This is a genomic window from Mesorhizobium sp. WSM4832, from assembly GCF_055811115.1.
On the sequence record NZ_JBVVQH010000009.1, the window covers coordinates 165,013 to 215,869 of the forward strand.

Sequence of the window (50,857 nt, forward strand, 5' to 3'; positions counted from 1 at the left end):
CATGAACTGCGGCAAGCCGAAATCTTCAGCGCCGCCCACTATGTGCCGGCGCAGAACAGCTTTGGCGGCTTCGTCTATGCCGGCGCCACCATGTCGCTGACGTCGGCCTATTGGAGCGTTCATAGCCAGAGGCCGGACGTGCTCGCCTTCCTGGGCTGCGACATGATCTATGACAGCGCTGGCGACACCCATTTCTACGGCGCCGGCCGCGCCGACCCGCTGCGCGACGACGTCACGCTGCAGAGTCTCGAGGCCAAGTCCGCGCGCCTTCTTTTCCACGCGCTGCGGCGCGGCACGCTTTGCGTCAACCTGTCGGACCTGCCGCGCAGCAGGCTGGTTTTCCCAAAACTCTCCTTCGAGGAGGTGCAGCGGTTGTCCATGCCGCAAGTCCTGGCCATGCAAGCCGAGTTGCATGCCGGCATAGACCTCGAGGCGGTTGAAGCGGCCGAGGCGATGGAACGCGAGTTCGGCTACTTCTACGAGGACGGGATGTACTGGAAGCATCTCGACGAGATAGACCGGGCAAAGCTTGCCCGTATCGATCGGCTCTGGATGTCGGCTGTCGCGGACCTGGCGATGCCGGCGGTCGCGGAATGCAGCGCGGCGGAGTAGAGATTGGATGTCGCCGGCCGCCGTCACGCAAAGTTGCTCGGTGCCGCTCGGCCCGTTAAGATAGGCTCTGCGATCTCAGCCAGGGAGGACGGGCCATGATCCCGCGCCTAAGCTTCGTCGTATGTGCATTCACTCTCTTCGCAACCCAGGCGTCCGCCTTCGAAATCTCCAGCCCGTCGGTTTCGGACGGCAAATGGGATGCGAAATATCTCGGCGACAAGGCCGGCTGCGGCGGACAGAGCGTCTCGATCGCGCTTGCCTGGAAGGACCCGCCGGCCGGCACCAAAAGCTTCGCGCTCACCATGTTCGACCCCGACGCCAATGGCGGCAAGGGTTTCTGGCACTGGCTGGCCTGGAACATCCCGGCAAGCGCCAAGGGCCTGCGCGAAGGCGCCGGCGCTGAAGGCGGCAAGCGCATGCCCAAGGGTTCGGTGTCCGGCACGGGCGGCGTCGGCCGCGCCGGCTATTTCGGCCCGTGCCCACCGCCCGGCAGCGGCACGCATCACTATGTCTTCACCCTCTATGCACTGAGCGAAAAGACGCTGCGCATCCCGGAAAATCCGTCGCCGGAGATGGCCTCGACCGCCGCCAAGAGCCAGGCGCTCGGCCAGGCGGCGGTGACGTATACATATGGGAGGTAGCGTAGCGTCCTACTTCCCCCTAGTGGGGAGAGTAGGGAGCCTCACTCCGCGGCTTGCAGCTTATCCTGCGTCTTCGTCTCGAAGTCGCTGGCGTCGTGGCGCTCGCGCAGCTGGAAGGCCGGATCGCCGGACATGCGGTTGACCATGCGGCCGCGCTTCACCGCCGGCCTCGCGTCGATTGCGTCGGCCCAGCGCTGAACGTTCTTGTATTCATGCACCGAGAGGAACTGCGCGGCGTCGTTGTAGCTGCGGCCTTTGGCGAGCCCGCCATACCAGGGCCACACCGCCATGTCGGCGATCGTGTAGTCCGGGCCTGCGAGATATTCGCTCTCGGCCAGCCTGCGGTCGAGCACGTCCATCTGCCGCTTGGTCTCCATGGCGAAGCGGTCGATGGCGTATTCGATCTTTTCGGGCGCATAGGCGTAGAAATGGCCGAAGCCGCCGCCGAGGTAGGGCGCCGAACCCATCTGCCAGAACAGCCATGAGAAGGTCTCGGCGCGCGCAGCGCGCTCGGTCGGCAGGAAGGCGCCGAATTTTTCGGCGAGGTAAGTCAGGATCGAACCGGATTCGAACACGCGCACAGGCTTCGGCTCGCTATGGTCCATCAGCGCCGGGATCTTCGAGTTCGGATTGACCTCGACGAAGCCCGAGCCGAACTGGTCGCCGTCGCCGATCTTGATCAGCCAGGCGTCGTATTCCGCGCCCTTGTGGCCGAGCGCCAGAAGCTCCTCCAGCATGATCGTCACTTTCTGGCCGTTGGGCGTAGCCAGCGAATAGAGCTGCAGCGGATGCCTGCCGACCGGCAGTTTCTTGTCATGCGTTGGGCCCGCGATCGGCCGGTTTATCGAGGCGAACTCGCCGCCATTCGGCTTGTTCCAGGTCCAGACTTTCGGCGGGATGTATTGATCCATGTTGAAGGCCTTGTGTTTCGTGAAGCGCGGGATGTTTTGCCACGGATGCCGATAGACTTAGGTGTGGTTTTGCGCGCGTCAAAGAAAAAAGTTCAATCTTCGTTGAACTAGCGCTTGTGCCAGCCCGGCAAGGGGGAAGATCACCCTTGCACCGCGGCCCTTCGGCCATACTTATAGAAGAAGACCCGCAATGCAGGATGGATCGATGACCATCGAAAAAATTTCGCGCTCCGTCGTTGCCGTGCGCGCTACGGTTCCGGACGACGCCTTCACCGCCAATGCGCTGGGCACGCGCCGCGAGGGCAGCGGCGTGGTGATCCGCGACAATGGCCTGGTGCTCACAATAGGCTATCTGATCACCGAGGCAGAGGAAGTGTGGCTGACCGACCAGGACGGCCGCGTGGTCGCCGCGCACGCGCTGGCCTACGACCAGGAGACCGGCTTCGGCCTTGTGCAGGCGCTGTCGCCGCTCGGCTTGCCGGCTGTCCAGTTCGGCGACGCCAGGAAGGCCAAGATCGGCGACGCCGTGACGCTCGCCGACGGCATCGGCCAGCAGGTCGACGCGCATATCGTCACCAAGCAGGAATTCGCCGGCTACTGGGAATATCTGATCGACGAGGCGATCTTCATCGCGCCCGCGCATCCGTCCTGGGGCGGCGCCGCGCTGTTCGACCACGACGGCAAGCTGCTCGGCGTCGGCTCGCTGCGTCTGCAGATGAGCCGCGCCGGCGAGGTGGCCGACATCAACATGGTCGTGCCCATCGATCTTTTGACGCCGATCCTCGACGATCTTACCAAGCGCGGTCAGGCGGCGAAGGCGCCGCGTCCGTGGCTCGGCGCCTTCTCGGCCGAGTCGAACGGCATGGTGGTCGTGATGAGCGTGGCGGAAGGTGGTCCCGCGGCAAAGGCGGGCCTGCGCCAGGGCGACATCATCTCCGACGTGCGCGACGGCGAGGTCGACGGTCTGGCCGATTTCTACCGCAAGCTCTGGCAGAATCCGGCCGGAGCGGAGATCCCGCTGCGCGTGGTTCGCGACGGTCGCGAGACCTGGCTCAGGGTAAAATCCGCCGACCGCAATTCCTTCCTCAAGAAGCCGCAGCTCCAGTAGTCCGGCGCCTTATGCACCCCAGGCTGCTGAAGACTTTTCTCGCGGTCGCGCGGACCGGCAACGTCACGCGCGCGGCGCAAGGGGTCAATCTCGCCCAGTCGAGCGTCAGCCACCAGATCCAGGCGCTGGAGACCGAGCTTGGCGCCAGCCTCTTCACCCGCTCGCGGCAGGGGCTGGAACTGACGCCGGCGGGCGAGGCGCTGAGACCCTATGCCGAGGACCTGCTGGCGCTCGCCGACGACGCCAGGGCCGCGGTAGATGGGATCAGGGCCGAGACGGCTGGCACACTTTCGATCGGCGCGCTGGAGACGATTGCCTCGGCAAGGCTTGCCGGCTGGCTCGCGGGTTTCCGCGCCGCTCACAACGGTATCGACATCAAGCTCAGGATCGCCGGCAGCGCCGACTTGCTGCGCAGGCTGGGGGAGGGCGAGATCGACGTCGCCTTCTGCTTCGAGCGGCCCGCTGAGCTCGATGTCGATGCCGGCGAGCCGGACCAGCGCTTTGCCAGGCGCGTCGTGGCGGTCGAGCCATTGGCGCTGATCGCGCCGCCCGGCGACAACCGGGCCGATGTCGATCTGGCGACGCTGGCCGAGAAGCATTTCGTCGCCACCGAGACTGGTTGCGTCTACCGCGCCATGGTCGACCGGGCGTTTGCCGAGGCGGGTCTCGGCAAGCCCGGCCTCGCCGCCGAAGCCGGCAGCATCGACGCCATTGCCGGGCTGGTGGCGGCCGGCGCCGGCTTTGGCCTGGTGCCGCGGCTGGCGGTCGCCGCCGCGATCGATCGCGGCGAGGTGGCCGAGCTTGCCTGGCCTGGGCCGGTCCGCTCGGCGGACGTCGTGATGATCTGGCGGCGCCGCCGCGTCCAACCGCCGGCGCTGAAGCAATTTCTCGCGGATATCGGCAAGAATTTCGCGCCGGTCAGACCAGCCGGTGGCCGCCCTCGACCTGCAGCGTCTCTCCCGTCGTAAAGCCGTTGCCCATTAGGAAGCGAATTGCGTCGGCGATATCATCAGGCCGCCCGACCCGGCCGACAGGCAGGCGCTTGGCCATAGCGGCAAGCGTCTCGTCCTTTTTCTCGCCCGCGACGAACGCCCAGATCGGCGTGTCGACCCAGCCCGGCGAGACGCCATTGACGCGGATCGGCGCCAGCTCGACGGCGAGAGCCCGCACCAGCCCTTCAAGTGCCGCGTTGACGGCGGCGACCACCGCGCCGTGCGCCGCGGGCCGATAGGCCGCAATGCCGGAGACGAAGGTGAGCGAACCGGTCGGCGGCAACTTCGGCGCGCCATGCTTGGCAAGCAGCAGCGGTCCGTAGAATTTGCTTTCCACCACCCGCTGCGCGGCCTCCAATTCGATCTCGGGCAGCAGCTGGTAGGCGCCTTCGATCGCGGCGGCGGTGCTGACGATATGGTCGAGCCGGCCGATACGCGCGAACAGCGCCGCGACCTCGTGCTCGCGGCCGATATCGACCGCCGCCGTTTCGAGCGCGTCCGGACGGCCGAGATCGTCTCGCGCGGCGTCCAGCTTCGCTTCGCCGCGCCCGGCGATGATGACGTCGGCGCCTTCCTCGAGACAGCGCCTGGCGAGCGCCAGCCCCATGCCCGAGCTGCCGCCGACGATCAGGATTTTCTGCTTGTCCATGTCCACGCCTTTCCTTTGCATGGACTCTGATGTGGCAAGCCGGCGCGCGAAGCGGAAACGGAAGAAACCGATAGCGCCATCGGAAGCTCCGATGGTGAGATCGACGGGCCCGCCGGATTTCGCCGCAAGATCTGGCATAACCGGTCGCGAGACCTGGCCGCGCATGAAATCCGCCGGCCGCGGTCCTTCCCGCGGAAGCCGCAACTGTGGCAACCTTGACTTGGGCGCCGCTCGATCCAGATGCACCGTACGGGCTCCCGAGTTCATGCATTTCGCACCGATCGTCGACGCCTTCAGCAGGCGAATGCCCGCCGAAAGGAGGTATCTGTGAACAACAAGTCGCTTATCATTTTGGCCACGTCGCTGGTTTCCGGCCTCGTGCTTTCGTTCGGAGCAACGCCCATGGCGGCCGCGCAAAGCGCGACAACCAAGATCGTGGTCGGCGCCGATACGACCTTTCCGCCATTCGAGACCGAGACGAATGGCGAGGTCACCGGCTTCGACATCGACATGATCAAGGCGATCGCCAAGGCTGAGAACATGACGGTCAGCCTGAAGACACTGCCGTTCAACGGCATTATCCCGAGCCTGCAGGCCGGCTCGATCGACGCCGCGGTTGCCGGGATAACGATCAAGACCAGCCGGATGCAGAACGTCGATTTCAGCGACGCCTATTACAAATCCGGCCTTTCGGTGCTGGTGATGAATGACGCCGACATCAAGGGCTTCGACGACCTCAAGGGCCACGTGGTCGCCACCAAGAAAGCAACCTCGTCCGTCGACTACCTGACCAGCCACGGTTTCGCGCCCGATTATGTGAAGCAGTTCCAGAGTATCGATGCAGCCTACCAGGCGCTCGAAACCGGCGGGGCGGACGCGGTCATCTTCGACAACCCCGTCAACATTAACTTCAAGGCCGGCCATGACAACGTCAAGACCGTGGGCCCGCTGCTGACCGGCGAATATTACGGCATCGCCATCAGCAAGCAGAAGCCGGAGCTGGTCGACAAGATCAACGCCGGCCTCGCCAAGATCAGGCAGAGCGGCGAATACAAGAAACTTTTCGAAAAATATTTTGGAGGCGATACCAGCGGCGTCGTCAACGAGGTGCAAAAACCGGCCTCCGTTGCGATTTCGGGCTGACGACCGCTCGAATCCCCCGAACGGCGATCCTTCAGCTTTCGCGGCCAGTCCGGCAAGTCGACACGCATGGCGCGAGCCGTGCCATGCGCTCCGATGAGATGGGCGAGAAATAGCACTCCAAGGCACGGTCCATGGGCTCCATCTGGCAAAACCTACCCGTCATCCTCGATGGCCTGCGGCTTACGATCCAGTATTCGATCGTCGCCATCCTCCTGATGGTGGTCATCGGTCTGTTCGGGGCGCTGATGCGCCTGTCGACGGTTGCGCCGCTGCGCTGGATCGCCACCGGCTATGTCGAGATTTTCCGATCCACCCCGCTGCTGGTGCAGCTCTTCTTCATCGTGCTTGGACTGCCGGCGATCCTGCCCGTCAACCAGTGGTTCGGACAACTGACATATCCCATCCTCGCCGCCGCCTTCACGCTCAGCCTGAACGAAGGCGCCTATGTCACCGAGATAATCCGCGCCGGCATTCTCGGCGTCGACCGGGGCCAGAAGGAAGCGGCGCAGTCGATCGCCATGAACGGCTTTCAGACGATGCGCTATATCGTTCTGCCCCAGGCGTTCAAGCGCATGATCCCGCCGCTGGTCAACCAGGCGGCCCAGACGATCAAGGACACCTCGCTGCTGGCGCCGGTCGGCATCGCCGAGCTGGTCTACAAGGGCGAGATCGTGATCGCCGAGACCTTCGCGTCCTTTGCAATCTGGGGGCTGATTGCCGCGCTGTACTTCGTCCTCATCTTCTCCCTGTCGAAGTTCTCGTCCTATCTGGAGAGGAGGCTTCAAGTTGATAAACGTTAGGGACCTTCACAAGTCCTTTGGCCACGACGAGATCCTCAAGGGGATAAGCACTCATGTCGAGGAAAAGGAGGTCGTCGTCGTCATCGGCCCTTCGGGAAGCGGCAAAAGCACGTTCCTGCGCTGCCTGAACGGCCTGGAGAAGGCAACCAGCGGCGAGATCGAAATCGCCGGCATGGTGCTGACCGATCCGAAGACGAACATCCACCAATTGCGCCAGCATGTCGGCATGGTGTTTCAGCAGTTCAACCTGTTCAAGCACCTGACCATTCTGGAGAACGTCACGATCGGGCCGCGCAGGGTCAAGAAGATCCCGGCCGACGAGGCCAACAGGATCGCGCGCGAATTGCTGGCCAAGGTCGGCCTCGTCGGCAAGGAAGAAAGTTACCCCGACGAGCTTTCCGGCGGCCAGCAGCAGCGTGTGGCGATCGCCCGCTCGCTGGCGATGGGACCGGCCGTCATGCTCTTCGACGAGCCGACCTCCGCGCTCGATCCCGAAATGGTGGGCGAGGTGCTGCAGGTCATGAAGACCCTGGCTGTCGAGGGCATGACAATGGTGGTCGTCACCCACGAAATGGGCTTTGCCCGGGAGGTCGGGCATCGGGTGATCTTCATGGATGACGGCATGATCGTCGAGGAAGGGGCACCGAGGGTGCTTTTCTCGGATCCGCAACGGGACCGCACAAAGAGCTTCCTGGCGAAAATCCTGTAGCCGCCGACCCGCTCGCCGGGAGCGGGCGAGAGCGGGGCGATCTGGCCTGACATTTCGTTGCGAAAGTCAGGCGGCCTTGTGGAACTCCATGTCGAATCGCAGAGGATGGCCGAGCGCCTTGAACGCCTCCTCGAGCGAGTCGAGCCGCGAGTTGTGGTCGAGCCGGAATAGCCGGTCGACATGTTCGCGCTGGCATTTCAACTCGCGCATCAGATCCGCGCGACTCCAGCCCTTTTCCCTCAGGGCCATGTACAGGGCCGATTTCAGGAAAACGAGCGCCGGAATCTCCACAAACCATCCCTTGCCCTTGGTTTCCTTGAGCGGGAAGGGGATATCGTCGCCATTCGCAATGCGGGCGGCAATCGCCTCCTCGATTGCATTGCGCCCATTACGGCAAGCTTCTTCCTTGGTGGCGCCATAGGACGCGACCTCGTCGAATTGAGATGCCGTAACCAGCCAGGTATCGTTGTCGTCGGGCGTGAGGGCGAGTTCATACCACATACGCTATCTCCTCTATTTCAGGCCCAAATCCTTCTTGATCTTTTCGACCAAACGCGTTCCAAGCTCCTTGCCGCCACCATGCATTGGCAATTGGGAAACCTTGTCTTTAAAACGCACAGTCAGATGACCGCTCCCACCACGGTGGGTTTCGAAGGTGCATCCCTGCTTGGCGAGCCAGCGCCGGAATTCGTTTGCGTTCATAAAGGATAGCGTACTCCACACATCTGTGGAAGTCAACAGAAGTGTGGAGTTTGCCGAAGCGAGCCGTTTAGCACCTGCTGACAGAAACTGGCGCCAGGGCCCGCTACAATGGCGGCGGAATCGTTCACACTGCTTGCGGCGATAGACGAGGTGACGATGGCCCCGATCAAGGTCGATCCGGACAAGGTTCGCGAGTTCCGCGACGCTGAAAGCTTCCATGCCTGGCTGGCCGACAACCATGCCAGCGAAAGCGAGGTCTGGATCAAGATCCACAAGGTCGGCTCAGGGCTCGCCTCGATCACGCCGAAGCAGGCCATCGATGTCGTGCTCTGCTTCGGCTGGATCGACGCGGTGCGCAAGTCGCTCGACGACAGGAGTTTCCTGCAGCGCTACACGCCGCGCGGTAAAAAGAGTATCTGGAGCAAGATCAACATCGACAATGTCGCGCGCCTGATCGAGGAGGGCCGCATGACCAGCCATGGCCTGCGCGAGGTCGACGCGGCCAAGGCCGACGGCCGCTGGGACCGCGCCTATGGCGGCTCGAAGGAGATGACCATCCCGCCCGACCTGCAGGCCGCGATCGATGCCGAGCCGAAGGCGAAAGCGATGCTGGAAAAACTTTCGGCGCAGAACCGCTTCGCGCTCGCCTTCCGCACCCACAACATGAAGACCGAGGCAGGGCGCAAGAAGAAGATCGCCGATCTGGTGGCGATGCTCAAGCGCGGCGAGACGATCCACCCGCAGAAGAAGTAGGGGCGTGATCCGGAACCGAAGGACCGCGTCAGCGGACATGATCCCCGAAAAGCAAAAACGCCGCCCCTGAAGGACGGTGTTTTCGGGAGCCGATGATCCTGAACCCTGCGGTTCCGGATCATCCGGTCATGAAGTTCGAAGGTGTCGGGCCTTACGCGGCCTTCTTCGCAACATGCTTCTTCACATGGTGCTTGCGCACGTGGTGCTTCTTCACGTGATGCTTCTTGGCATGATGCTTCGAGCGCTTCTTCACGTGATGAAGCTTACGGGCGTGGTGACGATGATGCTTGCGGTGACGCTTCTTGTGCGGGCCATTGCCGGCCGGCTTGGCGGCATCGGTCGCTGCCGGCTTCGCGGCTTCGGTGGTCGCAGCCGGAGCAGTCGTGGTCGCGGCAGTCGTGGCAGCGGCATTGGCTTCGGTGGTGCCGAGCGCCGGCACTGCGAAAGCGAGCGCGACGGCCAGGCCGAGTGCGGAAAGAAGGGTCTTTTTCATAATCGGCAATCCTTGGTTAAGGTCGATGTTTGTTGTCGCGCGCCGCAATCCTTCGGCTGCTCCGGTGCCGCTTATGACAGCCGCTCTTTTCGCGAGTTTTTCCGGACTGTTGAATCTTGTTTCTGGATTATGTCCGGCGAGGTCCGCGCACCGCGGAATGGGGAAGTGGCCGCATGGCGATCGGCGAGGGGCAGCGCTTCCGGATGCGGCTACGCCCCCTGCCGCGGCAATGGCGAACGCAGTTGGCTCAGAGCCACTCATGAGGCGCGTCGTATAATGATTGCGAACTCTTCACCCTAATCAAACGGCGCGATCGATGCGATCTTGCAGTGGACACAAGGAGCCGAAGGAGCAGGAGCAATGACCGGCAACACAAATCAATCCGGCAAGGTGGCGCTGGTCACCGGCGGCAACCGTGGCATCGGCCTGGAAACGGCCCGCCAACTCGCTGAACTGGGTTTCACCGTGCTCATCGGTGCGCGCGACTTCGCCAAGGGCGAGGCGGCGGCGAAAAAGCTCGGCGGCAAAGTCGAGGCGATCGCGTTGGATGTCGCGGCGCCCGAAGCGGCCGTGCAGGCCGCGGCCGAGGTCGAGCGCCGGTTCGGCCGGCTCGACGTTCTGGTCAACAACGCCGCCATCCATTACGACCCGTCGGCGCGAGCGCTCAAGCCGGACTGGACGGTGATCCGCGAGGCTTTCGAGACCAACGTCTTCGGCGCCTGGCGCGTCGCTGTCGCCTTCGCGCCGCTGCTCGGCGCTTCCGGCCATGGCCGGCTGGTCAATGTCTCGTCGGAAGGCGGCTCGCTCGCCTCGATGGGCGCGGGCGCGCCGGCCTATTCGACCAGCAAGGCGACGCTCAACGCGCTGACCCGCATCCTGGCCGCCGAGTTGCGCGGTTCAGGCGTGCTGGTCAATTCGATCTGCCCCGGCTGGGTCGCGACCGACATGGGCGGCCCTGGCGGCCGTCCCGTGGCGCAAGGTGCCGCCGGCATCGTCTGGGCCGCGACCTTGCCTGACGACGGCCCGACCGGCGGCTTTTTTCGCGATGGCAAAAAGCTGCCGTGGTGATTGAAGCTAAGATTTCGGGGGTAAACCATTGAAAAATATGGTTTTTCCACTTGGTCGTCGCGAAATCGCAGCAAGAGTGGAAAAAACTAGCCGGGTCAATGCTTTAGCCAGCAAGCAGCCCAGAATCGGATTCGCCCCGCCGCGCCATTCGCTATGCTACGAAAATAGCATTCTCGGCCCGCGAAATGTGATGCTAGGTTTCGCGCTCCCGGGCGGCGGCGCGAGCGGCAGAGGAGGGACGGCGAGCGGGGCGCGGCCCGCAATTTCTCACGGATATCGGACGGAACTGTTGAACCATTGCGAGGCCGCCGCGTTTCCTGTGGTTGGCCACCAGGGAGGAACCACCAGTGAAAGCATCCTGTCTCGTCTCCGCCGCGCTCATTGCGGCGTCTGCAATGCCGGCGGCGGCTGGCGAAATCTCCGACGGCAAGGTCAAGATCGGCATCCTCAACGACCAGTCGGGCGTCTATGCCGATTTCGGCGGCAAATGGTCGGTCGAGGCCGCCAAGATGGCGGTCGAGGATTTCGGCGGCAAGGTGCAGGGCGCGCCGATCGAGATCGTCAGCGCCGACCACCAGAACAAGCCCGACATCGCCTCCAACATCGCGCGCCAGTGGTACGACACCGAGCAGGTCGACGCGATCATGGAGCTCACGACGTCTTCGGTGGCTTTGGCCGTCCAGGGGCTTTCCAAGGAAAAGAAGAAGATCGACATCGTCACCGGCGCCGCCGCCACCGACCTCACCGGCAAGCAGTGCTCGCCCTATGGTTTCCACTGGGCCTATGACACGCATTCGCAGGCCGTTGGCACGGGCGGCGAGCTGGTCAAGCAGGGTGGCGACAGCTGGTATTTCATCACCGTCGACTACGCGTTCGGCTATTCGCTGAAGGACCAGACCGCCAAGCTCGTCGAGGCCAGCGGCGGCAAGGTGCTGGGCGAGGTGCGCTATCCGTTGGGTTCCACCGACTATTCCTCCTTCCTGCTCCAGGCGCAGTCCTCCAGCGCCAAGATCGTCGGGCTTGCCAATGCCGGCCTCGATACCTCCAACTCGATCAAGCAAGCGGCGGAGTTCGGCATCGTCGCCGGTGGCCAGCGGCTGGCCGCGCTCCTCTTCACGCTCGCCGAAGTGCACGGGCTCGGCCTGCAGGCGGCGCAGGGCGTGGTGCTAACCGAAGGCTTTTACTGGGACCGCGACGACAAGAGCCGCGAATTCGCCCAACGCTTCTTCAAGCGCACCAACCGCATGCCGAACATGATCCAGGCCGGCACCTATTCGGCGGTGACGCAGTATCTGAAGGCCATAGACAAGGCCGGCACCGACGAGACCGAGGCGGTGGCCAAGCAACTGCATGAGATGCCGGTCGACGACGTCTTCACCGCCAACGGCAAGGTGCAGGCCGACGGCTCGATGGTGCACGACATGTATCTCTATCAGGTCAAGAAGCCGGAAGAGTCGAAGAAGGACTGGGACTACTACACCTATCTGGCGACCATTCCCGGCGACAAGGCCTTCATGAAGGCCGAGGACAGCGGCTGCCCGCTCGTCACCAAGTGACGCTCGCCACCGCCACCGCTGTCCGCCCGGACGGCACGGATCAGACGCCGCGGTTGGTGCTTTCCGCCCGCGGCCTCAGGCGCGACTTCGCCGGTTTCGTCGCGGTGAAGGATGTCGATCTCGACGTCCATCACGCAAAAATCCATGCGCTGATCGGCCCAAACGGCGCCGGCAAGACCACCATCTTCAACCTGTTGACCAAATTCCTGCAGCCGACCAGCGGCAGGATCGAATTGCTCGGCACCGACATCACCCGCACGCCGCCGGCAAAAGTGGCGCGCATGGGCCTCGTCCGCTCCTTCCAGATATCGGCGATCTTTCCGCACCTCTCCGTCCTCGACAATGTCCGCGTCGCGCTGCAGCGCCCGGGCGGGCTTGGCTACCAATTCTGGCGCCCGGTCTCGGCGCTGGATCAACTCACGCCAAGGGCGCGCGAGCTGCTCGCCGTCGTCGGCCTCGACGATGCAGCGCATCGTCTCGCCGGCGATCTCTCCTATGGCAGGAAGCGCGTGCTGGAGATCGCCACCACGCTGGCGCTGGATCCCAAGGTGCTGCTGCTCGACGAGCCGATGGCTGGCATGGGGCATGAGGATGTCGGCATGATCTCTGGCATCATCCGCTCGCTCGCAAAAGACCGCGCCGTGCTGATGGTCGAGCACAACCTTACCGTCGTCGCCGACCTTTGCGACTGGATCACAGTCATGCAGCGCGGCCAGGTGCTGGCGGCCGGCGACTACGCCACCGTCAGCAAGGACGAGCGCGTCCGCGTTGCTTATATGGGGACCGAGCATGAGTGAGCCGCTGCTTGCCGTGCGCAACCTCCATGCCTGGTACGGCGAGGGCCATGCCCTGCACGGCGTCAACCTCGATGTCAGGCGCGGCGAGACCGTCACGTTGCTCGGCCGCAACGGCGTCGGCAAGACCACGACTTTGCGCGCCATCATGGGCCTGATCCGCAAGCGTACGGGGACCGTCACCTTCAACGGCAAGAACCTGATCGGCCTGCCGCTGCACCGCGTCGCGCATCAGGGCATCGGCTTCGTGCCGGAAGAGCGCGGCATCTTCGCCACGCTGACCGTCGACGAGAACCTGATCCTGCCGCCGGTCGTGGCCAAGGGCGGCATGAGCGTGGAGGAGATCTTCGAACTCTTCCCCAACCTCAAGGAGCGCCGCAACAGCCAGGGCACGAAACTCTCCGGCGGCGAGCAGCAGATGCTGGCCATCGCCCGCATTCTTCGGACGGGCGTCGAAATGCTTTTGCTCGACGAGCCGACCGAGGGTCTCGCGCCGGTGATCGTGCAGCGCATCGGCGAGCTGCTGGCGACGCTGAAGAAGCGCGGCATGACCATCCTTTTGGTCGAGCAGAATTTCCGCTTCGCCGCCCGCATCGCCGACCGCTTCTACCTGATGGACCACGGCAAGGTGGTGGAAGGTTTTGCCGTGGGCGAGCTTTCCGCGCACACCGACAAGCTGCACGAGGTGCTGGGAGTATGATGGCCAAATGACCATGATCTTCGGCATCCCCATCCAGGCCTTGCTCGGTCAGCTTTTGGTCGGCCTCATCAACGGCTCCTTCTACGCCATGCTCAGCCTCGGCCTTGCCGTCATCTTCGGCCTGCTGCGCATCATCAATTTCGCCCATGGCGCGCTCTATATGCTGGGCGCCTTCATCGGCTATCTGCTGTTGGTGCATCTGGGCATCGGCTACTGGCCGGCGTTGGTCCTGGTGCCGCTTGTCGTCGGCCTGTTCGGCATGGTGGTGGAACGTCTCGCTTTGTCGCGGCTCTACCGCCTCGATCCCCTCTATGGCCTGCTCTTCACCTTTGGCCTCGCCTTGGTCATCGAAGGCGTCTTTCGCTATTATTACGGCGTCTCCGGCAACCCATACGCGGTGCCTGCGCTGCTTGCCGGCGGCACCAATCTCGGCTTCATGTTCCTGCCCAATTATCGCGGCTGGGTGGTGGTCGCCTCGCTCATCGTCTGCATCGGCACCTGGCTGCTGATCGAGAGGACCAGGCTCGGCTCGTACCTGCGTGCCGCGACCGAGAATCCGGAGCTGGTGCAGGCCTTCGGCGTCAACGTGCCGCAGCTGCTCACGCTCACCTACGGGCTGGGCGCGGCCCTTGCGGGCCTCGCCGGCATTCTTGCCGCTCCGGTCTACCAGGTCAGCCCGCTGATGGGCTCGGACATCATCATCGTCGTCTTCGCCGTCGTCGTGGTCGGCGGCATGGGTTCGATCCTCGGCGCCATCGTCACCGGCTACATGCTCGGCCTTGCCGAGGGCCTGACCAAGGTTTTCTATCCCGAGGCCTCGAACCTCGTCGTCTTCGTCATCATGGCGGTCGTGCTGCTCCTGCGCCCGGCCGGCCTGTTCGGAAGGGACGCGTGAGATGAGCGAGGCTACCCTGCACCAGGAACGCGCCGCTGCGTCCGTCAGGCTGGAACGGGCGCTGGTGGCGCTCGGCATCGTGGCGCTGATCGCCGCGCCCTTCGTCGTCTACCCGATCTTCGTGATGAAGATGCTGTGCTTCGCGCTGTTCGCCTGCGCCTTCAACCTGCTCTTGGGCTACACCGGGCTGCTCTCCTTCGGCCACGCCGCCTTCTTCGGCGGCGCCGCCTATTTCTGCGCTTATGCGGTGAAAGCCTGGGACTGGCCGCCCGAGGCCGGCATCCTGCTCGGCACTGCCGGCGCCGCATGCATGGGCCTCGTCATGGGCTTCCTCGCCATCCGCCGGCAAGGCATCTATTTCTCGATGATCACGCTGGCGCTGGCGCAGATGTTCTACTTCTTCTGCGTCCAGGCACCCTTCACCGAAGGCGAGGACGGCATCCAGGGCGTTGCGCGCGGACATCTCTTCGGCGTCATCGATCTCGGCGTAACCATGAACATGTATTTCTTCGTGCTCGCCGTTTTCCTGATCGGCGTCTTCGCCATCTGGCGCATCGTCAACTCGCCTTTCGGCATGATCCTGCGCTCGATCCGCGAGAACGAGAACCGCGCCATTTCGCTCGGCTATTCCGTCGGCCGCTACAAGCTCGCCGCATTCGTCATGTCGGCAGCCCTTGCCGGCTTTGCCGGCGCCACCAAGGCGATCGTTTTCCAGTTCGCCACGCTCACCGACGTCACTTGGCAGATGTCGGGCGAGGTGATCTTGATGACGCTGCTCGGCGGCATCGGCACCATGGCTGGCCCGGCGGTCGGCGCGGGCCTTGTCGTCGGCCTGGAGAACACGCTGGCGACGTCCGGCTTCCCGGTGACCATCGCCACCGGGCTCATCTTCATGGTCTGCGTGCTCGTCTTCCGGCGCGGGATTGTCGGTGAGATCTACGCGCGGTGGCTGGGGCGGGGAGAGTGAGCGCAACGGGGATCTCCCCCTTGCGGGGGGAGATTAGCAGTCCTACGCCGCGCGCTTGGGTTCCACCGCGAACGGGCTGAGCCCCAGCCAGGTCTGCATCTTCCTGCCGATGGCCTTGTCGCCGGTCAGAGCGACCTTCGCGCCGGCCTTCTCGACGGTCAGCAGCCCCATCCAGATCGCCGTCATCGTGTGCAGGTCGGTCGAGACGTAGAGGTCGACCGCGAAGCCTGGATCGTACCAGCACAGGTCGACCTCGCCATGCTTCTCGACGATCAGCCACCAGGAGCGTTTCGACGCCGGCAGGTCCTGATACAGGAATTGTATCACCGTTCGCCCTTCGGGCAGCGGCGTGGGATTCAAATTGCGCCGCATGTCCCACATCAGCAGCGACGGATCGAGGTTCTTCAGCGACAGCCGCGACTCGACCCATTTCTGTCCCCAGAAGCCCATGGCCTCGACCACGGGGCGCAAATCCCGCCCTGCTTCGGTGAGCCGGTATTCGAAGATTCCCTTCTCGCCGGGCACTTCCTTGCGCTCGACGATGCCCGCTATTTCGAGCTCCTTCAGCCGTTGTGACAGAAGGGTTGGCGACATCTTCGGCACGCCGCGGCGCAGGTCGTTGAAGCGGGTCGAGCCCGCCACCAGCTCGCGCATCAGCACCATCGTCCAGCGGGTGCACAGCACCTCGGCGGCCATCGATAGCGGGCAGAACTGCTTGTATCCGTGCTGGGCCATGAATGGTGTCTCTCCCTCGAAGCTGCACCGAACATTAGACCTTCATGATTGAAGCGGCGAGTACAGAAACTGTACCGGCCCAGTACAGATCGCGGACTGGCTGGCACTGGCCCTGTCATGCGAGCCCTTTGGCCGATGCACGGGATACCCCTGTGCGCCGAACCAGGAGACTAACCATGACCGCCTACCTTATCGCAGACATCAAGGTGAAAGACCCGAAATGGATACCGGACTATGCCGCCACCGTGCACGACCTCGTTCACAAGCATGGCGGACGGTACCTGGCGCGCAGCGGCAATGTGAAGACGGTTGAGGGCAAGCCGCTCGACACCACGCTGATCGCGCTGATGGCCTTCCCGTCGGAATCAGCGGCTCGCGCCTTCACCGACGATCCGGCCTATGCGCCCTTCGTGTCGGCCCGCCGGGGCGGCAGCGACAGCCGTTTCCAGCTGATCGACAACACCGATCTGGCCGGAACGATTTCGTACCTGCCGAAGGGATGATCGGCGACCGCCGCATCGTACCCGGGATCATCAAGCACAAACAGCCGCGGCGCTTGCCTGTCGCGCCGCCGTATTTTCGGCGGCCGGCCAGCCGGGCTTTTTCAGGAAGAACGCAATGAACATGACACCAAACTTTTGGAACAGGCTGCTCATGGCGGCGGCAGCGCTGTCGGCCTGCGCGACTCTCGCTCAGGCGCATCAGGACGCGGCTGCGTCCGTGTCCGGCGACAGTCCGCTGGCCGGCAAGGTGCGGGAGGCCAACAGCCGGTTTCTCGACGTGAAGGCCGCGACCGCCGAGGGCTATGCGCCCATTCCCTGCGCCAGCGGCATCACCGGCGGCGCCATGGGCATCCACTACGTCAACGGCCAATATCTGAAGGACGACAAGATCGACATCGCCCGTCCCGAAGCGGTCATGTACGAGCCGATGGCGGATGGCACGATGAAGCTGGTCGCGGTCGAATACATCACCTCCAAGGGTCCGGCATCGCTCGACGGCCAGCTGTTCAACTTCAACAGCGCGCCCAACCGCTACGGCCTGGGCGAGTTCTACGAGCTGCATGTCTGGGCCTGGAAGGGCAACCCGACCGGCACCTTCGCCGACATGAACCCGAAAGTGTCGTGCGAACACGCGCCGGCGCCGACCCAGTAACGTTTGAGGATTGGCACAAGCCGAGGACGCGGTTCTTCCTTCTCCCCTTGTGGGAGAAGGTGGCCGAGCGAAGCTCGGTCGGATGAGGGGTGCTCCAGGGAACTCCAACGTCTCACTCCGCTGGAACACCCCTCATCCGTCTCGGCGCTGCGCGCCGATCCACCTTCTCCCACAAGGGGAGAAGGTCAGTTAACTCTCACCCCACCGGCACTTCCAGCCCGACCTTCACGCGGTCCATCGCCACAAACGTGCGAAACCTTTTGACGTTGTTGTTCTCGAAGAACAGCCGTCCCGTCAGCGCCTCGTACTCGGCCATAGTCGCCACGGTGACGACGAGGATGAAATCGGCCTCGCCGGTGACGTAGTAGCACTGCTGCACTTCCGGCACCGCGGCGAAGCCGCGCTTGGCGGCGTCGATCAGCTCGGCGCGTTCGCTCTCGACCTCCACCTCGACGAAGATCGTGATCGGGTGGCCGAGCCGGGCCGGATCGACCAGCGCGACGTTGGCGCGGATGACGCCGGTCTCCTCCATGCGCTTGATGCGCCGCTGCACGGCCGGCGCCGACAGGTTCACCCTCTCGCCGATCGTGCGCTGCGGCGTGGCGTTGTCCTTCTGCAGGATGGAAAGGATGGCGCGGTCGAAGGCGTCGAGGTCGGGCGAAGCGGACATGGCGGCGTCCAAACGAAACAAACTTGCATTGGAGATGGCAAAACAGAGCGCCTTTCTCGCTCGCTGTGCAATAAATTTCAGCCATCAAGAGGAGAAAGCCGATCCATGTTCCTGCTCAACCACCTCCCGGATCATCGCCAGCCACTGACCGAGGAAGACGCCGCGACGCTTGGGCTCGCCGGCGCCGGGGAGGCCGAGCGTTTCCTTGCCGCGCGCAACAACCATGCCGAGACGCCGCTGCACGCCTTGCCGGTGCTAGCCGGCGAACTCGGCGTCGGCTCGGTTCACGTGAAGGACGAAGGCAAACGCCTCGGCCTCGGCAGCTTCAAGGCGCTGGGCGGTGCCTATGCCGTTATGCATCTGGTGCTGGAGGAGGCAGGCAGGCGCCTCGGCCGCGCCGTCGAGGTCGAGGAACTGAATAGCCCTGACGTGAAGGCGGTTGCCGCCGGCATGATTTTCGTCTGCGCCACCGACGGCAATCACGGACGCTCGGTGGCGCAGGGCGCCGGCCTTGTTGGCGCGCGCTCCGTCATCTTCGTCCATTCGGGCGTCAGCAACGGACGCGTGGCGGCGATCGCCCGCTTCGGCGCCGAGATCATGCGCGTCGCGGGCGACTACGACCAGTCGGTCCGGGAAGCCGCCCGCGTGGCCGCGGAGCGCGGCTGGACCGTCGTCTCCGACACATCCTGGCCGGGCTACGAACGCATACCGGGGCTGGTGATGCAGGGCTACACCGTGATCGTGCGCGAGGCGCTGAAGCGCTTGCCTGAGCCGCCCACCCATGTCTTCCTGCAGGCCGGCGTCGGCGGTTTCGCCGCGGCGGTCGCCGGCCATCTCGCCATCATGCTTGGCCAGCGTCGCCCGAAGGCAATCGTGGTCGAGCCCGCGCGGGCGGCGTGCGTCTACGCCACCGCAAAGGCCGGGCGTCCAATCGCCATTGCGCACAGCAAGCCAACCGTGATGGCGATGCTCGAATGCTACGAGCCGTCCTTGGTCGCCTGGCGCGTGTTGTCGCGGGTCGGAGATGCTTTCATGACCGTGGACGAAGAAGATGCGGTTTCGGTGATGAACCGCCTGGCGCGGCCTTCAGGCAATGATCCGGCGATCGTCTCCGGCGAGAGCGGCGGGGCAGGGCTCGCCGGGCTGATCCGCGCCGCAAGCGACAAGAAGATGCGGGCGGCGCTTGGCCTTGATGCGGGCTCCCGCGTGCTTATCATCAACTCCGAAGGCGCGACCGACCCGGGCCGCTATGTCGAACTGGTCGGGATGACGCCGGATGAGGTTGCACAAGCGAGGCAGCCGGCATGAGTGACCCGACGATCAATGCCGAGCGTCTTGTTGGCCGCATCGAGGAGCTCGGCAGAATCGGCCGCGACGCGCAAGGGCGGCTCGTCCGCGTCGCCGCCTCCGACATGGACCGGCTCGGCCGCGACCGCCTCGTCGGCTGGCTGGAGGAGGCAGGGCTCGAGGTCGCCGTCGACCGTATCGGCAACATTTTTGGCATCTGGAAGGATGGCGCCAACGAAAGCCAGGCGCCGGTCATGCTCGGCTCGCATATCGACACCGTGATCGACGCCGGCATCTATGACGGCTGCTACGGCGTGCTCGCTGCTCTTGAAGTGATCGAGAGCCTGAAGGAGGCTGGTTTCGCGCCGGGCCGCCCGGTCGTGGTCGCGGCCTTCACCAATGAGGAGGGCGTGCGCTATTCCCCCGATATGATGGGCTCGCTGGTCTTTGCCGGCGGCCGCGGCCTCGAGCAGGCGCTGACCTCGATCGGCACCGACGGCTCGGTGCTGGGCAAGGAGCTGGAGCGTATCGGCTACGCCGGCAAGCACGAGCCCGGTTTCCTCGAGCCGCATGCCTATGTCGAGCTGCATGTCGAGCAGGGGCCGGTGCTCGAGCGCGAGGGCATCGCCATCGGCGCGGTCGAAAACCTGCAGGGCATTTCCTGGCAGCGCATAACGATCGACGGCGAGGCCAACCATGCCGGCACCACGCCGATGTCGATGCGCCGCGATGCCGGCCTCGCCGCCGCGCGGGTGATCTGCTTCCTGGCGGACCGCGCTGCCGCCTCGCCAACGCGGACGGTCGCGACCGTCGGCACCATCGCCTTCGAGCCCAACGCCATCAACGTCATCCCGTCGCGGGCGACCTTCACCATTGATCTTCGCGATCCCGACGAAACCCACCTTCGCGAAGAGGAAGCAGCGCTCGCCGCCTTCCTCGACAACCTTTCCGCGAGCACCGGCATCACGATCCATGCCGAAAGCCTGGCGCGTTTCGAGCCGGTGACCTTCGATGCCCGCATCGTTTCGCTGATCGAGGATGGCGCCAGGGCCGCCGGTCTTTCCTGCCGGCGCATGACCTCGGGCGCCGGCCACGACGCCCAGATGATCGCGCGCATCGCGCCGTCCGCGATGATCTTCGTGCCGAGCCGGGGCGGCATCAGCCATAATCCGGCCGAGTTCACCGCCGCCGGCGAACTGGTTGCAGGCGCCAACATCCTGCTCGGCGTCGCCGCCAAGCTGGCTGCCGGTTGATTCCGGGGACGAACGCAAATGAGCGGGGTCGCCGGGAAAAATACCACCAAAAATAGTCATGTTGGCGGTATCGAGGAGGTCCTGGCGAACATTCGGCGACATCTGATCGAAACAAAAATCAATCACTTAGCTGAATTAAGGCGCCGGAATCGCGCCCGCCAACGCAGTCCAGTGCCTCGCAGGAAGAATAGCATGCTGCTCATCAACCAACGTCCCGAACACAACCAGCCATTGGTTGCCACCGATGCCGAGTCCCTCGGCATGGCGGGAGGCGAGCGGGCCGAGCACTATCTCAAGGCGCGCGACAACCATGCCGAGACACCGCTGCACGCCTTGCCGGCGCTGGCCGATGAACTCGGCATCGCGGCGCTTCACATCAAGGATGAGGGCCAGCGGCTTGGCCTTGGCTCCTTCAAGGCGCTGGGCGGCGCCTATGCCGTCATCCGGCTGGTGCTGGAGGAGGCCAGCAAGCGCCTCGGCCGCGACGTCGATGTCGGCGAGATCGGCGAGCCAAGAGTGCGCGAGATCGCCTCCGGCATGATCTTCGTCTGCGCCACCGATGGCAACCATGGCCGTTCGGTCGCGCAGGGCGCCGGCCTGGTCGGCGCGCGTTCGGTGATCTTCGTCCATGCCGGCGTAAGCCGCGAGCGTGTCGCTGCCATTGCCCGCTTCGGCGCCGAGATCGTCGAGGTCGAGGGCGGCTATGATCATGCCGTGCGCGAAGTCGCCCGCGTCGGCGCCGAGCGCGGCTGGAAGATCGTCTCCAACACCTCCTGGCTGGGCTACGAGCGCGTCCCCGGCCTTGTCATGCAGGGCTATACGGTGATCGTGCGCGAGGCGCTGCGGCGCATGGCCGAGCCGCCCACCCATATCTTCCTGCAGGCCGGCGTCGGCGGCTTCGCGGCGGCGATGGCCGGCCATATGGCGATTATGCTCGGCTCGAGGCGGCCAAAAGCCGTGGTGGTCGAGCCGAGGCGCTCGGCTTGCGTCTACGCTTCGGTCCAGGCCGGACGTCCGGTATCGATCGCACACCAGCAGCCGACCGTCATGACGATGCTCGAATGCGCCGAACCGTCCCTGGTCGCCTGCCGCGTGCTGTCGCGCGTCGGCGATGCCTTCATGACGGTGGACGAAGAGGATGCGGTCGCGGTGATGAAGCGGCTAGCGCGGCCCTCGGGCCACGATCCGGCGATCGTCTCCGGCGAGAGCGGCGGGGCAGGGCTCGCCGGACTGATCCGTGCGGCGGGCGACAAGCCTGTGCGGGCAACACTCGGCCTCGACACCCATTCGCGCGTCCTCGTCATCAACTCGGAGGGAGCGACCGATCCAGGCCGCTATGCCGAGCTGGTCGGCGTCGCCCCGGACGAGGTGCTCATGCAGGTTGCCTGAAGCAATTCCGGCAAATTGCAGCTGTCAGGCTCGGCGACTTCGCCGTAGCCTCCCGTCCGCAATTGCGCGAACTCAAAGAGATGGAGGGCGACCGATGGCCAAACTCGACCGGGAGGCACTGCACGGCGAGATGACGGCGTGGCGGCACGATCTCCACGCCCATCCCGAATTCGGCTTCGAGGAAAAGCGCACGGCCGCCTTCGTCGCCGCGAAATTGCGGGAGTTCGGGCTGGAGGTCGTCGAGGGCATCGGCGGCACCGGCGTCGTCGGCACGCTGACCCGAGGCAGCGGCAACCGCGCCATCGCGTTGCGCGCCGACATGGATGCGCTGCGCATCGCCGAGCAGGGAACCGCGCCTTATTGCTCGCGGACGCCCGGCACCATGCATGCCTGCGGCCATGACGGCCACACATCGATGCTGCTCGGCGCGGCCAAGCTGCTGGCCAGCGAAGGCGGCTTCGACGGCACTGTGCGCTTCATCTTCCAGCCGGCCGAGGAATGGGGCAGGGGCGCTCTGGCGATGCTGGAGGACGGGTTGCTGGAGCGCTTTCCCTTCGAGGAGATTTTCGGGCTGCACAACATGCCGGGCCTGCCAGTCGGCCATTTCGAGACCCGGAGCGGCCCGGTCATGTCGGCCGAGGACAATTTCGAGATCGTGCTCAAAGGCCTCGGCGGCCACGCTGCGCGGCCACACGCCGGGCAGGAGACTATGGTCGCCGCCTGCGCGCTGGTGGTCAATTTGCAGACCATCGTCTCGCGCCGCCTGAGCCCGGCCGATATCGGCGTCGTCTCGGTCACCGAGCTCATCACCGACGGCACCCGCAACGCGCTGCCGGGCATGGCGCGCATCCTCGGCGACTGCCGCAGTTTCCGGCCTGAGGTGAGTGCCGCGATCGAAAGGGAGATGCGCCGCATCGCCAAAGGCACAGCGCAGGCCTATAACGTCGCGGCTGAAATAGCTTACACCCGCGAGTTCGTGCCCTTGATCAACGATGCCACGCTTGTCGACGAAGCACTTGCGGCAGCCCGAGCCATATTCGGCGAGGGCGCCGTCAAGGTCGCGGCTGAGCCGATGACGGCCTCGGAGGATTTCGCCCGCTTCCTCGACCATGTGCCCGGATGTTTCGTCTTCATGGGCAATGGCGAGACCGCGCCGCTGCACAACCCGGCCTACGACTTCAACGACGAAGCCCTGCTGCACGGCGTGCGCTTCCACGCGGCCGTAGTGAGGCGGCGGCTGGCTTCAGGTTGAAGGGAGCCGCGATTGGCGAAGGCCTGAGCGGCGGGATCTCATCCGATGCCAAGGCGAGGTCGCGATCGTTATATCAGCGTATACTAAATTTCAGCTTTGAGTTAGATTGAAGGTCGATCTTGTTGAGTGCCCCGGGACGAGGCCGTGGGCAGCCTCAGGGAGGATACAATGATCGAGCGGGGACGCGTATGGGCGAGACGGGTTTCGTGGGCGCTTTGGCTTCTCGCTCTCCCCGCCCAGGCAAGCAGCTTGGGTGATCTGGTCAAGGGAGGCGACGTCGCAGCGGTGGCTTCCGCCTTGAACAAAGGCGCCGAAGTCAACGAAATCGACGGAGTTACGGCGCTCTACATCGCCTGCGAAGGCGGAAATGTCGAACTGGTCGGACTTCTGATCAAGCATGGGGCGGACGTTAACCTGCCAGTCAGTTGGCAGAGAACGCCACTCTACGCCGCCAACAAGGGTGGGCACGCTGAGATCGTGAAGCTGTTGCTCGACAACGGGGCCGATCCAAATCAGTTGGCGAAAGCGCAGACGCCGCTGCACGTGGCTGCCGAAAATGGCTGCCTTCAGTGCGTCATCCATCTTGTGGACGCCGGGGCAGAGGTCAACGCACTGACATCGAATGGAAATCCGCCCATACATTTGGCCAAGCTTGGTGGTCACGACGACGTCGTGGCCTACTTGCGCAGTCATGGCGCCGCACGACCAGCCATTGCGCCGATTTCGGCACGGCTTGCATCGGCAAATGCTCAATCGGGTAAGGAAATTTACGACAGCACCTGCGGGGCTTGTCATCTTTCGCCGGGGGTCAGAGTTCCCAAAAAGGTCAGTCTGTGGGGCATCGTGGGGCGCCAGAAGGGTTCACAAAGCGATGTCCAGTATTCGTCGGCTCTAAAGGACGCAGTTGGCAATTGGACCTTCGAGGAGCTCAACTTTTTCATCTCGAATCCCGCGCTCACTTTGCCTGGAACAGATATGTCTTTCGCGGGTCTGCAGGACGAGAGCAAGCGAGCGGACCTCATCGCCTACCTGCGGACCTTGAGTGACGCACCGTTGCCGCTTCCCGACAATTGATTGCCGCTGTCGGCAGGTCCTGTGATCCGCAAATTCACTTGCAGCAGCGAAGCACGACGTGCGGCCGGAGGCAGCGGTGTATTATGCCTCGGTAACTTTTTCTTCTCTGCTTTCATGCAGTATTGCCGGGACGGGACGGCAAGAACAAAGAATGGCGGACGACGATAAACGCAACGGCAAGTTCTGGGCGATGGCGCTTGACCGCGCTCATCTGGGCCTCTGGGACTGGAATCTGTCGACCGGCGATTGCTACTATTCGCCGACCTGGTCGAAGATGCTGGGCTACGAGCCGCAGGAACTCGCCAACACGTCCGATCTCTGGCTGAAACTAACCCATCCCGACGACCGCCAGCGCGCGCAGGAGAGCGGCGACCGGCATATTGCGGGCATCGTCGATTCCATCGAGACGGAATTGCGCCTGCGCCACAAGGACGGCCATTGGGTCTGGGTGCTCGACCGCGGCGGCATTGTCGAGCGCGACGCTGCGGGCCGCCCGGTACGGCTGATGGGCGTGCAGACCGACATCACCCGGCAGAAAGAGGCCGAGGCAGAACTCGAGCAGGTCAATATCCGCTTCCGCCTGGCGATTGCCGCCAGCGGCACCGGCATCTGGCATCACGACATCGGTACCCGGAAAAGCTATTGGGACGCGCGCACCCGCGAGATCTTTGGCCTCGTTGCCGATACCGATGAGGTGACGGCCGAGCTCTGGCACACCTACCTTCATCCCGATGACAAGGAAGCCACCGAGCGAGCCCATCAGATCGCGCCCGGCTCGAACAGCGTCGTCGCCTCGCAATACCGCATCGTCTTGCGTGACGGCCAGGTCCGCCATGTCGAGTCGCTGGTGCGCTTCATCGCCGGTGTCGGCTCGGCCGGTCAGATCCTGGGCACCGTGCGCGACATAACCGACGAAAAGCAGCGCGCCGGGGAACTGGCCTACGCCGCGCGCCACGATGCGCTGACCGGGCTGCTCAACCGCTCGGCCTTCGACCGGCTGCTCGCCGAAAACATCGCCATGGCCGAGCGCCTGCCGCTTGCCGTGTTTTATGTCGACCTCGACTACTTCAAGGCGCTCAACGACTATGCCGGCCATGCCGCCGGCGACCTGGCGCTGAAGAGCGTCGCGGCGGGCATCCTCGCCAGCCTGCCCGCGTCGGCGCATGCCGCGCGCCTCGGCGGCGACGAATTCGCTCTGTTGGTGCCGAACTGCAATGAGGCCTGCGCCGAGCACCTCGCCCGCGCCGTGCTCACCGCCGTGCGCGATGCCGATCTCGGTTCGGCGGTCACCTCGCGCAGGCTTGCCGCCAGCATCGGCATCGCCTTTGTGCGCGACCGTAACATGAGCGTGGCCGACGCGCTCGCTTGTGCCGACGACGCCTGTTACGCCGCCAAGGCCGGCGGCCGCGGCCGCTTTGCCGTGTTCTCGCCGGAAACGACGTCGGGCGCCGGCGGCCTCAACGCCGCGCGGCTGGCCGCCGACCTAGTCGATGCGATGGAGGACGGCCGGCTCAAGCTGTTCGGCCAGGAGATCCACCGGCTCGGCCAGCCATGGCAAGACAACCGCCATGTCGAGGTGCTGGCCAGGCTCGAGGCCCGCAACGGCAAGATGATCCCGCCCGGCGATTTCATGCCGGTCGCCGAACGCTTCGGCCTTGCCGCGCGGCTCGACCGCTGGATCATCCGCACCGCGCTGACGCGCCATGGCGAGGCGATGAGCGCGGGCGCCATCTCGCTCGACTTCAACCTGTCGGCGCAGACGCTTTCCGATCCGCAGCTCTGGGATTTCGTCGACGAGACCATCGCCGACAGCGGCGCGCCGCCATCGGCCGTCGGGTTCGAGATCACCGAGACCGCCGCCGTCACCAATTTCGATGCCGCGGCGGAGTTCGTGCGCAAGGCCAGGCAGCGCCATTGCCGCGTCAGCCTCGACGATTTCGGCGCCGGCATGAGTTCCTTCGAATATCTCAGGCGCTTCCCCATCGACGCCATCAAGATCGACGGCTCCTTCGTCGAGCACATCGCCGAAAGCCGCTTCGACCGCGAGATCGTCTCGGCGATCGTCGGCATCGCCCGCTCGATGGGCGCCGCTGTGGTGGCCGAGAAGGTCGAGGAAAAGAACGCGCTGGAAATCCTCATGGGCATGGGCGTCGCCTATGGCCAAGGTTACTTCCTGCACCGCCCGGAGCCGCTGGAAGCGATCGTGGCGCGGGCGGCCGGCGGCACGCTGGAGATGCGGGCGGGCTGATACGCTCGGTCTCCTCCACAGGCAGATCAGCCACCCATCAGCCACCGCAACGTGCCCGCCGAAGCCACCCCGATCACCACCGTCGGCAGCATCGGAAGCCTCGTCGCGGCAAGCACGGTGATGGCAAGGGCGGCGAGGTCGGCCGGGTTCTTCGAGACGAAGTCCGGCGCGATCACCGAGATCAGCACGCAGCCGGGCGCGGCTTCCATCACTGCCATGGCGCGCGGGCCGAGCGTGCGGTTCCTCAGCACCACATAGCCGCCGATGCGGGTCAGATACGTCACGCCGGCCATCGCCAGGATGGCCAGCACGGTCATCGGATCGATCATTTCTCACCTGCCAGGAACCACGCGGCCACGAGGCCGGAAAGCGCGCCGGCCGCGACATACCAGGCGCCGGGAACGACGAGATAGGCAAGCGCCGCCACCATCAGGCTGGCCAGCCAGGGACGCGCCGCGGCAAAGCCCTTCCACATGCCGCTGAGCAGCACCAGGAAGACGGCCGGGAACGCCATGGCGAAGCCGTATGTCTCGACGTCTCCAAGCGCCGGGCCGAGTGCGGCGCCGCAGGTCGTGAACGCCACCCAGGCCAGGTAGAAGGGTAGGGCGGCGCCCAGATAATAGCCAAGGCTGAAGGCCGGCCGCATGCCGGCGGAAGCGCGGCGTTGGGCATCCGCCAGGCCGACGGCCCAGCTTTCGTCGCACATCAAAAACAACGCCGGAAAAGCCTGGCGCTTCGGCAAATGGTTGATGAACGGCGCAAGCGCCGCGCCCATCAGGAAATGCCGGCTGTTGACCAGCAAGGTGATGGCGGCGATCAGAAGGATGTGCGGCGGCGAGGTCCAGAGCCGGATCGCGGCGAATTCCGACCCGCCGGCGAAGTTGAGGCCGGTCATCAGCGGCACCTCGGCGACGGAGAGGCCCTTCTGCGCGGCTTGCGCGCCAAGCACCAGCGCATAGGGGATGATGCCGAGCAGCACCGGCGTCGAGGCGGCGAGCCCGCGCCGGAACTCGGCGCCGCGCCGGTTGGCGGTCGGGCCCTCGGCGAGGGCGATCTCGGAAACGCTCATGGCTTTGCCTTCGGCTGGCCTCGCGGCCGCCCTTCTCCCGGTCGTTGCGGGTTATCTGTCGCCGGACCATAGCCGAAACGCCCGGCAATCGGGTTGCGAAGATGCGCCGTTTCTGCCAGAATTTGGCATCCGATAGCGCAATCAGGAAAAATATTGGAATTTGAAGCTATGAAGCTGGATGACATCGACAGACGCATCCTGCGCGCCCTGCAACGCGACGGGCGCATGGCCAACAATGATCTGGCGAAGGAGGTCGGCCTGTCGCCATCGCCTTGCCTGCGCCGTGTCAAGCTGCTGGAGGAAGCCGGCGTCATCGACCGCTACGTCGCGGTGCTCAACCCGGCCAAGATCGGCCGCGGCCAGACCTTCTTCACTCGCATCTGGCTGAAGCAGCAGGACGAGGACACGATCGAGCATTTCGCCGCCGAGGTGGCGAAATTCCCGGAAGTGATGGAGTGCTATCTGATGCTGGGCGACTGCGACGCCATGGTGCGGATCGTGGCCGCCGGCATCGATGACTACCGCCGCTTCCAGTCGGAGCATCTAAGCCGCATCAAGGGCGTGCAGAACGTCAAGACGGATGTGCCCAGCCAGACGATCAAGCAGACGTCCGAAATGCCGCTGTAGGCCTTTCCTTCTCCCCTTGTGGGAGAAGGTGGATCGGCGCGCAGCGCCGAGACGGATGAGGGGTGTTCCAGCGGAGTGAGGCGTTGGCGTTCCCTGGAACACCCCTCATCCGGCCGCTTCGCGGCTACCTTCTCCCACAAGGGGGAGAAGGAGAAGCCGGCTAATGCGCGTGGTGGTCCGCATTCCGCTTGCGCGTCGCGGCCGCTTTCTTCGCCGAGGCCGAGCGCTCGGCCGCGGATCGCTCGCCCGACGCCTTGCCGCCCATCCTGCCGCCCTTGTGCGCGGCCGGATTGCCGGTGTGCTTGCCGCGGCCGGAGCCGCCGTCCTTCTTGCCGCCGGCATCGTCCTTGTTGATGGTCGCCCAGGCGCGCCGCTCAGCTTCCTTTTCGGAAACGCCGCGCTTCTCGTAGCCTTCGGCGATATGGTCGGCCTTGCGTTCCTGCTTGTCGGTGTATTTCGATTTGTCGCCGCGTGGCATGGTTTCCTCTCCTTGATCGTTGGAAGGCCGGTCAGCTTTCCGCCTTCATGATCAGCGCGATCCTCAAAAGCTTGTCGCGGTCATGTCCGTGCTCGCGGATCAGCTCGCGCGCCTGCCTGGGCGACAGGTCGCTGTTCTCGGCCAGGAACCGCACGTCGGGATCGTCGCCACCCTTGGTCGGCAGGTTGCCGCCGGGCGGCGCATGAGCGGCGCCCGGACGATGCGGGATCTTGCCTTTTGCCTGGGTCATCGCAGGCCTCCTTCGATTTCCAAATCAGCTTGCCGGCTGCTTGCGGCGTGCTTCCTTCTTGCGGCGCAGCACCTCGTCGGTGCCGACGATGCTCTTCGAGCCGCCGGTGATCGCAGTCGAAACCACGGCGGGCGGATCGCTTGCCGGAAAACTGTCCTCGAGGCCGGATTGCAGCTGCTCTTCCAGCGTGCCCGGATTCTCCGAACGGCCTTCAGTGCGCCGCTCGTCGATCTCTTCCAAATCGTGCCTGGCGTCGGGATGCTCGCGCACGTTGCGCAACGTGGACACGACAAGCTCGACCGCGAATTCCTTCATCGCTTCGGCCTGTGGGGCGCCAACGTCGGTTTCCTCGATCAGCCGCACCAGCGATCGTTCGAGCTTGTCCAGTTCGCGCATGCCTTGGTAGCCCGCCAGTCTTTGCGTCAACGAATGGATGAGCAAGGGACCGAAGATCGAATAGGCCTGCATGCGGGTCTCGTCGACGCGTTCGGGATGAAGTGTGTGCAGGGACATCGGTGCCTCCGTTGAACATCCTGCGGCGTTGGCTGCCTTAGATGAACTGGAGGACGGGGAAGAGGTTCCATCGCGGATTGGATCGCGCGACGGTGGAAAATGGCGTCCGTGATCGGCACGGACGCCATTTTTGAACTCATCGCTGGCCGCCCTTGCGGCCGGCCTCCGAGGCGCGTTGGCGGTCTTCGGCGAAGTTGCCGCTGCCGCCCCGATGCTGGCCGGCATTCTGCTGGCCCATGTTGCGGTTCTCGGCCTGCTGCTGTCCGCTCCCGCGATGCTGGTCGTCGCGGTTCTTGTGGCTCTGCTGGCCGGCCTTGACGTGCTGTTCGTGGGTTCCGCCTTGATTGGGCATATGGAGTTCTCCGTTGCTTGGGATTTTCCTTGAGGGTGAATTCAAGGACGCGTTCGACATCCTTGAGTAAGGGGAACAGGTGCCGGCAATCGATGTTCCGGCCGAAACATTTCGTGACTCAGACTGAAGTCCCACTTGGCGGACGCATTGGGCTGGCTTGTGCAACCAATATGCTTTTTGCGAATTGGTGGGCGGCCGACGAGAAAGCCCCCTCCATCGCCGGCCATCCCGGGTGTCCGCCGATAGCCCCCCGCGCAATTGCGGCGGGCACCCATATCAACAACAAGAAGGCCGTGACCGGCTTCGGAGCGAGACGACGTTTTGACCTATATCTCTGCAAAACCCGCCCGGCAGGATGCCGAAGGCCATCCTGCCAACGACAACAACCGTGCCACCCTTGCCGATCTTTCGTTCCTCGATATCATCAACGACGAGGACGAGGTCGCCGACATTGCCAGGCGCGCTGAGCGTTTGGGCCATGCCACGCTGATTGTTATGGCTATCGGCTTGGCGGCCTTGCCGCTGCTTTGCCTGCTGCTTGTGTGAGCTAGGCCAGCCAGGCGCTTGGCTGGCCGGCGCGACCTTCCGCAAAGGGCGTTTCTACCTTCCGGAAAAGAAAGCGTCGAGCGTGGCCGCGGTTTCGATCGGCGACTCCTCCGGAAAGAAGTGACCGCCGGGCATTGCTCCGCCGCTGGCATCGTCGGCCCAGTTCCGCCATATGCCGAGCGGCCCGCCTTCGTCCCGGTACCATTCGGCAAGCGCGCCGTGCTCGCTCCATAGCGCCAGCAACGGACAGGCTATGCGCCGGCCTGCCGCCTGGTCCTCACGATCGTGCTCGCGGTCGAGGGAGGCCGCCGCGCGATACTCTTCGCAGATCGCGTGGATGTGCGCCGGGTCGCGCAGCGCATCGACATAAGCCTGCCGCACGCCGGGCGGGAACGCGTCGGGCGCGGATCCCCAGCCGGACAGCGCATTGTCGACGACCGCTTCCGCGCCGGCCGCCAGCATTGTCTCCGGCAGCGGTTCGGGTTGCGCCAGCAGCGACCACGGCCAGTAGCCGAGCGCCAGCCTTGCATCGGCGCGATCCCAGGCTTCGCCGGTGGGGACGATGTCGAGCACCGCAACCTTCTCGACGCGGTCCGGGTGGTCCAGCGCCAGCCGGTAGGCGACACGCCCGCCGCGATCATGGCCGGCGACCAGGAAGCGCTTGAAGCCCAACGTCTCCATCAGCACCACGAGGTCGGCGGCCATGGCGCGCTTGGCATAGGGCGTATGATCGGCGCTCGAGGGTGGGCAAGAGCTTTGCCCATAGCCGCGCAAATCGGCGCAGATGACGGTGAAATCCCGAGCCAGGCTGGGCGCCACGTCGCGCCACATCACATGTGTCTCCGGAAAACCGTGCAGCAAAAGCAGACCAGGCCCGTTGCCAGCGCGGCGGGCGAAGATCCTTGCTGCTCCGGTGTCGATCTCGCTGGCGTCGAAATCCACGAACATGTTCTCCTCCGGGCGGTTGGAACGGACCACGGCCTAGCTGCGCGGTGCCTTGGAGCGCGACCACAACTGGTCGAGCATGGCGAGGGCGGCACTTGGGCCGGCAGGCTTGAGCAGGCCCTGTTGCGCGGCGGCCTTCTTGAAGGCGGCGAAGGCAATCGCCGGTCGGCAGGTGCCGGTTATCGCGTCGTCCACTAGCCGGACCGCTTCGAGATAGGCCGGCGTCTCCTTGTTTTTCCAGGTGCCGTCGAGCGCCTTCTTGGCCTCGGCGATGGTGGTGACCACCATGGTGCCGCCGCCGACGAAGCGGATGGTGAGCGGTAAAAAACGGCTCATCGATCTTTCACCATCCGGCCCATTCGCGTGCGCCAGGCCAAGCCGGCAAAGGGCGCGGCCGTATTAATGGTGGCGGCGAGAACGAAAGCGGGCTGTTCATGCGCAAGGATCTCATAGTGCGTCACAAGATTGGAATGGCCCTAAAACGATGATTTCGTCAGTCGGTTGCATCCGGCCGGCCGGTCCGAGATTACAAGTCTGGGTCTACATTTTGCTCGCGGGCCGGGCCGGCGGCGCCGGCCGATGCGGCGGACGCGAGCGCGGCCTGAGCGGCACCTCGGCGAGCGAAGCGCGGATCACCCTGACGGGGATCGGCGGCGCGGCGGCATACAGGCTGGGCAAATGCGGCCGAGAGGCTGCCTATGAGGGTTCGAACGTCCATGGGACTCCTCCTCTCGAGAGTCCCACCAAGATTAGCACCGCGCCGGGCGGCATTTAACTCTGATGTATGTGCGAGTGCCGGGGCGGAGTGCGGCAAACCGGGTCCAACCTTTTTGCCGGTCCAACCTTTTCCGCCGGCATGCGTTCTCCTGTGAAAGGAGTCCACCATGGCGACCAGCAGAACAAAATCCGGCACGGCCTGGAAAATCAGACACCGTACAGACTGCGCGCAGGCAGCGCGCCGTGCAGCGCAAGGTCGATGCCGACGATTGCCGCGAGCCGAAGCCCTAAGTCGCCGGGCGCCATGCAGGCCGGCGCGCGCCACCCAAGAGGAGGATCCCATGAAGAAAGCGCTTCTCATTGCGGCCTTCACGCTGATCCCGGCGCTGCCGGCGGCGGCCCAGGCCGCCCAGCAGCCGGAGGATCAGCAGACGCAGAACTGCCAGGCCAAGCCGGACGCCAACGATCAGCAGCAAAAACAGAAGCAGCAGGCCGATACGGATGAACTGTCGAAACAGCTCGGCAATTGCGGCGGCGTGCTGAAGCCGCCGCCGACCGGCGACCAGAACGCGAAGACCCCGCCGCCGACTGGCAACGACATGCCGGTGATCAAGCCGGGCGAGGTGGCGCCGCAAACGGGTCAATGAAGGGTCAGTGCTTGCGCTTCTCGCCCTCGGCGGGCTTGACGGCCGGCGACCTGTGGGCCTCGCGTATCATCTGCAATGCCTCGTCGCGGGTGAGGCCACATTTGCGGGCAAAATAAGCCGCCTCATGGATTTCGGCGGGAGAGGCCGCCGCGATGTCGGAAGTAGCCTGTCTATCTCTCTTCTTGGCCATCGGTTCACCGTGCCATGAATCACTTAGTCAGCTAATTATATCTCCATTGCCTGTCATTGCAAATTCCGGGGAATTGGGTCGGTAGGATCCGCCTCATCCGTCGATCGAGCCGCGTCTGGCGAACTACCGCAATTCCGATGAACCTGTTCAAAATCGCTCGAACCGCTGCTCCACTTTGCGGGCGAACCTTTCCCGCTTCTCTTGGGAGGTGCTTTCCACCGAGTATTTCGACAAATACAGGTGTTTCTCCGTGCGCCCGCACATGGACTTCAATCCGCGCAAAAGCACCTTTCTGCCCGGGTCCTGCATATAGAGCCTGGTGTACCACCACGGCGAGCCGCAGGTGGTGACCACCCCCATCCGGCGGATGTTCAAAAGCGCCGGTTTGATCGTGCCGCCGTCCGTCGGCAGCTCGAAAGCAACGCCCGGGCGCCACACCCGGTCGAAATATCCCTTAAGCACGGCGGGCATGCCCGACCACCATGTCGGGAAACAGAACACGCACGCTTCGGCCCATTTCAACGCATCGACATAGACCTGCAGATCCTTCGCCGCGAGCGACAGGTCGGCGTGCCCCTTCAGCTCTGCGGACTGCATGACCGGATCGAACTTCATGGCATAAAGATCGAAGTCAACGACCTCGTCGCCTCTGGCCTTCAGAACCTCCACGATGCGCCGATGAAGCGACGCCAGGTAGCTGTCCTCTGCCGGATGCGCATAGACGACATTGACCTTCATCGCCTGCCCCACGCGCCTCTGATCTACCTGGAGGCTAGTTGAATGCCGTCGGTTTGCCTAGGCTTGAGCGGGGATCGCCGGCTTCATGCGCCACGGGCAAAAATGCGGCTGGAACCATCGCGCCAGCACCGGGTTGTGCTCAGCGGGCCGCGTCAGCCGGACCTGGTGGCAAAGAGAACAGGGCTGGTTTCTCCGGCTTCACGCCCTGGCCAACGAAACGGCAGTCGAGCTCTTGTCCCACCCGGCCCGCTCGCTGGTCGAACTTTCCCGCGGGGTCATTGTCGGTGAGTTTGCCCTACGGTTCCTTGGTTTCGGCAGGTGGCTGCCGCCGCCTCGGGAACCTGCGCTTTCGGAAGTATTATCCGCGAAACCCTTGCCGATGGCGAAATTAAGCGCTATATGTTCGAAATCGATCTTGCTGAACGAACGTTGTTTCCGCGCAAATTTGCGCTCTTACGATCTTCCATCTCAATTTCGAAGATTGCGTCGCTTGGCAGTTGCTAGGCGCGTATAATTTTGCGTCGATTTGTAAGGAGATCGCAATGACTACTGGAACCGTGAAGTTTTTCAATTCCACCAAGGGTTTCGGCTTTATCGAGCAGGGCGGCGGCCAGCCGGACGTGTTCGTTCACATCTCGGCCGTGGAGCGCGCGGGAATGCGCTCGCTCGTCGAAGGCCAGAAGGTCAGCTTCGACGTCGTGAAGGACGCCCGCAGCGGCAAGAGCTCGGCAGAGAATCTGCAAGCCGCCTGATCACAGCGCCTCGGGGTCCTTGACCACGGATGTACTGGCATCGGCCGTAAAAGGCGTATTGGAGAAGGTCGGGCTTGCCCGGCCTTTTTTGATTTGAGGAGAAGAAATGAAGTCCCTACCGGATACCAATCTGTTCAAGCCGGCCCAATCCCGGACGGAAGCCAAGACCGACGCTACTTCTCGCGTCGCGCGGCAGATACTGGACCTGGAAGCCAAGGCTAGGGCAGCCAAGACGGAACGGTTGCGCGCGGCCAGGCTGGCGCAGGAGCCAGAAGCCCCTGCCGTTGCGCCGAAGAAATCAGTTAAGAAGCGCCAGAAGAACGCGTAAAGCCAGGGCCGGCGTTTCGCCAGAACTGGCGTTCGGCTATTCGTGGTTCAATTGCAGCAGATCGCCGGCGGTATCGCCTCCATGCGTACGCCTGCCCAGCATTTTATCCAGATCGCTGCGGGTATCGCGGCTGCTCAACTCGGGCAGATCGAGCGCCGCCTGGGTCTGGTCGTCGAACTCGATCGGCGCGCCGTAAAGCTGCGCGATCTGCATCACCAGGGTTTCGATGTCTTCCCGGGCGATGTTCTCGTCGAGGTTTTTCAGCCTGATTTGCTCCGACAACCCGACGATGTTGATGATGCCGTTCGCCCGCATGGCCTCGTTGACCCTGCAATAGGCGTCGCCCCGCAACTTCTTCGAAAACCTCTGGAACATTGAAACCCTCCTTCCGCGGAGTGTTTTGTCCCTTGGTGGAAGAGTGCGCCCAAGGCGCGCCATTGGCAATACAAAAATCATTAAATCAATAAATAAATCAGTTAGTTAGTATAATATATCAAATGCAGTTTCTACGCATCCTTAGCAAGGTTAGGCTGAGAGCCTGTTCGCTAATCAGGCGCCCTTGACGCCTTATGCACCCTTTCCTATTTCTACTCATTGTGAGGCACATACTCATTCGTGGCGTTTGTCCTTGATGGAGGCAAAAGTGGCGGAGTTGGAGCGGCCGCAGCGGTTGCAGATCATGCTGACCGACGGAGAACTCGCGGCATTGGAGAATTGGCGTTTCGAAAAGCGCATGCCGAGCCGATCGGCGGCGGTGCGCGAATTGTTGCGGCGCGGGCTGGCGTCGGAAGGGTTCCTGACCGCCGACACCGGCGCGAAGTCGCAGGATTTCGGCGTTCTGCCGTCGCCGCACAAAGAGGAGCTTGAGCACTCCTCGAGCGGCGGCTAGGCATTTGCTTTGTCTCGGAAGCGCGCTACCTCATGCTGATGAGGAAATCCGGGGGGCAAGAAAGGGAAGACGCGAACGCCGATGCGCGTCTCGCGGCCATTGTTGATTCTTCCTACGACGCCATCATCAGCAAAGATCTCCAAAGCGTCATTGTCAGTTGGAACCATGCAGCCGAGCGCATGTTCGGTTTCAGCGCCGAGGAGGCTGTCGGTCAATCGATCCTGATGCTGATGCCCGAGCATCTGAGGAGCGAAGAGAACGACATTATCGGCCGCATCCGCCGGGGCGAAGGCGTGGCGAGCTTCGACACGACGCGAAGGCGCAAGGACGGCTCGCTGATTGCCGTTTCCCTGACCGTGTCGCCGATCAGGAACCGATATGACGAGATTGTCGGTGCCTCCACCATCGCCCGCGACATCAGCGCCGCCAAGGAAAGCGAGCGCCGCATCCGGCTCTTGATGCGCGAGGTCAATCATCGTGTGAAGAACCAGTTCGCGGTGATCCTGTCGATGGTCAGGGAAACCAGCAAGCGCTCGGCCGACCCCGGCGAGTTCGAGGAGCTTATCCGTTCGCGCATCATGGCGCTGTCGCGCTCGCACGACCTTCTGGTCACCTCGGAATGGGCCGGCGCCAGCCTGTTCGACCTCATCCAGGAGCATCTGAAGCCCTTCGGCCATGAGGAGCGCATCTCGCTATCCGGGCCGCTTCTGACGCTGCAGTCCAATGCCGTGCAGAATCTCGGCATGGCCTTCCATGAGCTTGGCACCAACTCGTCCAAATATGGCGCGCTGGCCGCCGGGGGCGGCCGTGTCGAGATCACCTGGAAGGTCGAGACCGGCCCGGATGCGCAGCGGCGCTTTCATCTTCTCTGGCACGAGACATCCGCCGGCGCCGCGCAGAAGACGACCGAGCGCAAGGGGTTCGGCACCGTGGTGCTGCAGCGGGTGGCGCCGCAATCGCTGAGCGGTTCCTCCAGCCTCGAACGCTCGCCCGACGGCGTGAAGTGGGAGCTTGACGCACCGCTCGAGGCAATCGTCGTGCCGCAGCTCGGCGCCGAGAACGGCAGCGATTTCAACGGCTGAGGCGCCTGCGCGGACGGCCCCTCCCTTGCCGCTCCGTAAAAGTGTATTACATCAATTAACAGAGCGTGCCCTGGTTGCACGCCAAACGCAGTTGCTTTGGTCAAGCTTCATCGATGGAGGTTGTCATGGCAAGCAAACTGATGGAAGAAAGAAAGAGCAAGGACTGGGTCACTCTCGTCCTCGCTATCTGCCTGTTCATCTCTCCGTGGGTCATCGGATTCACCGCGGCAATGGTGCCCGCGTGGAACGCCTGGATTGTCGGCGTTCTGCTCGGCGCTCTGGCCTTGGCGACGCTTTCGATGTTCGCTGAATGGGAGGAATGGGTAAATCTGGTCCTCGGGCTCTGGCTGATCGTCTCGCCCTGGCTGCTGCAGTTCGCGGCTGACAGGAATGTAATGATCACGCACGTCGTTCTCGGCGTGCTCGTGATCGTGGCGTCGGCCTGGGCTGTGTGGGACGTTCGCCACCCGCACGCGCACGCGTAAGCGGTGAAAGACCGGGAGCCCGCCGCGCAAGCGGCGAGCTCCTTTTGACTTTGACATCGGGGGCATCGGGGCTGAACGGCGATTGCGGCGTCTTCACGCAATTGCTGTAACCGGAAACGTTTTCGTGCATTCTTGGAAATGGCCTCGATGTTCCACCCCGACGCACCCGCCAAATGCTGCTCCTATTGCGGCGGCCGCGACCATGATTTCGAGGAATGCCCGAAGCGCCAGGCCGACGCCGAGAAGGAAGAGGCGGCGCGGGTGGCCGAGCCGGCCGCTCCTGCGGAGTCCGTCCGCCGTCCCTGCTGAATTTCAGCCGTAGCTTTTATTCGCGGTCTCTTCGCGAAAGTATCTCCCCCTCGCTTTGCCCGTGCGGCCGGCGTCCACGGTTCATTTTGGCGCTTTATCCCCGCAGCGCACGCGCCGCGGCCTCGGCGAACGAGATGTCGCCCTTGATCTCGCGCATCGCCATCGACGTCACCGTGCGGCGCACGCCCGGCAGCCGGCTGAGTTCCTCGCGCAGCATGCGGTCGAGCGCCATCATGTCGATGGTGACGATCTGCAGCAGATAGTCGGCCTCGCCGGTGGTGGCGTAGCAGCGGCGGATCAGCGGGTGCTTCTTCACCGCCGCCTCGAAGGCGTCCGACACCTCGAAGTCGATCGACACCTGTATGAATGCCTCTATGCCGAAGCCGATGCGGGCCGGGTCGATGCGGGTCGAATATCCACGGATGATGCCGGCCTCCTCCAGCGCCTTCACCCGTTTCCAGCACGGCGTCTTGCTCAAGCCGACCTCCTCGGCGAGCTCGCCGAAGGAGATACGCGCGTCGCGCTCAAGCGCGGCCACTATTCTGCGGTCGAGAGCATCCAGCATATATCGTTCTCCAATATGGCAAGGGATGACGGTGATCGTCCTTCATTTCAGGCCATTTGAATAACAGAAAGGAACAATGTTCAAGCCGAAAGCGCTATGCTTGCCGCAACGTCGCAAACCATGCCCGCGCGAGGAGATGAACCATGGACAAGCAAGACTTCCACGCCCGCATCGAAGCGCCTGAGATGCGCGATTACGGCGTCTATCTGAAATGCGATCAGCTTCTCGCCTGCCAGAAGCCGCTCTCCGAGATGGTCAATGCCGACGAGCTGCAGTTCCAGATCGTCCACCAGGTCGAGGAGCTGTGGATGAAGCTCATCGCCTATACGCTGGTCGACGTGCTCGATTACCTGGAAAGAGAGGACACGCACCGCATCGTCACGCTGATGGGCCGCGTGCACCGGCTGATGCGCATGATGACGGCGCAGCTCGATCTCCTGGAGACCATGTCGCCGAAAGAGTATCAGCAGATCCGCCTGCAGCTCGGCAATGGCAGCGGCCAGGAATCGCCGGGCTTCAAGTTGCTGCTGCGCCTGCCGCCGGATCTTTGGCGGGCCTTCAAGCATGCCTACCTCGACGGCCGCGGGCTGACCGTGGAGGATATCTATGACGAGCATTACGACCACGGCGATTCCTACGTCGTGGCCGAGGCGCTGATCGAGTTCGACGAGCTGTTCCAGAAATTCCGCGCCAACCACCTCTACCTGATCCACCGCTCGATCGGCCTCGGCGCGAAGTCGCTGAAGGGCCGCCCGGTGGAAATCCTGGAAGGCGGCGCCCGCCACCGCTTCTTCCCCGAGCTCTGGGACATCCGCTGCGACATGACCGACCGCTGGGGCGCCGAATACGGCACCGTGCGCGATTCGATCAGCCATCCGCCGCAGGCGAAGGCGGGGTAGGGTCTTTCCTCGCCCCGCTTTGCGGGGGCGAGGGAGAGGGGCTTCGGATAAATTTTCCCGCCCCCTGTCGGAACCACCGCCCGTCCTCCGTCCTTGGGGCATCAACTGCTTCAACAATCCGGAGGGATAAACGTGGAAACGCAATCGACCTGGCAGACCGCCGCCATTCTCATCGCGCGCCTGATCTTCGCCGCCATGTTCGCGATGGGGGTGGCCTTCAAGTTCATGGATATGGGCGCCACCGCCGGCTACATCGCCGCCGCCGGCTTCCCGTTCCCGCTGTTTCTGGCCTGGTGCGCGGCGATCCTCGAAACGCTGCTGGTGATCGCTTTTCTCACCGGCGCCTTCCTGACGCCGCTGGCGCTGATCGGCGCGGTCTATGTCGTCTTCCTCGGCTTTGCCTTCCACGGCCCGTCGCACTGGGCCGGAAACCAGGCCGAGTTCGGCGCCTTCATGTCGCATTTCCCATTCGCCGCCGGCCTGCTCTACGCCGCGGTGCACGGCCCCGGCAGCGTGCTAGCCGTCAAGCAAGGCTGGCCGGTCAGGGCATGAGCTTTTTCCTTCTCCCCGTTTACGGGGAGAAGGTGCCCCTCAGGGGCGGATGAGGGGCAGCGCTGGCTTGTGATATCTACAGCGATCCCTCACATCTGGTCGTTATACGGCTCCTTCATCTGGCCCACCATGCGGGCCAGCTTCGAGAAGGACGGCATGTCGGCTTCGGGCTGGCACTGGTTGGCGAGCTCGAGCAGCCGGATCGGGAAATTGATGGCATCGCGGTTCGACGCCGAAATCGCCTCCGAACGCTCTTCGCCGGTCTCGCCGGCTTCGGCCTTGCGTAGCGCGATGTCGATCTCCTCGACGCTCAGCACGCCTTTCTTGACGAGCACATGGTTGACTGCGGCGACGGCCATCAGCAGGCCTTCGAGCTGAAGATTGGCGACGTTCATGGCGTTCCTCCCATTGACCTCGCCTCAAGAACGCATGAGGAGCGTTTCCGATCCGGGCGGGGGGCCTACGCCTCCATCCAGCGCTCGCCATATTCGCTCCAGAGCAGCCTGATCTCGCGGCTGCCGAGCAGTGGCGTGGCGCGGTCGCCATAGCCGATGGCGACGGCGCTTAAGTCGTACTGGCCGTCGGCCTGGGCGATGAAACGGATCGCCTCGCCGAGCGGCCTCGAATGGAAGATCGGATCGGCCTGGCCTCGGCCAAGGCTGCGAACGCCCGAAATGCTTGCTGGCACATGCCGCATCCGAAAGACGGACGCCATGGCAGGTCTGTCCATGCCGCTCTCCGCGATTCCCTGGCGGAATGATCCCATAAGCTCCAGCTAATGGCCAGCCCGGGACAACCGGCTACAGCAGCAGGGCAGGGACGGCGCAACCTTGAAAGGAGAAAGCCTGGCATGGGAAGAAAGGCCGGGCGCGACGGCCCGGCCTTCCTTCCGCGGCCGCCGCAAGGCAGCCTTCGTTCGCTATTGTCGATTGGCCCGGCTGCTCCAGCCGGGCCAGAAATGTTACCTGTGCCAGCGGCGCAGCCAGTCCGGCTCGGGGCCTGCGTTCCTGCTGATCGCCATGCCGGCCAGCAGCCCGGCGAGGCCGCCGATCAGCATCGCCGTCGAGAATGTGCCCGGATTCTGCTGCACCGTTTCCGACACGCTGTGCGCCTGGCTGCGCAACTGGCTTGCCGCGCGCGACGCGCGCTTGGAGGCGCCGCTGTAGAGGTTCGAGGCGCGGCCGGCCGTGCTCTGGTACCAGCCGGCCTCTTCCGCCTTTTCGGAAAGCGCGCGGTTCAGCCGGCTCACTTCGCGCTTCAACTCCGCGATCTGTTTTTTCATCGCGCCTTCGGATGCCCTTGAAGCCCGTGCTCCGCCACGCGACGCAGTGCTGCTGCGCGACGCGGCGCGGCTGCGCGCGGCGGTGGTCTTGGCGTTGCCATTGGCTGAATTGGCGGTGCTGGTGTCATTGTTTGCCATTGTTTTTCTCCTTTTTTCCTCCTGCAACGACCCGGGCCTTCCATGGTTCCGCGTCTCATGGCTCCCGCGGGCGCACCGCCTGGGTAAAATCAGGGCCGCGGAGCGCGCTCCACGGCCCTTGCACAAGCCCGGTGCCCTTACTTTGCCCAGTCACCTTACTTGCCGCAATTCTTGTCGTTGACGTTCGGCTGTATCGTGCTGGCGGTGGGGCTGTTGGCATCGCCCTGCGCGCCCTGCGGGCTGTTCGGGCAGTTCTTGTCGGCGTTCGAATTCATGTCGCCGCCGGTGATGCTGCCGGTCGTGCCGGTGTCGGGCGGAGCCTGGTCAGGAGTGGTGGCCGGTGTCCTCGGCTCGGTTGTAATGGTCTGGCCGCTGCCGTTATTTCCGGCGGTGCCGGCACTCTGGGCCATCGCCGCGGTGGCGAGACCGATCGTCAGGGCCGAAGCTGCAAGAATCTTCGTAAGCATGATCTTCTCCTCTGTTCCGAGACGGTTCGTCTGTCGCGTTGCGACTAAGGATGGAACCCATCGGACTAAGGTTGGTTCCGACAAAAATTTCGCCCGGGCTGTCGGCTTGTGTTCAATCTAGGGCTGTGGCCCGCGCAGGGCCTCGCCTGCTGGTTTTCAGGGAGCTAGGAAAATTTACCTAGAAGCCGTTGCCCGGTGAAGGCAGCTATGCTATTATTCTTTCCATGGTGCTGATTTGCGCCAATGACCCGCCGCCCGGCGGGTTTTGTTTTTGGCGCCGTCCACTTTTTCGAAGCGTCGACGGCACGGACGGAACCTGACCTTTCAATCGAATTGCGGAAGTCTTGCATGCCACGTTACGCCACCATCATCACCGCTGATGACGGCGCCGAGATCGTCAGCGCCATCGGCGAATTCGAGGGCTCGAGCCTGCCGCACGGCTCAGGCTGCGTCGAGCAGGTCGCGCCAGGCGTGCGCATCGGCATGGTGCGAGGCGGCACGGTCGATGCGGTTGCCGGTTTCGGTTTCCCGCGCCAGGGTCTCGGCCCGTCTGCGGTCCGCATTGTCACGGCGAAGCTGAGGGCAACGCCGGCGCCGGCTGCAGATTTGGAGTCCCCGAAACCTGTCCGCGCCAAGCGGCGAAAAAAGCCGGTGCGCAAGGTTCGCAGGGCGAAGGCGGCGAAGGCCGCGCCATCCGATGCGGTGGTCCATGGCTGACGAACGCAAGGCCATGCCCCGCAAGCCAGTCGGCGCCAAGCGGGCAGGGCGAAAGCCGACGGCTCCTCAGGTCGAGGCCGCTCCCTCCACCCGCCCGAAGCGCCCGCGAAAGACGCTCGTCGACGACTTCGCCGCCGCCCTTCGCGCCGACTTCCGCGCCCACGGCGCCGGCGTCATCGCCGCGGTCAGGGCCGAAAAGCCCGACCAGTATCTGAAGGTCGTGCTGACGCTGCTGCCCAAGGATTTTTCACAAGACTTCGATGCCAATCAAAACAGTGTCGAGCAGTTCTCGGACATCGTTTTCGAGGTGGTGGTGCGAAGGTTCAAGCAGACCCGGGATTCCTGATCGCGGCAGGTTCGAAGTCGCGGCCGGCAGGTTTTTCGAAACATCGATGTCATCGCGATGGCCGAGCGTGGACCGCCGCCACGAACAGCTGGAAGAATCCGGCCACAACTCCTATCTATGGGGCAATCCAAAGGAGGTGTGACATGGCTTCTTCCACAGAGCGCGCGGTGCTTGCCGGCGGCTGCTTCTGGGGCATGCAGGATTTGATCCGACGCTTGCCCGGCGTTGTTTCAACGCGGGTCGGCTACAGCGGCGGCGACGTCCCCAACGCTACCTACCGTAGCCACGGCACCCACGCCGAGGCGATCGAGATCGTCTTCGACCCGGCCAGGACCAGTTTCCGCACGCTGCTCGAATTCTTCTTCCAGATCCACGATCCGACGACGAGGAACCGCCAGGGCAACGATATCGGCACGAGCTATCGCTCGGTGATTTTCTACGTGAGCGACGAGCAGAAGCGGATCGCCGAGGACACGATCGCCGATGTCGACGCGTCCGGCCTGTGGCCCGGCAAGGTCGTCACCGAACTCGCCCCGGTCGGCCCCTTCTGGGAAGCTGAGCCGGAGCACCAGGATTATCTGGAGCGTTACCCCAACGGCTACACCTGCCATTTCGCGCGGCCAGGGTGGAAGCTTCCGGTCCGTCAAAAGGTTGCCGCGTCATAGACCGGCGGCGAGGCAGCCGGACATGGCCCCCGCCACTTAAAAATCCAGCCCGCCATGCCTTTCGGCATGGCGGGCTTTTTTGCGTTTCGGGCAATTTGTGTGATGGTCAGGGCGCTTATCGTTCCACCGAAACGAAGAAGCGCTCCCTCTATTGTTTTGACACAGTTCCGCGCGGAAAACCGCGGCGCGCTTTCCCGGAATTCCTTTGGGCGGCTCAGCCCTTGGCGCGGCGGCCCTCGTGTTCGTGGCTGCCGATCCAGTGGGCGCGGATACGATCGCTGGCCTCGAGATAAGCCATGTCGATGAGATAGGTCAGGAGCTTCTCGCCATCTGCTTCCGCCTTCTGGCGAAGCTCTCGCAAAATCCCCTGCGCAAACTGCAGGTTTTCCATTTTGCTAGGTTGGTCCATTGGTGCCCCCCAAATGTCTGCGCGGTAAGTTTGGCTCACTATACTTGTATGAAGGTTGTGGCCCCGTGCGCGGTGAAGCTGTACTCGGTTGCACTGACGCCCGATCAACGAACCTGTTGGACATTGCGCGGAAATGTCGATATTTTACGCTGCCAATCGGATAGCGACCATGCACGAAGATGAGGGCAGCAGTCCTGACAAGTTGCAAGCTATGCTTGATGTGATTGCCAGGAGCGAGCCCTCGATCGACAGCGGGCCGGCTGATTTCGGCCAGTTGAGGGCCGATGCTGTTCGGGCCGCCGGAGTGTTGATCGAATATTATGGCGATGCGGCCCTGGAGCGCGCGAAGCTCATCGAGCACCGATCGCCGCAGTCGCATTTCGCGCGCATGGTCACAGCTGAAGTCGGCAGGCGCGGCAAGCGAAGCTAGCCTGCAAACAATCGGCGAAAGCCACATCAGGACGATCTTCGCCTCCCCAGCCTTCCATCAAGCCGCTGCTCGACCTCTTCCTCGATGTTGTCCAGAAGATAGGACAACATGTCGTGTCCGATCGACCGCGCGATGTCCTTGGCCTGTCCGACGTGGTTGTGGATCTCGCGCAGCGACTGTTCCTCGCCCGCGGCATCCTTCGTCAGATCGACGAACCAGCCGGGATAGAGCGCAGCCTCGCCCACGCCGTCAACATAACATTGGCCGACGGCCAGGATCTTGCGCAGCCCCATCTTTTCCGAACGGACCCTGTAAACTTCCCTAAAACCTGATTTGCGTTCTATTGCCCTGCGGATGGCCAATCGGACCCTGGGGCGGTCATCCAGATCGATGCTTTGCATCCACCGTTCCAGCGGCGCGCCGTGGGAGAATTCGTCGAGTGTCAGGCCGAAATAGTCTGAAAGATTGGCGTCGCCATAGACGCGGTCACGCTTGATGTCCCAGGTCCAGAACCCATCAATCGGTGGATACCGCATATGCATGTTTCGGCCGTGTTCAGGCGCCGACGTCATGAAAACCGCCCCGTCCGGTTTCAAGATACGGCAACACCATGTAGCAAAAATTGAAAGAAACAAAGGTGGCCTTTTGTACAAGGCACAAAGTCATAGGCCTGCTGTCTGCGGCAATTTTGAGCGTCATATTAGATATATCCAGAAGGAAAATAGTTAAAAAAATTTCTTGAGCCGAAAGAATTTTCACTTTGGTGTTGCAACTGCAGCTTGGTATTTCACGTGATAAACACCGCCGAAAGCAGGTGAAACAATCCCCAAGATTGTATTACAGCAAGAAGCATGGTTGAAAATTCTTATATTTTGTAAAAGCGGATAAACTCTATGGGCGCTGCTGCGTGAAAAACGTGCCTGCCCAAGAATGCTAGCTTCGGCTGATTGGCCGGCAAACCGACCGGTGGTTGAAACGTGCGAAACTTCGAGAAAAGTCAGCGCATATCAATCGATAGCCGGCCATTTCCAGGACGTGCCGAAGGCTTCACTCGACTGAAGGCGAATATCGTTGGGACTTAAGTCCAGCAAGAATTCGACCTAGGCCGACCTTTGCTGCGGTTCCAGGACGGTTTCATCGCCGGCAGCCGAATCACCTGCGATCCGATCATGTTCGAACTGACGCGCCGTGGGGAGGGCCTGCAGCCAGGATTCGCGGCGTCCGGTCCAGAGCTCGTAGCTCGGCACCAGCCCTTCGGTTGGCGCGATGTCCAGGCTGCCGATCGTGACCTCGACCTCATCTTCGCCGACGAACGGAACGCGGCTTCCGCAGGTAGGGCAAAAACTTCGCGTGCCATAGGTGCTGGTGATTCCGCTGGTTTCGAACGCTTGACGCGGCCACATGGCATAGGCATGAAAGGCCGATCCGCTTGTCTTGCGGCAATCCTTGCAATGGCAGAGCCCAACCCGCCTTGGCTCGCCGGCCACGCGGAACTGCACGCCCCCGCACAGGCAACTGCCGCTGCGCGCGATTTCAGGCATCGCCGTTCCTCCTGCTGTCACGCAGAACCAAGTCGCAGCCGGCAAAGTCCCGCTGCTGGCTGCTACAACCCGCATGAGGTTGCAATGGTTCCGCGCCCAAATGCAAGAAGCATCGGTCAGCCGGGAAGGTTGATCGGCTCCTCGCACCGATAGGCGCGGCACTCGCCGTCCTTGGTCGGGACGGTCGTCGAGATAGGCACTTCCGGCCAGTCGCACTCATTACCGAACTGCCGTACGAAGCGGCCATAAGTGTCCGGCCCGGTCGTCAAGACCACTGCATGGTCGCTTCTGATCAGCGCCTGCGTCTGTGCGCAAGTCATGGCGCGCGTGTCTGGCCGGGCGTAGGCGGCGCTCGCGGCGCACAACATTGTACCGGCAAGAAATGCGATCGACAGGGTTCTCATGGGATACCAGGCTTCGGAGTTTCCTATGTCGAAATATGGATCGCGGCTAGAACACCGCAAGATATTTGAGCAACGATGTGATTCCGATGATGATGACGATGATCTGCGCAATCTGCCGCGCGCGGGCATCGAGCGGCAACCGTTGCACGAGATAGAGCACCAGGATCACCACCAGGAAGGTAATCAGGATCCCGATAAGAACAGACGCGCCCATGTGATGCCCTCCTTTGCCAAGATTGCCCGGATGGGCAGGCTCCAACGTTGCCGGCTGGGAAATGGTTCCACGCGGGTCGGGCCCGCTGATCTGCGGTCCGAAAACTCAAGCCGGCTGCCGAAGTCGCGCGGAACATGCGCGCGGCTTGCGAGTTCACTTCCTCGATAACAAAGCGCGGGATCGCACAGTCACAAAGAGGAAGAAACCATGGGCCTCGGCACAATTCTCATCATCATTCTCATTCTTGCCCTGCTTGGCGGCTTCAGCGGCTTTGGCGGCGGACCTTTCTACGGCACCGGCTATTATGGCGGCGGCGGCCTCGGGCTTGTCCTTGTTATCGTGATTATCCTGGTGCTGCTCGGCCGCATCTGACAAGGCGCGAGCAGGCTTCAGGCTGTCGTAGACGCGTCCCTGAGCTTCGCCGCCAGTTGTTCCAGCGCGAACGGCTTGGCGATGAAGTGCACATCGTGGTCGAGCACGCGATTGTGCAAGGCCGCGTTGCGGGTGAAGCCGGTCATGAACACCACTTTCAGTGGGCGGGAATGCTTGCGTGCCTGTTCGGCCAATTGACGGCCATTCATGCCCCGCATGACGATATCGGTCAGCATCAGCGCGATGGCGGCGTTCTCGCCGGAGCGGCAAGGAGCCGAAGCTTTAATGACTGCCGCCTCCGTCGAGATGGGTTTGCGCTTCGGTGCCGTTTGCGGCCGACGGGGTCGGCTTCTCCAATCTTGCTAGCCGCCGCGCCCGCTGCATTCGAGGCAGGCGATGCTGTGCCCCGGGCAACTCAGCCGGTGCGTGCCTCCTGGGCAGCAATGGCCGTTCGAACTCAGCCAGCGCGCGCAAACGAAAACCTTCTTGGCCCCGTGACAGCGGGAGCATTCCTGCGGACGCATCAATTCCTCCCGTGATGGGATGCGATATTCTGCTTCAACGACCGTGTTCATCCGTTTAGTCCCCCAACGCCTGGATTATCGGTCACATATGTTATTTCACTATTCTTTACATTAGGGTTTATGAATGTGAAAGCGACAGAAGCGTCATGACGCTTTCACGTGCTTGTGCGCTTCCCCTTTGCGCTGCCCTTGCTAAATGTGAAGCCGCCCCAATGCGCCGGCGGATTCTGCCGGTCAGGGCAGGCAACGGGGACCTTCTTGCAATGACATGGACCGGCACGGGCGCGCTTTTCATCCTCGTGCTCACCTACGCCGGCGTCGCCGTCGGCCGCATTCCGGGCCTGCGCCTCGACCGCGCCGGCATCGCGCTGCTCGGCGGCGCCGCCATGATCGCCATCGGCGCGATCAGCATAGAGGATGCCTACAAAGCCATCAATTTCGACACCGTCACGCTGCTGCTCGGCATGATGATCGTGGTCGCGCATCTGAAGGTCTCGGGCGCGTTTCGCGCGCTCGGCGGCTTTGCCATCGAGCACGCCCATGCGCCCTTTATGCTTTTGGTGATGGTGACGCTATTGACCGGCGTGCTCTCAGCCTTCCTGGTCAATGATGCGATCTGCCTGGTGATGGCACCGATCGTCGTCCATGTCACCCGCGTCATCAACCGCAACCCGGTGCCTTACCTCATCGCCACCTGCACGGCCTCGAACTGCGGCAGCGTCGCCACCATCACCGGCAATCCGCAGAACATGGTGATCGGCGCGCTGTCCGGCATTTCCTATCCGGCCTTCACGCTGGCGCTCGCGCCGGTGGCGCTGTTCGGCCTGCTCTGCGTCATCGTCATCGTGCGCATCGTCTACCGCGCCGAATTCTCCCGCCCAGCCGAACTCAGCCCGGAAGTCTATCGCGGCCGCATGCTGCCCGGACAGGTGCTAAAGGCCACCATCGTCTGCGTGCTGCTGGCGCTCGCCTTCTTCGCCGGCGTTCCCGTCGCCAAGGCGGCGCTGATCGCCGGCGCCTTCCTTCTCGTCACGCGCGCAATCAAGCCGCGGCGCATCTACCGCGAGATCGACGGCCCGCTGCTCTTCATGTTCGCCGGCCTGTTCGTGGTGGTGGCGGGCGCCGAGCGCACGCTGCTCACGCCCGACATGATCGCCTGGGCGAAGAACATCGGCCTCGACGATGTCTGGCGGCTCTCCGGCTTCACGGCGGCCCTTTCCAACATCATGAGCAATGTGCCGGCGGTGCTGGCGCTCAGGCCCTTCATTCCCGGGTTGGAAAACCCGGAGCGCGCCTGGCTGGTCGTGGCGATGAGCTCGACGCTTGCCGGCAATTTCACGCTGCTCGGCTCGGTCGCCAACCTGATCGTCGCCGAGCAGGCAAAGGCGGCCGGCAAGGAGCTTTCCTTCTCCGCCTTCTTCAAGGTCGGCCTGCCGCTGACCCTGGTGACGCTTCTCGCCGGTACCGCCTGGCTGGCATGGGCCTGAAGACACTACCTCGTCGGATCACGCCAAGCTGGAGCATCGGCATCCAATGCATATCGCCCAGCAGCGGTTCTGGGACAACGACATGCATGAAAACAAAGACTTAAAGCGTGTCGCCTGAATCCGTTTCAGCGCGCGCTTTAAGCGCCGCGTTTGCCTGCCATCCTTGCCCGCACCAGCGTCGCGGCGGCATGGCCGGCAGCAGTGATATAGTCGGGATTGTGATGGATCAGCATGCTCGAAAAGGCGCCATCCATCAAAAGCATGATCTCGCGCGCCAGCATCTTCGCCTCGCCGACATCGTGGTCTGAAAGCGTGCCGGCCAGCCATTTTTCGAAATTGGTCTTGTGGCGCGCTCCAGCCTTGACCGCCGGATGTCCGGGCATCGCCGCCAGCTCGGCCGCCGTGCGCAGGAAGCCGCAGCCCTTCCATTTTGGATGACGGGCCACCCGCGCCAGGTTGGTGAAGATGGCCTCGACCTTCTTGTCCGCTCCGCCCCCCGCCGCGTCGAACCAGCCAGTCATCTGCTCAAGATTAGGCTGGTCGCGCCCGTCGAGATAGGCCGCGATCAGATCGTCCTTGCTCTTGAAATGGTAGTAGAGCGTGCGCTTGGTGAGGCCTGCTTTTTCGGCCACGGCATCGACGCTGACGCGGCCGATGCCCTCGGCATAGAAGAGCTTGGTCGCCGCGTCGACGAGGCGTTTTCGCGTGGGATTGGGCTTTTCGCTCATCGCATAAGTATACCAACTAGTGAATATACAATCAATCGAAAACCTGCTCTTGTTCCGCCTGTTCCGCCTGTTCCGCCGCCCTCCGGAAAGGATAAATCATGACCGAACTTGTGCTGCGCGAGACGCGCGACCGCGTCGCGATCCTCACCCTCAACCGCGCCGACAAGCTGAACGCGCTGAACTACGCGCTGATCGATCGGCTGCTTTCGCTCCTCGACCTGATCGAGACGGACGATGGCGTGGGCGCCGTCATCCTCACCGGGTCAGGGGAACGCGCGTTTTCCGCCGGTGCCGATATCCACGAATTCTCGTTGAGCGTAGCCGAAGGCACCGATGCCGCGCTGCGCGATTTCGTCATGCGCGGCCAGCGCTTGACGGCGCGGCTGGAAGCATTTCGCAAGCCGGTTATCGCCGCCGTCAACGGCATCGCCTTTGGCGGCGGCTGCGAGATCACCGAAGCGGTGCCGTTGGCCATCGCCAGCGACCGCGCGTTGTTCGCCAAGCCGGAGATCAAGCTTGCCATGCCGCCGACTTTCGGCGGCACGCAGCGTCTGCCTAGACTTGCGGGGCGCAAGCGCGCGCTGGAGCTGCTGTTGACCGGCGAGACATTTTCGGCCGGGCGCGCAGCCGAGCTCGGCCTGGTCAACCATGTCGTACCGCACGCCGAATTACTGCGAGCGGCCTTCGACCTTGCCCGCCGCATTCTCGTCCATTCGCCGGCGGCGGTCGCCAGCATCCTCACCGCAGTGGCGCGTGGCCTCGAGTCGAGCATCGCGGAAGGTCTGCTGGTCGAGGCCGAGCAATTCGCCCGCGTGGCCCCGACAGCGGACCTGCGCGAAGGCTTGAGCGCCTGGATCGAGCGGCGGCAAGCGGTCTATGATGGTTCATGGACGCATGTCACCCGGCCGACAGAGGCCAAACGCGCCGCGCCGCGTCTCGACCGGGCAGCCAGCATGCCGGGGTGAGTGCCTTGCCTAATGCATGTCGCCCAGAAGTGCGCAGCGGTTCTGGGACAACGACATGCATCAAAACAAAAACTTAAAGCGCGTCGCCCGAATCCGTTTCGACGCGACGCGCTTTAGGCCACAGCTTTCAGCTGCGCCTTGCCTGCCTGCTGCACCCGCGCGGCCGCCGCAAGCAGGTCGGTCTGGGTGATCAGGCCGAGGATGCGCCGTTCGGCATCAACGATCACCACCGCATGGCTGCGGCCGTCGGTCAGCACCGGCAGCAGGCTCATCGCCGGCGTGTCGGGCGAGGCGGTGCCGGCCTTCGACATCACCCCTTTCACCGTGTCGGTCGCCTTTGTCAGCTCGCGCAGGCCGACCGCGCCGGAGAGCCGTCCGTCCGCGTCGACCACCGGCAGGGTGCGGATGTTGTGGTCGATCAGCTGTTTGCGCGCCTCGTCGGCGGAGGCTGTTTCGGTCACCGAGATCATATCGCGGGACATGATGTCCCGGCAAAGCAGCGTGCGCTGCGAGCGCATCACTGCCTGCAGCTCGACCTGGCGCAGCAGGCGCTCCAGGTCGTCACGGTCGATGTCGAAGGTCTCGTCGAGCGCGGAGAGCGCCGCATCGACATCCTCGGGCCGGAAGCCGACGCGTTCGGCCGGCGGCCGGTCGGCCGTGCCATGCCCACTGCCGGCGG

71 protein-coding genes (2 of these 71 running past the window's edge) are annotated in these 50,857 nt (G+C 63.6%); 40 read left to right on the top strand and 31 right to left on the bottom strand.

The genetic code is table 11. The features are described 5' to 3' along the window. On the top strand, positions 1-612 hold the 3' portion of the coding sequence (locus AC0L2L_RS15105; protein WP_473579372.1) for a hypothetical protein. The gene continues 186 nt to the left of window position 1, outside the view; only the last 612 of its 798 coding nucleotides appear in the window; its start codon lies beyond the left edge, outside the window; its stop codon occupies positions 610-612. A gap of 95 nt (positions 613-707) precedes the next feature. After that, entirely contained in the window at positions 708-1,253 is a 546-nt protein-coding gene (locus AC0L2L_RS15110; RefSeq protein WP_473579373.1) for a YbhB/YbcL family Raf kinase inhibitor-like protein, read from the top strand. Positions 1,254-1,294: 41 nt separating this feature from the next. On the opposite strand, the gene yghU is transcribed toward AC0L2L_RS15110, so the two are convergent. After that, the gene (gene yghU / locus AC0L2L_RS15115; protein ID WP_027169724.1) at positions 1,295-2,164 is read right to left on the bottom strand and encodes a glutathione-dependent disulfide-bond oxidoreductase; all 870 of its coding nucleotides are present in this window, start codon (positions 2,162-2,164) and stop codon (positions 1,295-1,297) included. A gap of 205 nt (positions 2,165-2,369) precedes the next feature. Here yghU and AC0L2L_RS15120 point away from each other — a divergent pair, with 205 nt between their 5' ends. Further along, complete coding sequence (locus AC0L2L_RS15120) at positions 2,370-3,272, top strand: S1C family serine protease (RefSeq protein ID WP_473579374.1); 903 nt, start codon at positions 2,370-2,372, stop codon at positions 3,270-3,272. An 11-nt stretch (positions 3,273-3,283) separates the two neighbouring features. Next, the gene (locus tag AC0L2L_RS15125) at positions 3,284-4,240 is read left to right on the top strand and encodes a LysR family transcriptional regulator (RefSeq protein ID WP_473579375.1); all 957 of its coding nucleotides are present in this window, start codon (positions 3,284-3,286) and stop codon (positions 4,238-4,240) included. Here the strand turns inward: AC0L2L_RS15125 and AC0L2L_RS15130 are convergent. Continuing rightward, positions 4,191-4,913, bottom strand: coding sequence for an SDR family oxidoreductase (locus AC0L2L_RS15130; RefSeq protein ID WP_473579376.1), 723 nt, complete (start codon positions 4,911-4,913; stop codon positions 4,191-4,193). The two genes, AC0L2L_RS15125 and AC0L2L_RS15130, sit on opposite strands and share 50 nt — an antisense overlap. Positions 4,914-5,240: 327 nt before the next feature. On the opposite strand from AC0L2L_RS15130, the gene AC0L2L_RS15135 reads away from it, so the two are divergent. The 3 genes from AC0L2L_RS15135 (at position 5,241) to AC0L2L_RS15145 (ending at position 7,565) form a co-directional block, all read left to right on the top strand. Further along, positions 5,241-6,056: a transporter substrate-binding domain-containing protein gene (locus AC0L2L_RS15135; RefSeq protein WP_473579377.1), complete on the top strand. Its 816-nt coding sequence runs from the start codon at positions 5,241-5,243 to the stop codon at positions 6,054-6,056. Between the two features lie 131 nt (positions 6,057-6,187). After that, positions 6,188-6,856: an amino acid ABC transporter permease gene (locus tag AC0L2L_RS15140; RefSeq protein ID WP_473579378.1), complete on the top strand. Its 669-nt coding sequence runs from the start codon at positions 6,188-6,190 to the stop codon at positions 6,854-6,856. Beyond that, on the top strand, positions 6,843-7,565 hold the full coding sequence (locus AC0L2L_RS15145; RefSeq protein WP_473579379.1) for an amino acid ABC transporter ATP-binding protein: 723 nt from the start codon (positions 6,843-6,845) through the stop codon (positions 7,563-7,565). Before AC0L2L_RS15140 ends, AC0L2L_RS15145 begins: the two co-directional genes overlap by 14 nt. 66 nt (positions 7,566-7,631) lie before the next feature. Here AC0L2L_RS15145 and AC0L2L_RS15150 read toward each other — a convergent pair whose 3' ends face one another. Beyond that, positions 7,632-8,066 carry a type II toxin-antitoxin system HicB family antitoxin gene (locus tag AC0L2L_RS15150; RefSeq protein WP_473579380.1) on the bottom strand — a complete coding sequence of 145 codons (435 nt, stop codon included), beginning with the start codon at positions 8,064-8,066 and terminating at the stop codon, positions 7,632-7,634. Between the two features lie 12 nt (positions 8,067-8,078). Next, positions 8,079-8,267, bottom strand: a complete 189-nt coding sequence (locus tag AC0L2L_RS15155) for a type II toxin-antitoxin system HicA family toxin (RefSeq protein ID WP_140631443.1) — start codon at positions 8,265-8,267, stop codon at positions 8,079-8,081. A 156-nt stretch (positions 8,268-8,423) separates the two neighbouring features. Here AC0L2L_RS15155 and AC0L2L_RS15160 point away from each other — a divergent pair, with 156 nt between their 5' ends. Further along, a complete protein-coding gene (locus AC0L2L_RS15160) occupies positions 8,424-9,020 on the top strand; it encodes a YdeI/OmpD-associated family protein (RefSeq protein ID WP_473579479.1) in 597 nt (198 codons plus the stop codon). Between the two features lie 151 nt (positions 9,021-9,171). Here AC0L2L_RS15160 and AC0L2L_RS15165 read toward each other — a convergent pair whose 3' ends face one another. Continuing rightward, positions 9,172-9,513 (bottom strand): hypothetical protein, encoded by a 342-nt coding sequence (locus AC0L2L_RS15165; protein WP_473579381.1) that lies wholly within the window; start codon positions 9,511-9,513, stop codon positions 9,172-9,174. 360 nt (positions 9,514-9,873) lie between these two features. On the opposite strand from AC0L2L_RS15165, the gene AC0L2L_RS15170 reads away from it, so the two are divergent. The 6 genes from AC0L2L_RS15170 to AC0L2L_RS15195 all read left to right on the top strand — a co-directional run bounded on the left by AC0L2L_RS15170 (position 9,874) and on the right by AC0L2L_RS15195 (position 15,493). Further along, positions 9,874-10,581 carry an SDR family NAD(P)-dependent oxidoreductase gene (locus AC0L2L_RS15170; protein ID WP_473579382.1) on the top strand — a complete coding sequence of 236 codons (708 nt, stop codon included), beginning with the start codon at positions 9,874-9,876 and terminating at the stop codon, positions 10,579-10,581. Positions 10,582-10,928: 347 nt separating this feature from the next. Then, positions 10,929-12,137 carry an ABC transporter substrate-binding protein gene (locus AC0L2L_RS15175; protein WP_473579383.1) on the top strand — a complete coding sequence of 403 codons (1,209 nt, stop codon included), beginning with the start codon at positions 10,929-10,931 and terminating at the stop codon, positions 12,135-12,137. After that, positions 12,134-12,934 carry an ABC transporter ATP-binding protein gene (locus tag AC0L2L_RS15180; RefSeq protein ID WP_473579384.1) on the top strand — a complete coding sequence of 267 codons (801 nt, stop codon included), beginning with the start codon at positions 12,134-12,136 and terminating at the stop codon, positions 12,932-12,934. The genes AC0L2L_RS15175 and AC0L2L_RS15180 overlap by 4 nt, the downstream gene beginning before the upstream one ends. Further along, positions 12,927-13,631 carry an ABC transporter ATP-binding protein gene (locus AC0L2L_RS15185; RefSeq protein WP_473579385.1) on the top strand — a complete coding sequence of 235 codons (705 nt, stop codon included), beginning with the start codon at positions 12,927-12,929 and terminating at the stop codon, positions 13,629-13,631. Before AC0L2L_RS15180 ends, AC0L2L_RS15185 begins: the two co-directional genes overlap by 8 nt. 7 nt (positions 13,632-13,638) lie before the next feature. Beyond that, the gene (locus AC0L2L_RS15190; RefSeq protein ID WP_473579386.1) at positions 13,639-14,526 is read left to right on the top strand and encodes a branched-chain amino acid ABC transporter permease; all 888 of its coding nucleotides are present in this window, start codon (positions 13,639-13,641) and stop codon (positions 14,524-14,526) included. A 1-nt stretch (position 14,527) separates the two neighbouring features. Further along, complete coding sequence (locus AC0L2L_RS15195; protein ID WP_473579387.1) at positions 14,528-15,493, top strand: branched-chain amino acid ABC transporter permease; 966 nt, start codon at positions 14,528-14,530, stop codon at positions 15,491-15,493. 42 nt (positions 15,494-15,535) lie between these two features. On the opposite strand, the gene AC0L2L_RS15200 is transcribed toward AC0L2L_RS15195, so the two are convergent. After that, positions 15,536-16,228: a winged helix-turn-helix transcriptional regulator gene (locus AC0L2L_RS15200; protein ID WP_473579388.1), complete on the bottom strand. Its 693-nt coding sequence runs from the start codon at positions 16,226-16,228 to the stop codon at positions 15,536-15,538. 176 nt (positions 16,229-16,404) lie between these two features. On the opposite strand from AC0L2L_RS15200, the gene AC0L2L_RS15205 reads away from it, so the two are divergent. Continuing rightward, positions 16,405-16,731, top strand: a complete 327-nt coding sequence (locus AC0L2L_RS15205; protein ID WP_473579389.1) for a DUF1330 domain-containing protein — start codon at positions 16,405-16,407, stop codon at positions 16,729-16,731. 121 nt (positions 16,732-16,852) lie between these two features. Then, positions 16,853-17,383, top strand: a complete 531-nt coding sequence (locus AC0L2L_RS15210) for a hypothetical protein (protein ID WP_473579480.1) — start codon at positions 16,853-16,855, stop codon at positions 17,381-17,383. A gap of 196 nt (positions 17,384-17,579) precedes the next feature. On the opposite strand, the gene AC0L2L_RS15215 is transcribed toward AC0L2L_RS15210, so the two are convergent. Next, the gene (locus tag AC0L2L_RS15215; protein ID WP_473579390.1) at positions 17,580-18,053 is read right to left on the bottom strand and encodes an Lrp/AsnC family transcriptional regulator; all 474 of its coding nucleotides are present in this window, start codon (positions 18,051-18,053) and stop codon (positions 17,580-17,582) included. 105 nt (positions 18,054-18,158) lie between these two features. Here AC0L2L_RS15215 and AC0L2L_RS15220 point away from each other — a divergent pair, with 105 nt between their 5' ends. The 6 genes from AC0L2L_RS15220 to AC0L2L_RS15245 all read left to right on the top strand — a co-directional run bounded on the left by AC0L2L_RS15220 (position 18,159) and on the right by AC0L2L_RS15245 (position 26,556). After that, complete coding sequence (locus AC0L2L_RS15220; protein ID WP_473579391.1) at positions 18,159-19,361, top strand: diaminopropionate ammonia-lyase; 1,203 nt, start codon at positions 18,159-18,161, stop codon at positions 19,359-19,361. Further along, positions 19,358-20,593 (top strand): allantoate amidohydrolase, encoded by a 1,236-nt coding sequence (locus tag AC0L2L_RS15225; protein WP_473579392.1) that lies wholly within the window; start codon positions 19,358-19,360, stop codon positions 20,591-20,593. The genes AC0L2L_RS15220 and AC0L2L_RS15225 overlap by 4 nt, the downstream gene beginning before the upstream one ends. 192 nt (positions 20,594-20,785) lie before the next feature. Next, on the top strand, positions 20,786-21,982 hold the full coding sequence (locus AC0L2L_RS15230; protein WP_473579393.1) for a diaminopropionate ammonia-lyase: 1,197 nt from the start codon (positions 20,786-20,788) through the stop codon (positions 21,980-21,982). A gap of 94 nt (positions 21,983-22,076) precedes the next feature. Further along, the gene (locus AC0L2L_RS15235; protein WP_473579394.1) at positions 22,077-23,234 is read left to right on the top strand and encodes a M20 aminoacylase family protein; all 1,158 of its coding nucleotides are present in this window, start codon (positions 22,077-22,079) and stop codon (positions 23,232-23,234) included. 249 nt (positions 23,235-23,483) lie between these two features. After that, complete coding sequence (locus AC0L2L_RS15240; RefSeq protein WP_473579395.1) at positions 23,484-24,308, top strand: ankyrin repeat domain-containing protein; 825 nt, start codon at positions 23,484-23,486, stop codon at positions 24,306-24,308. Between the two features lie 151 nt (positions 24,309-24,459). Beyond that, positions 24,460-26,556 carry an EAL domain-containing protein gene (locus tag AC0L2L_RS15245; protein WP_473579396.1) on the top strand — a complete coding sequence of 699 codons (2,097 nt, stop codon included), beginning with the start codon at positions 24,460-24,462 and terminating at the stop codon, positions 26,554-26,556. Positions 26,557-26,582: 26 nt separating this feature from the next. Here the strand turns inward: AC0L2L_RS15245 and AC0L2L_RS15250 are convergent, their stop codons facing one another. After that, entirely contained in the window at positions 26,583-26,885 is a 303-nt protein-coding gene (locus tag AC0L2L_RS15250) for an AzlD family protein (protein WP_473579397.1), read from the bottom strand. After that, positions 26,882-27,625 (bottom strand): AzlC family ABC transporter permease, encoded by a 744-nt coding sequence (locus tag AC0L2L_RS15255; RefSeq protein WP_473579398.1) that lies wholly within the window; start codon positions 27,623-27,625, stop codon positions 26,882-26,884. Before AC0L2L_RS15255 ends, AC0L2L_RS15250 begins: the two co-directional genes overlap by 4 nt. A gap of 168 nt (positions 27,626-27,793) precedes the next feature. Between AC0L2L_RS15255 and AC0L2L_RS15260 the strand changes: the two genes are divergently transcribed. Beyond that, the gene (locus AC0L2L_RS15260; protein WP_027169750.1) at positions 27,794-28,252 is read left to right on the top strand and encodes an Lrp/AsnC family transcriptional regulator; all 459 of its coding nucleotides are present in this window, start codon (positions 27,794-27,796) and stop codon (positions 28,250-28,252) included. Positions 28,253-28,412: 160 nt separating this feature from the next. Here AC0L2L_RS15260 and AC0L2L_RS15265 read toward each other — a convergent pair whose 3' ends face one another. From AC0L2L_RS15265 to AC0L2L_RS15280, 4 genes are all read right to left on the bottom strand, one after another. Continuing rightward, a complete protein-coding gene (locus AC0L2L_RS15265; RefSeq protein ID WP_473579399.1) occupies positions 28,413-28,730 on the bottom strand; it encodes a plasmid stabilization protein in 318 nt (105 codons plus the stop codon). Positions 28,731-28,761: 31 nt separating this feature from the next. Next, positions 28,762-28,980, bottom strand: a complete 219-nt coding sequence (locus tag AC0L2L_RS15270) for a hypothetical protein (protein WP_473579400.1) — start codon at positions 28,978-28,980, stop codon at positions 28,762-28,764. Positions 28,981-29,004: 24 nt separating this feature from the next. Continuing rightward, entirely contained in the window at positions 29,005-29,493 is a 489-nt protein-coding gene (locus tag AC0L2L_RS15275; protein ID WP_473579401.1) for a hypothetical protein, read from the bottom strand. Between the two features lie 136 nt (positions 29,494-29,629). Continuing rightward, positions 29,630-29,845: a KGG domain-containing protein gene (locus tag AC0L2L_RS15280; protein ID WP_473579402.1), complete on the bottom strand. Its 216-nt coding sequence runs from the start codon at positions 29,843-29,845 to the stop codon at positions 29,630-29,632. 321 nt (positions 29,846-30,166) lie between these two features. On the opposite strand from AC0L2L_RS15280, the gene AC0L2L_RS15285 reads away from it, so the two are divergent. Further along, positions 30,167-30,391 (top strand): hypothetical protein, encoded by a 225-nt coding sequence (locus tag AC0L2L_RS15285; RefSeq protein ID WP_473579403.1) that lies wholly within the window; start codon positions 30,167-30,169, stop codon positions 30,389-30,391. A 54-nt stretch (positions 30,392-30,445) separates the two neighbouring features. Here AC0L2L_RS15285 and AC0L2L_RS15290 read toward each other — a convergent pair whose 3' ends face one another. Continuing rightward, positions 30,446-31,339: an alpha/beta fold hydrolase gene (locus AC0L2L_RS15290; protein ID WP_473579404.1), complete on the bottom strand. Its 894-nt coding sequence runs from the start codon at positions 31,337-31,339 to the stop codon at positions 30,446-30,448. A 33-nt stretch (positions 31,340-31,372) separates the two neighbouring features. Continuing rightward, a complete protein-coding gene (locus AC0L2L_RS15295) occupies positions 31,373-31,672 on the bottom strand; it encodes a DUF982 domain-containing protein (protein WP_473579405.1) in 300 nt (99 codons plus the stop codon). Between the two features lie 722 nt (positions 31,673-32,394). On the opposite strand from AC0L2L_RS15295, the gene AC0L2L_RS15300 reads away from it, so the two are divergent. Further along, positions 32,395-32,700 (top strand): hypothetical protein, encoded by a 306-nt coding sequence (locus AC0L2L_RS15300; RefSeq protein WP_473579406.1) that lies wholly within the window; start codon positions 32,395-32,397, stop codon positions 32,698-32,700. Between the two features lie 4 nt (positions 32,701-32,704). On the opposite strand, the gene AC0L2L_RS15305 is transcribed toward AC0L2L_RS15300, so the two are convergent. Both AC0L2L_RS15305 and AC0L2L_RS15310 read right to left on the bottom strand, forming a co-directional pair. Further along, positions 32,705-32,890, bottom strand: a complete 186-nt coding sequence (locus tag AC0L2L_RS15305; protein ID WP_473579407.1) for a hypothetical protein — start codon at positions 32,888-32,890, stop codon at positions 32,705-32,707. A 147-nt stretch (positions 32,891-33,037) separates the two neighbouring features. Further along, on the bottom strand, positions 33,038-33,628 hold the full coding sequence (locus tag AC0L2L_RS15310) for an NAD(P)H-dependent oxidoreductase (RefSeq protein WP_473579408.1): 591 nt from the start codon (positions 33,626-33,628) through the stop codon (positions 33,038-33,040). 542 nt (positions 33,629-34,170) lie between these two features. On the opposite strand from AC0L2L_RS15310, the gene AC0L2L_RS15315 reads away from it, so the two are divergent. Further along, entirely contained in the window at positions 34,171-34,380 is a 210-nt protein-coding gene (locus tag AC0L2L_RS15315) for a cold-shock protein (RefSeq protein ID WP_027169760.1), read from the top strand. Positions 34,381-34,486: 106 nt separating this feature from the next. Then, complete coding sequence (locus AC0L2L_RS15320; RefSeq protein WP_027169761.1) at positions 34,487-34,708, top strand: hypothetical protein; 222 nt, start codon at positions 34,487-34,489, stop codon at positions 34,706-34,708. A gap of 36 nt (positions 34,709-34,744) precedes the next feature. Here the strand turns inward: AC0L2L_RS15320 and AC0L2L_RS15325 are convergent, their stop codons facing one another. Next, positions 34,745-35,083: a hypothetical protein gene (locus tag AC0L2L_RS15325; protein ID WP_473579409.1), complete on the bottom strand. Its 339-nt coding sequence runs from the start codon at positions 35,081-35,083 to the stop codon at positions 34,745-34,747. 268 nt (positions 35,084-35,351) lie between these two features. Here AC0L2L_RS15325 and AC0L2L_RS15330 point away from each other — a divergent pair, with 268 nt between their 5' ends. The 4 genes from AC0L2L_RS15330 to AC0L2L_RS15345 all read left to right on the top strand — a co-directional run bounded on the left by AC0L2L_RS15330 (position 35,352) and on the right by AC0L2L_RS15345 (position 37,473). Continuing rightward, positions 35,352-35,597 (top strand): hypothetical protein, encoded by a 246-nt coding sequence (locus AC0L2L_RS15330; protein WP_473579410.1) that lies wholly within the window; start codon positions 35,352-35,354, stop codon positions 35,595-35,597. 38 nt (positions 35,598-35,635) lie between these two features. Beyond that, the gene (locus AC0L2L_RS15335) at positions 35,636-36,679 is read left to right on the top strand and encodes a sensor histidine kinase (protein ID WP_473579481.1); all 1,044 of its coding nucleotides are present in this window, start codon (positions 35,636-35,638) and stop codon (positions 36,677-36,679) included. Between the two features lie 125 nt (positions 36,680-36,804). Further along, positions 36,805-37,164, top strand: coding sequence for an SPW repeat protein (locus tag AC0L2L_RS15340; RefSeq protein ID WP_027169763.1), 360 nt, complete (start codon positions 36,805-36,807; stop codon positions 37,162-37,164). 147 nt (positions 37,165-37,311) lie between these two features. Then, complete coding sequence (locus AC0L2L_RS15345) at positions 37,312-37,473, top strand: hypothetical protein (RefSeq protein WP_473579411.1); 162 nt, start codon at positions 37,312-37,314, stop codon at positions 37,471-37,473. 94 nt (positions 37,474-37,567) lie between these two features. Here AC0L2L_RS15345 and AC0L2L_RS15350 read toward each other — a convergent pair whose 3' ends face one another. Continuing rightward, complete coding sequence (locus AC0L2L_RS15350; RefSeq protein ID WP_473579412.1) at positions 37,568-38,038, bottom strand: Lrp/AsnC family transcriptional regulator; 471 nt, start codon at positions 38,036-38,038, stop codon at positions 37,568-37,570. A gap of 143 nt (positions 38,039-38,181) precedes the next feature. Between AC0L2L_RS15350 and AC0L2L_RS15355 the strand changes: the two genes are divergently transcribed. Then, on the top strand, positions 38,182-38,937 hold the full coding sequence (locus tag AC0L2L_RS15355) for a tryptophan 2,3-dioxygenase family protein (protein WP_473579413.1): 756 nt from the start codon (positions 38,182-38,184) through the stop codon (positions 38,935-38,937). Between the two features lie 132 nt (positions 38,938-39,069). Next, positions 39,070-39,489 (top strand): DoxX family protein, encoded by a 420-nt coding sequence (locus AC0L2L_RS15360; RefSeq protein WP_473579414.1) that lies wholly within the window; start codon positions 39,070-39,072, stop codon positions 39,487-39,489. A gap of 89 nt (positions 39,490-39,578) precedes the next feature. Here AC0L2L_RS15360 and AC0L2L_RS15365 read toward each other — a convergent pair whose 3' ends face one another. From AC0L2L_RS15365 to AC0L2L_RS15380, 4 genes are all read right to left on the bottom strand, one after another. Further along, a complete protein-coding gene (locus AC0L2L_RS15365) occupies positions 39,579-39,884 on the bottom strand; it encodes a hypothetical protein (protein WP_027169767.1) in 306 nt (101 codons plus the stop codon). A 65-nt stretch (positions 39,885-39,949) separates the two neighbouring features. Continuing rightward, positions 39,950-40,219, bottom strand: coding sequence for a hypothetical protein (locus AC0L2L_RS15370; RefSeq protein WP_473579415.1), 270 nt, complete (start codon positions 40,217-40,219; stop codon positions 39,950-39,952). 231 nt (positions 40,220-40,450) lie between these two features. Further along, complete coding sequence (locus AC0L2L_RS15375; protein ID WP_473579416.1) at positions 40,451-40,909, bottom strand: hypothetical protein; 459 nt, start codon at positions 40,907-40,909, stop codon at positions 40,451-40,453. Between the two features lie 155 nt (positions 40,910-41,064). Further along, positions 41,065-41,376 carry a hypothetical protein gene (locus AC0L2L_RS15380; protein ID WP_473579417.1) on the bottom strand — a complete coding sequence of 104 codons (312 nt, stop codon included), beginning with the start codon at positions 41,374-41,376 and terminating at the stop codon, positions 41,065-41,067. 348 nt (positions 41,377-41,724) lie between these two features. On the opposite strand from AC0L2L_RS15380, the gene AC0L2L_RS15385 reads away from it, so the two are divergent. The 3 genes from AC0L2L_RS15385 (at position 41,725) to msrA (ending at position 43,104) form a co-directional block, all read left to right on the top strand. Continuing rightward, a complete protein-coding gene (locus AC0L2L_RS15385) occupies positions 41,725-42,093 on the top strand; it encodes a hypothetical protein (RefSeq protein ID WP_473579418.1) in 369 nt (122 codons plus the stop codon). Next, a complete protein-coding gene (locus tag AC0L2L_RS15390) occupies positions 42,086-42,439 on the top strand; it encodes a hypothetical protein (protein WP_473579419.1) in 354 nt (117 codons plus the stop codon). The genes AC0L2L_RS15385 and AC0L2L_RS15390 overlap by 8 nt, the downstream gene beginning before the upstream one ends. 143 nt (positions 42,440-42,582) lie before the next feature. Further along, positions 42,583-43,104, top strand: a complete 522-nt coding sequence (msrA, locus tag AC0L2L_RS15395; protein WP_473579420.1) for a peptide-methionine (S)-S-oxide reductase MsrA — start codon at positions 42,583-42,585, stop codon at positions 43,102-43,104. A 214-nt stretch (positions 43,105-43,318) separates the two neighbouring features. Here msrA and AC0L2L_RS15400 read toward each other — a convergent pair whose 3' ends face one another. Beyond that, complete coding sequence (locus tag AC0L2L_RS15400) at positions 43,319-43,513, bottom strand: hypothetical protein (RefSeq protein WP_127235553.1); 195 nt, start codon at positions 43,511-43,513, stop codon at positions 43,319-43,321. Between the two features lie 211 nt (positions 43,514-43,724). On the opposite strand from AC0L2L_RS15400, the gene AC0L2L_RS15405 reads away from it, so the two are divergent. Continuing rightward, positions 43,725-43,943, top strand: a complete 219-nt coding sequence (locus AC0L2L_RS15405; RefSeq protein ID WP_473579421.1) for a hypothetical protein — start codon at positions 43,725-43,727, stop codon at positions 43,941-43,943. Positions 43,944-43,969: 26 nt separating this feature from the next. Here AC0L2L_RS15405 and AC0L2L_RS15410 read toward each other — a convergent pair whose 3' ends face one another. The 4 genes from AC0L2L_RS15410 to AC0L2L_RS15425 all read right to left on the bottom strand — a co-directional run bounded on the left by AC0L2L_RS15410 (position 43,970) and on the right by AC0L2L_RS15425 (position 46,102). After that, positions 43,970-44,539: a PAS domain-containing protein gene (locus tag AC0L2L_RS15410; RefSeq protein ID WP_473579422.1), complete on the bottom strand. Its 570-nt coding sequence runs from the start codon at positions 44,537-44,539 to the stop codon at positions 43,970-43,972. 504 nt (positions 44,540-45,043) lie between these two features. Further along, complete coding sequence (locus AC0L2L_RS15415; protein WP_473579423.1) at positions 45,044-45,484, bottom strand: GFA family protein; 441 nt, start codon at positions 45,482-45,484, stop codon at positions 45,044-45,046. Positions 45,485-45,600: 116 nt separating this feature from the next. Next, on the bottom strand, positions 45,601-45,888 hold the full coding sequence (locus tag AC0L2L_RS15420; RefSeq protein WP_473579424.1) for a hypothetical protein: 288 nt from the start codon (positions 45,886-45,888) through the stop codon (positions 45,601-45,603). 46 nt (positions 45,889-45,934) lie between these two features. After that, positions 45,935-46,102 (bottom strand): Thivi_2564 family membrane protein, encoded by a 168-nt coding sequence (locus AC0L2L_RS15425; protein ID WP_156913650.1) that lies wholly within the window; start codon positions 46,100-46,102, stop codon positions 45,935-45,937. Between the two features lie 207 nt (positions 46,103-46,309). On the opposite strand from AC0L2L_RS15425, the gene AC0L2L_RS15430 reads away from it, so the two are divergent. Next, positions 46,310-46,474, top strand: a complete 165-nt coding sequence (locus AC0L2L_RS15430) for a DUF3309 family protein (RefSeq protein WP_320216182.1) — start codon at positions 46,310-46,312, stop codon at positions 46,472-46,474. Between the two features lie 17 nt (positions 46,475-46,491). Here the strand turns inward: AC0L2L_RS15430 and AC0L2L_RS15435 are convergent, their stop codons facing one another. Beyond that, positions 46,492-46,782, bottom strand: coding sequence for a response regulator (locus tag AC0L2L_RS15435; protein ID WP_473579482.1), 291 nt, complete (start codon positions 46,780-46,782; stop codon positions 46,492-46,494). Between the two features lie 479 nt (positions 46,783-47,261). Between AC0L2L_RS15435 and AC0L2L_RS15440 the strand changes: the two genes are divergently transcribed. Further along, a complete protein-coding gene (locus AC0L2L_RS15440; protein ID WP_473579425.1) occupies positions 47,262-48,485 on the top strand; it encodes an anion transporter in 1,224 nt (407 codons plus the stop codon). A 137-nt stretch (positions 48,486-48,622) separates the two neighbouring features. Here AC0L2L_RS15440 and AC0L2L_RS15445 read toward each other — a convergent pair whose 3' ends face one another. After that, on the bottom strand, positions 48,623-49,213 hold the full coding sequence (locus AC0L2L_RS15445) for a TetR/AcrR family transcriptional regulator (RefSeq protein ID WP_473579426.1): 591 nt from the start codon (positions 49,211-49,213) through the stop codon (positions 48,623-48,625). A gap of 98 nt (positions 49,214-49,311) precedes the next feature. Between AC0L2L_RS15445 and AC0L2L_RS15450 the strand changes: the two genes are divergently transcribed. After that, entirely contained in the window at positions 49,312-50,178 is an 867-nt protein-coding gene (locus AC0L2L_RS15450; protein WP_473579427.1) for a crotonase/enoyl-CoA hydratase family protein, read from the top strand. A gap of 113 nt (positions 50,179-50,291) precedes the next feature. Here the strand turns inward: AC0L2L_RS15450 and AC0L2L_RS15455 are convergent, their stop codons facing one another. Continuing rightward, positions 50,292-50,857: the 3' portion of an HPP family protein gene (locus AC0L2L_RS15455; RefSeq protein ID WP_473579428.1), read on the bottom strand. Its footprint extends 520 nt past the window's final position; only the last 566 of its 1,086 coding nucleotides appear in the window; its start codon lies beyond the right edge, outside the window; the stop codon is at positions 50,292-50,294.

Coding starts and splice junctions, on each gene's coding strand:
- AC0L2L_RS15205 (WP_473579389.1), top strand. CDS start 16,405: ATGACCGCCTACCTTATCGCAGACATCAAGGTGAAAGACCCGAAATGG.
- AC0L2L_RS15275 (WP_473579401.1), bottom strand. CDS start 29,493: ATGTCCCTGCACACACTTCATCCCGAACGCGTCGACGAGACCCGCATG.
- AC0L2L_RS15290 (WP_473579404.1), bottom strand. CDS start 31,339: ATGTTCGTGGATTTCGACGCCAGCGAGATCGACACCGGAGCAGCAAGG.
- AC0L2L_RS15190 (WP_473579386.1), top strand. CDS start 13,639: ATGACCATGATCTTCGGCATCCCCATCCAGGCCTTGCTCGGTCAGCTT.
- AC0L2L_RS15245 (WP_473579396.1), top strand. CDS start 24,460: ATGGCGGACGACGATAAACGCAACGGCAAGTTCTGGGCGATGGCGCTT.
- AC0L2L_RS15170 (WP_473579382.1), top strand. CDS start 9,874: ATGACCGGCAACACAAATCAATCCGGCAAGGTGGCGCTGGTCACCGGC.
- AC0L2L_RS15250 (WP_473579397.1), bottom strand. CDS start 26,885: ATGATCGATCCGATGACCGTGCTGGCCATCCTGGCGATGGCCGGCGTG.
- AC0L2L_RS15325 (WP_473579409.1), bottom strand. CDS start 35,083: ATGTTCCAGAGGTTTTCGAAGAAGTTGCGGGGCGACGCCTATTGCAGG.
- AC0L2L_RS15345 (WP_473579411.1), top strand. CDS start 37,312: ATGTTCCACCCCGACGCACCCGCCAAATGCTGCTCCTATTGCGGCGGC.
- AC0L2L_RS15450 (WP_473579427.1), top strand. CDS start 49,312: ATGACCGAACTTGTGCTGCGCGAGACGCGCGACCGCGTCGCGATCCTC.
- AC0L2L_RS15390 (WP_473579419.1), top strand. CDS start 42,086: ATGGCTGACGAACGCAAGGCCATGCCCCGCAAGCCAGTCGGCGCCAAG.
- AC0L2L_RS15420 (WP_473579424.1), bottom strand. CDS start 45,888: ATGAGAACCCTGTCGATCGCATTTCTTGCCGGTACAATGTTGTGCGCC.
- AC0L2L_RS15380 (WP_473579417.1), bottom strand. CDS start 41,376: ATGCTTACGAAGATTCTTGCAGCTTCGGCCCTGACGATCGGTCTCGCC.
- AC0L2L_RS15215 (WP_473579390.1), bottom strand. CDS start 18,053: ATGTCCGCTTCGCCCGACCTCGACGCCTTCGACCGCGCCATCCTTTCC.
- AC0L2L_RS15265 (WP_473579399.1), bottom strand. CDS start 28,730: ATGCCACGCGGCGACAAATCGAAATACACCGACAAGCAGGAACGCAAG.
- AC0L2L_RS15320 (WP_027169761.1), top strand. CDS start 34,487: ATGAAGTCCCTACCGGATACCAATCTGTTCAAGCCGGCCCAATCCCGG.
- AC0L2L_RS15255 (WP_473579398.1), bottom strand. CDS start 27,625: ATGAGCGTTTCCGAGATCGCCCTCGCCGAGGGCCCGACCGCCAACCGG.
- AC0L2L_RS15280 (WP_473579402.1), bottom strand. CDS start 29,845: ATGCCCAATCAAGGCGGAACCCACGAACAGCACGTCAAGGCCGGCCAG.
- AC0L2L_RS15235 (WP_473579394.1), top strand. CDS start 22,077: ATGGCCAAACTCGACCGGGAGGCACTGCACGGCGAGATGACGGCGTGG.
- AC0L2L_RS15310 (WP_473579408.1), bottom strand. CDS start 33,628: ATGAAGGTCAATGTCGTCTATGCGCATCCGGCAGAGGACAGCTACCTG.
- AC0L2L_RS15120 (WP_473579374.1), top strand. CDS start 2,370: ATGACCATCGAAAAAATTTCGCGCTCCGTCGTTGCCGTGCGCGCTACG.
- AC0L2L_RS15405 (WP_473579421.1), top strand. CDS start 43,725: ATGCTTGATGTGATTGCCAGGAGCGAGCCCTCGATCGACAGCGGGCCG.
- AC0L2L_RS15165 (WP_473579381.1), bottom strand. CDS start 9,513: ATGAAAAAGACCCTTCTTTCCGCACTCGGCCTGGCCGTCGCGCTCGCT.
- AC0L2L_RS15260 (WP_027169750.1), top strand. CDS start 27,794: ATGAAGCTGGATGACATCGACAGACGCATCCTGCGCGCCCTGCAACGC.
- AC0L2L_RS15350 (WP_473579412.1), bottom strand. CDS start 38,038: ATGCTGGATGCTCTCGACCGCAGAATAGTGGCCGCGCTTGAGCGCGAC.
- AC0L2L_RS15315 (WP_027169760.1), top strand. CDS start 34,171: ATGACTACTGGAACCGTGAAGTTTTTCAATTCCACCAAGGGTTTCGGC.
- AC0L2L_RS15355 (WP_473579413.1), top strand. CDS start 38,182: ATGGACAAGCAAGACTTCCACGCCCGCATCGAAGCGCCTGAGATGCGC.
- AC0L2L_RS15225 (WP_473579392.1), top strand. CDS start 19,358: ATGAGTGACCCGACGATCAATGCCGAGCGTCTTGTTGGCCGCATCGAG.
- AC0L2L_RS15270 (WP_473579400.1), bottom strand. CDS start 28,980: ATGACCCAGGCAAAAGGCAAGATCCCGCATCGTCCGGGCGCCGCTCAT.
- AC0L2L_RS15110 (WP_473579373.1), top strand. CDS start 708: ATGATCCCGCGCCTAAGCTTCGTCGTATGTGCATTCACTCTCTTCGCA.
- AC0L2L_RS15155 (WP_140631443.1), bottom strand. CDS start 8,267: ATGAACGCAAACGAATTCCGGCGCTGGCTCGCCAAGCAGGGATGCACC.
- AC0L2L_RS15365 (WP_027169767.1), bottom strand. CDS start 39,884: ATGAACGTCGCCAATCTTCAGCTCGAAGGCCTGCTGATGGCCGTCGCC.
- yghU (WP_027169724.1), bottom strand. CDS start 2,164: ATGGATCAATACATCCCGCCGAAAGTCTGGACCTGGAACAAGCCGAAT.
- AC0L2L_RS15130 (WP_473579376.1), bottom strand. CDS start 4,913: ATGGACAAGCAGAAAATCCTGATCGTCGGCGGCAGCTCGGGCATGGGG.
- AC0L2L_RS15440 (WP_473579425.1), top strand. CDS start 47,262: ATGACATGGACCGGCACGGGCGCGCTTTTCATCCTCGTGCTCACCTAC.
- AC0L2L_RS15150 (WP_473579380.1), bottom strand. CDS start 8,066: ATGTGGTATGAACTCGCCCTCACGCCCGACGACAACGATACCTGGCTG.
- AC0L2L_RS15335 (WP_473579481.1), top strand. CDS start 35,636: ATGAGGAAATCCGGGGGGCAAGAAAGGGAAGACGCGAACGCCGATGCG.
- AC0L2L_RS15230 (WP_473579393.1), top strand. CDS start 20,786: ATGCTGCTCATCAACCAACGTCCCGAACACAACCAGCCATTGGTTGCC.
- AC0L2L_RS15430 (WP_320216182.1), top strand. CDS start 46,310: ATGGGCCTCGGCACAATTCTCATCATCATTCTCATTCTTGCCCTGCTT.
- AC0L2L_RS15295 (WP_473579405.1), bottom strand. CDS start 31,672: ATGAGCCGTTTTTTACCGCTCACCATCCGCTTCGTCGGCGGCGGCACC.
- AC0L2L_RS15425 (WP_156913650.1), bottom strand. CDS start 46,102: ATGGGCGCGTCTGTTCTTATCGGGATCCTGATTACCTTCCTGGTGGTG.
- AC0L2L_RS15125 (WP_473579375.1), top strand. CDS start 3,284: ATGCACCCCAGGCTGCTGAAGACTTTTCTCGCGGTCGCGCGGACCGGC.
- AC0L2L_RS15370 (WP_473579415.1), bottom strand. CDS start 40,219: ATGGACAGACCTGCCATGGCGTCCGTCTTTCGGATGCGGCATGTGCCA.
- AC0L2L_RS15160 (WP_473579479.1), top strand. CDS start 8,424: ATGGCCCCGATCAAGGTCGATCCGGACAAGGTTCGCGAGTTCCGCGAC.
- AC0L2L_RS15340 (WP_027169763.1), top strand. CDS start 36,805: ATGGCAAGCAAACTGATGGAAGAAAGAAAGAGCAAGGACTGGGTCACT.
- AC0L2L_RS15445 (WP_473579426.1), bottom strand. CDS start 49,213: ATGAGCGAAAAGCCCAATCCCACGCGAAAACGCCTCGTCGACGCGGCG.
- AC0L2L_RS15400 (WP_127235553.1), bottom strand. CDS start 43,513: ATGGACCAACCTAGCAAAATGGAAAACCTGCAGTTTGCGCAGGGGATT.
- msrA (WP_473579420.1), top strand. CDS start 42,583: ATGGCTTCTTCCACAGAGCGCGCGGTGCTTGCCGGCGGCTGCTTCTGG.
- AC0L2L_RS15300 (WP_473579406.1), top strand. CDS start 32,395: ATGAAGAAAGCGCTTCTCATTGCGGCCTTCACGCTGATCCCGGCGCTG.
- AC0L2L_RS15200 (WP_473579388.1), bottom strand. CDS start 16,228: ATGGCCCAGCACGGATACAAGCAGTTCTGCCCGCTATCGATGGCCGCC.
- AC0L2L_RS15375 (WP_473579416.1), bottom strand. CDS start 40,909: ATGGCAAACAATGACACCAGCACCGCCAATTCAGCCAATGGCAACGCC.
- AC0L2L_RS15305 (WP_473579407.1), bottom strand. CDS start 32,890: ATGGCCAAGAAGAGAGATAGACAGGCTACTTCCGACATCGCGGCGGCC.
- AC0L2L_RS15385 (WP_473579418.1), top strand. CDS start 41,725: ATGCCACGTTACGCCACCATCATCACCGCTGATGACGGCGCCGAGATC.
- AC0L2L_RS15140 (WP_473579378.1), top strand. CDS start 6,188: ATGGGCTCCATCTGGCAAAACCTACCCGTCATCCTCGATGGCCTGCGG.
- AC0L2L_RS15185 (WP_473579385.1), top strand. CDS start 12,927: ATGAGTGAGCCGCTGCTTGCCGTGCGCAACCTCCATGCCTGGTACGGC.
- AC0L2L_RS15415 (WP_473579423.1), bottom strand. CDS start 45,484: ATGCCTGAAATCGCGCGCAGCGGCAGTTGCCTGTGCGGGGGCGTGCAG.
- AC0L2L_RS15195 (WP_473579387.1), top strand. CDS start 14,528: ATGAGCGAGGCTACCCTGCACCAGGAACGCGCCGCTGCGTCCGTCAGG.
- AC0L2L_RS15210 (WP_473579480.1), top strand. CDS start 16,853: ATGACACCAAACTTTTGGAACAGGCTGCTCATGGCGGCGGCAGCGCTG.
- AC0L2L_RS15220 (WP_473579391.1), top strand. CDS start 18,159: ATGTTCCTGCTCAACCACCTCCCGGATCATCGCCAGCCACTGACCGAG.